At 69.1% G+C, this 56,214-nt stretch carries 51 protein-coding genes and 1 pseudogene (1 of these 52 running past the window's edge); 21 read left to right on the forward strand and 31 right to left on the reverse strand.

Going from position 1 to position 56,214, the window contains the following annotated elements; all coding sequences use genetic code 11:
* Positions 1-175: 175 nt before the first annotated feature.
* Both ACNPQM_RS06135 and ACNPQM_RS06140 read left to right on the forward strand, forming a co-directional pair.
* A pseudogene (locus ACNPQM_RS06135) lies at positions 176-504 on the forward strand (recombinase RecQ); the annotation flags it as partial.
* 285 nt (positions 505-789) lie between these two features.
* Positions 790-1,428: a hypothetical protein gene (locus ACNPQM_RS06140; RefSeq protein WP_418083173.1), complete on the forward strand. Its 639-nt coding sequence runs from the start codon at positions 790-792 to the stop codon at positions 1,426-1,428.
* A gap of 66 nt (positions 1,429-1,494) precedes the next feature.
* On the opposite strand, the gene ACNPQM_RS06145 is transcribed toward ACNPQM_RS06140, so the two are convergent.
* The 8 genes from ACNPQM_RS06145 to ACNPQM_RS06180 form a co-directional block, all read right to left on the reverse strand.
* A complete protein-coding gene (locus tag ACNPQM_RS06145; protein WP_418083174.1) occupies positions 1,495-2,115 on the reverse strand; it encodes a hypothetical protein in 621 nt (206 codons plus the stop codon).
* Between the two features lie 60 nt (positions 2,116-2,175).
* Positions 2,176-2,886 carry a ribonuclease HII gene (locus ACNPQM_RS06150; protein ID WP_418083175.1) on the reverse strand — a complete coding sequence of 237 codons (711 nt, stop codon included), beginning with the start codon at positions 2,884-2,886 and terminating at the stop codon, positions 2,176-2,178.
* Positions 2,887-3,003: 117 nt separating this feature from the next.
* The gene (locus ACNPQM_RS06155) at positions 3,004-3,315 is read right to left on the reverse strand and encodes a TetR-like C-terminal domain-containing protein (RefSeq protein WP_418083176.1); all 312 of its coding nucleotides are present in this window, start codon (positions 3,313-3,315) and stop codon (positions 3,004-3,006) included.
* A 155-nt stretch (positions 3,316-3,470) separates the two neighbouring features.
* Complete coding sequence (locus tag ACNPQM_RS06160) at positions 3,471-5,222, reverse strand: DUF4153 domain-containing protein (RefSeq protein ID WP_418083177.1); 1,752 nt, start codon at positions 5,220-5,222, stop codon at positions 3,471-3,473.
* A gap of 184 nt (positions 5,223-5,406) precedes the next feature.
* Positions 5,407-6,318 (reverse strand): ADP-ribosylglycohydrolase family protein, encoded by a 912-nt coding sequence (locus ACNPQM_RS06165; protein ID WP_358858855.1) that lies wholly within the window; start codon positions 6,316-6,318, stop codon positions 5,407-5,409.
* Positions 6,319-6,330: 12 nt separating this feature from the next.
* Positions 6,331-6,990, reverse strand: a complete 660-nt coding sequence (locus ACNPQM_RS06170; RefSeq protein WP_358858856.1) for a histidine phosphatase family protein — start codon at positions 6,988-6,990, stop codon at positions 6,331-6,333.
* 9 nt (positions 6,991-6,999) lie between these two features.
* Positions 7,000-7,146: a hypothetical protein gene (locus tag ACNPQM_RS06175; RefSeq protein ID WP_418083178.1), complete on the reverse strand. Its 147-nt coding sequence runs from the start codon at positions 7,144-7,146 to the stop codon at positions 7,000-7,002.
* 51 nt (positions 7,147-7,197) lie between these two features.
* A complete protein-coding gene (locus ACNPQM_RS06180) occupies positions 7,198-7,803 on the reverse strand; it encodes a YdbC family protein (protein WP_418083179.1) in 606 nt (201 codons plus the stop codon).
* Positions 7,804-7,892: 89 nt separating this feature from the next.
* Between ACNPQM_RS06180 and ACNPQM_RS06185 the strand changes: the two genes are divergently transcribed.
* Both ACNPQM_RS06185 and ACNPQM_RS06190 read left to right on the forward strand, forming a co-directional pair.
* Positions 7,893-8,849, forward strand: coding sequence for a DUF1152 domain-containing protein (locus ACNPQM_RS06185; RefSeq protein WP_418083180.1), 957 nt, complete (start codon positions 7,893-7,895; stop codon positions 8,847-8,849).
* Between the two features lie 128 nt (positions 8,850-8,977).
* Positions 8,978-9,514, forward strand: a complete 537-nt coding sequence (locus ACNPQM_RS06190) for a TerD family protein (RefSeq protein ID WP_418083181.1) — start codon at positions 8,978-8,980, stop codon at positions 9,512-9,514.
* Between the two features lie 97 nt (positions 9,515-9,611).
* On the opposite strand, the gene ACNPQM_RS06195 is transcribed toward ACNPQM_RS06190, so the two are convergent.
* Both ACNPQM_RS06195 and nrdR read right to left on the reverse strand, forming a co-directional pair.
* Complete coding sequence (locus ACNPQM_RS06195; RefSeq protein WP_366137313.1) at positions 9,612-12,515, reverse strand: vitamin B12-dependent ribonucleotide reductase; 2,904 nt, start codon at positions 12,513-12,515, stop codon at positions 9,612-9,614.
* 161 nt (positions 12,516-12,676) lie between these two features.
* Positions 12,677-13,189, reverse strand: a complete 513-nt coding sequence (gene nrdR / locus ACNPQM_RS06200) for a transcriptional regulator NrdR (protein WP_358858862.1) — start codon at positions 13,187-13,189, stop codon at positions 12,677-12,679.
* A 553-nt stretch (positions 13,190-13,742) separates the two neighbouring features.
* On the opposite strand from nrdR, the gene lexA reads away from it, so the two are divergent.
* Positions 13,743-14,537 carry a transcriptional repressor LexA gene (gene lexA, locus ACNPQM_RS06205; RefSeq protein WP_266980763.1) on the forward strand — a complete coding sequence of 265 codons (795 nt, stop codon included), beginning with the start codon at positions 13,743-13,745 and terminating at the stop codon, positions 14,535-14,537.
* Between the two features lie 117 nt (positions 14,538-14,654).
* Here the strand turns inward: lexA and ACNPQM_RS06210 are convergent, their stop codons facing one another.
* The 5 genes from ACNPQM_RS06210 to ACNPQM_RS06230 are packed head-to-tail and all read right to left on the reverse strand — an operon-like array spanning position 14,655 to position 22,699.
* Positions 14,655-16,625, reverse strand: coding sequence for an ATP-dependent DNA helicase (locus tag ACNPQM_RS06210; protein WP_358858863.1), 1,971 nt, complete (start codon positions 16,623-16,625; stop codon positions 14,655-14,657).
* 50 nt (positions 16,626-16,675) lie between these two features.
* Positions 16,676-18,535 carry an IucA/IucC family protein gene (locus ACNPQM_RS06215; protein ID WP_418083182.1) on the reverse strand — a complete coding sequence of 620 codons (1,860 nt, stop codon included), beginning with the start codon at positions 18,533-18,535 and terminating at the stop codon, positions 16,676-16,678.
* 60 nt (positions 18,536-18,595) lie between these two features.
* Positions 18,596-19,330, reverse strand: coding sequence for a GNAT family N-acetyltransferase (locus ACNPQM_RS06220; RefSeq protein WP_418083183.1), 735 nt, complete (start codon positions 19,328-19,330; stop codon positions 18,596-18,598).
* A 52-nt stretch (positions 19,331-19,382) separates the two neighbouring features.
* Positions 19,383-21,278, reverse strand: coding sequence for an IucA/IucC family protein (locus ACNPQM_RS06225; protein WP_418083184.1), 1,896 nt, complete (start codon positions 21,276-21,278; stop codon positions 19,383-19,385).
* Positions 21,279-21,307: 29 nt separating this feature from the next.
* The gene (locus ACNPQM_RS06230; RefSeq protein WP_418083185.1) at positions 21,308-22,699 is read right to left on the reverse strand and encodes a diaminobutyrate--2-oxoglutarate transaminase family protein; all 1,392 of its coding nucleotides are present in this window, start codon (positions 22,697-22,699) and stop codon (positions 21,308-21,310) included.
* Positions 22,700-23,013: 314 nt separating this feature from the next.
* Here ACNPQM_RS06230 and ACNPQM_RS06235 point away from each other — a divergent pair, with 314 nt between their 5' ends.
* Both ACNPQM_RS06235 and ACNPQM_RS06240 read left to right on the forward strand, forming a co-directional pair.
* Positions 23,014-24,237: a trypsin-like serine peptidase gene (locus tag ACNPQM_RS06235; protein WP_418083186.1), complete on the forward strand. Its 1,224-nt coding sequence runs from the start codon at positions 23,014-23,016 to the stop codon at positions 24,235-24,237.
* 214 nt (positions 24,238-24,451) lie between these two features.
* Positions 24,452-25,621: a trypsin-like serine peptidase gene (locus ACNPQM_RS06240; RefSeq protein WP_418083187.1), complete on the forward strand. Its 1,170-nt coding sequence runs from the start codon at positions 24,452-24,454 to the stop codon at positions 25,619-25,621.
* A gap of 75 nt (positions 25,622-25,696) precedes the next feature.
* Here the strand turns inward: ACNPQM_RS06240 and hflX are convergent, their stop codons facing one another.
* The 6 genes from hflX to miaA form a co-directional block, all read right to left on the reverse strand.
* Positions 25,697-27,217: a GTPase HflX gene (gene hflX, locus ACNPQM_RS06245; protein WP_418083188.1), complete on the reverse strand. Its 1,521-nt coding sequence runs from the start codon at positions 27,215-27,217 to the stop codon at positions 25,697-25,699.
* Positions 27,218-27,361: 144 nt separating this feature from the next.
* Positions 27,362-28,816, reverse strand: a complete 1,455-nt coding sequence (locus ACNPQM_RS06250) for a M1 family metallopeptidase (protein WP_418083189.1) — start codon at positions 28,814-28,816, stop codon at positions 27,362-27,364.
* 99 nt (positions 28,817-28,915) lie between these two features.
* On the reverse strand, positions 28,916-31,069 hold the full coding sequence (locus ACNPQM_RS06255; RefSeq protein ID WP_418083190.1) for a RelA/SpoT family protein: 2,154 nt from the start codon (positions 31,067-31,069) through the stop codon (positions 28,916-28,918).
* A gap of 287 nt (positions 31,070-31,356) precedes the next feature.
* The gene (dapF, locus tag ACNPQM_RS06260) at positions 31,357-32,229 is read right to left on the reverse strand and encodes a diaminopimelate epimerase (protein WP_418083191.1); all 873 of its coding nucleotides are present in this window, start codon (positions 32,227-32,229) and stop codon (positions 31,357-31,359) included.
* 97 nt (positions 32,230-32,326) lie between these two features.
* Positions 32,327-32,764 carry a hypothetical protein gene (locus tag ACNPQM_RS06265; RefSeq protein ID WP_418083225.1) on the reverse strand — a complete coding sequence of 146 codons (438 nt, stop codon included), beginning with the start codon at positions 32,762-32,764 and terminating at the stop codon, positions 32,327-32,329.
* 107 nt (positions 32,765-32,871) lie between these two features.
* The gene (gene miaA / locus ACNPQM_RS06270) at positions 32,872-33,810 is read right to left on the reverse strand and encodes a tRNA (adenosine(37)-N6)-dimethylallyltransferase MiaA (RefSeq protein ID WP_418083192.1); all 939 of its coding nucleotides are present in this window, start codon (positions 33,808-33,810) and stop codon (positions 32,872-32,874) included.
* A gap of 236 nt (positions 33,811-34,046) precedes the next feature.
* On the opposite strand from miaA, the gene ACNPQM_RS06275 reads away from it, so the two are divergent.
* Both ACNPQM_RS06275 and ACNPQM_RS06280 read left to right on the forward strand, forming a co-directional pair.
* On the forward strand, positions 34,047-34,268 hold the full coding sequence (locus ACNPQM_RS06275) for a gliding motility protein (protein WP_418083193.1): 222 nt from the start codon (positions 34,047-34,049) through the stop codon (positions 34,266-34,268).
* Positions 34,269-34,291: 23 nt separating this feature from the next.
* Complete coding sequence (locus ACNPQM_RS06280) at positions 34,292-34,531, forward strand: antitoxin (RefSeq protein WP_418083194.1); 240 nt, start codon at positions 34,292-34,294, stop codon at positions 34,529-34,531.
* A 118-nt stretch (positions 34,532-34,649) separates the two neighbouring features.
* On the opposite strand, the gene ACNPQM_RS06285 is transcribed toward ACNPQM_RS06280, so the two are convergent.
* Both ACNPQM_RS06285 and miaB read right to left on the reverse strand, forming a co-directional pair.
* Positions 34,650-35,369, reverse strand: a complete 720-nt coding sequence (locus ACNPQM_RS06285) for a class III extradiol dioxygenase subunit B-like domain-containing protein (protein ID WP_418083195.1) — start codon at positions 35,367-35,369, stop codon at positions 34,650-34,652.
* A 110-nt stretch (positions 35,370-35,479) separates the two neighbouring features.
* Positions 35,480-36,982 carry a tRNA (N6-isopentenyl adenosine(37)-C2)-methylthiotransferase MiaB gene (gene miaB, locus ACNPQM_RS06290; protein WP_418083196.1) on the reverse strand — a complete coding sequence of 501 codons (1,503 nt, stop codon included), beginning with the start codon at positions 36,980-36,982 and terminating at the stop codon, positions 35,480-35,482.
* A gap of 98 nt (positions 36,983-37,080) precedes the next feature.
* Between miaB and ACNPQM_RS06295 the strand changes: the two genes are divergently transcribed.
* Positions 37,081-38,079 (forward strand): TAXI family TRAP transporter solute-binding subunit, encoded by a 999-nt coding sequence (locus ACNPQM_RS06295; RefSeq protein ID WP_358858879.1) that lies wholly within the window; start codon positions 37,081-37,083, stop codon positions 38,077-38,079.
* A 40-nt stretch (positions 38,080-38,119) separates the two neighbouring features.
* Here the strand turns inward: ACNPQM_RS06295 and ACNPQM_RS06300 are convergent, their stop codons facing one another.
* Both ACNPQM_RS06300 and ACNPQM_RS06305 read right to left on the reverse strand, forming a co-directional pair.
* Complete coding sequence (locus ACNPQM_RS06300) at positions 38,120-39,514, reverse strand: ATP-binding protein (protein WP_418083197.1); 1,395 nt, start codon at positions 39,512-39,514, stop codon at positions 38,120-38,122.
* 15 nt (positions 39,515-39,529) lie between these two features.
* Positions 39,530-40,222 carry a response regulator transcription factor gene (locus ACNPQM_RS06305; RefSeq protein WP_358858881.1) on the reverse strand — a complete coding sequence of 231 codons (693 nt, stop codon included), beginning with the start codon at positions 40,220-40,222 and terminating at the stop codon, positions 39,530-39,532.
* 340 nt (positions 40,223-40,562) lie between these two features.
* Between ACNPQM_RS06305 and ACNPQM_RS06310 the strand changes: the two genes are divergently transcribed.
* From ACNPQM_RS06310 to ACNPQM_RS06345, 8 genes are all read left to right on the forward strand, one after another.
* Positions 40,563-41,348, forward strand: a complete 786-nt coding sequence (locus ACNPQM_RS06310; protein WP_358858882.1) for an amino acid ABC transporter ATP-binding protein — start codon at positions 40,563-40,565, stop codon at positions 41,346-41,348.
* A gap of 59 nt (positions 41,349-41,407) precedes the next feature.
* Positions 41,408-42,250, forward strand: coding sequence for a glutamate ABC transporter substrate-binding protein (locus tag ACNPQM_RS06315; RefSeq protein WP_418083198.1), 843 nt, complete (start codon positions 41,408-41,410; stop codon positions 42,248-42,250).
* A gap of 75 nt (positions 42,251-42,325) precedes the next feature.
* A complete protein-coding gene (locus tag ACNPQM_RS06320) occupies positions 42,326-42,991 on the forward strand; it encodes an amino acid ABC transporter permease (protein WP_418083199.1) in 666 nt (221 codons plus the stop codon).
* On the forward strand, positions 42,988-43,899 hold the full coding sequence (locus ACNPQM_RS06325) for an amino acid ABC transporter permease (RefSeq protein ID WP_418083200.1): 912 nt from the start codon (positions 42,988-42,990) through the stop codon (positions 43,897-43,899). The genes ACNPQM_RS06320 and ACNPQM_RS06325 overlap by 4 nt, the downstream gene beginning before the upstream one ends.
* A gap of 176 nt (positions 43,900-44,075) precedes the next feature.
* Positions 44,076-45,692 carry an FAD-dependent monooxygenase gene (locus ACNPQM_RS06330; RefSeq protein ID WP_418083201.1) on the forward strand — a complete coding sequence of 539 codons (1,617 nt, stop codon included), beginning with the start codon at positions 44,076-44,078 and terminating at the stop codon, positions 45,690-45,692.
* A gap of 48 nt (positions 45,693-45,740) precedes the next feature.
* A complete protein-coding gene (locus ACNPQM_RS06335) occupies positions 45,741-45,812 on the forward strand; it encodes a putative leader peptide (protein WP_309544753.1) in 72 nt (23 codons plus the stop codon).
* A 73-nt stretch (positions 45,813-45,885) separates the two neighbouring features.
* Positions 45,886-46,437 carry a cysteine dioxygenase gene (locus tag ACNPQM_RS06340; protein WP_418083202.1) on the forward strand — a complete coding sequence of 184 codons (552 nt, stop codon included), beginning with the start codon at positions 45,886-45,888 and terminating at the stop codon, positions 46,435-46,437.
* Complete coding sequence (locus tag ACNPQM_RS06345) at positions 46,434-46,841, forward strand: rhodanese-like domain-containing protein (protein WP_358858888.1); 408 nt, start codon at positions 46,434-46,436, stop codon at positions 46,839-46,841. Before ACNPQM_RS06340 ends, ACNPQM_RS06345 begins: the two co-directional genes overlap by 4 nt.
* 61 nt (positions 46,842-46,902) lie before the next feature.
* On the opposite strand, the gene ACNPQM_RS06350 is transcribed toward ACNPQM_RS06345, so the two are convergent.
* Both ACNPQM_RS06350 and ACNPQM_RS06355 read right to left on the reverse strand, forming a co-directional pair.
* Positions 46,903-49,476, reverse strand: coding sequence for an FtsX-like permease family protein (locus ACNPQM_RS06350; RefSeq protein ID WP_418083203.1), 2,574 nt, complete (start codon positions 49,474-49,476; stop codon positions 46,903-46,905).
* A complete protein-coding gene (locus ACNPQM_RS06355; RefSeq protein WP_358858890.1) occupies positions 49,473-50,084 on the reverse strand; it encodes a helix-turn-helix domain-containing protein in 612 nt (203 codons plus the stop codon). The genes ACNPQM_RS06350 and ACNPQM_RS06355 overlap by 4 nt, the downstream gene beginning before the upstream one ends.
* 263 nt (positions 50,085-50,347) lie before the next feature.
* Between ACNPQM_RS06355 and ACNPQM_RS06360 the strand changes: the two genes are divergently transcribed.
* Complete coding sequence (locus ACNPQM_RS06360) at positions 50,348-50,986, forward strand: hypothetical protein (protein WP_418083204.1); 639 nt, start codon at positions 50,348-50,350, stop codon at positions 50,984-50,986.
* Between the two features lie 143 nt (positions 50,987-51,129).
* Here the strand turns inward: ACNPQM_RS06360 and recX are convergent, their stop codons facing one another.
* Entirely contained in the window at positions 51,130-51,858 is a 729-nt protein-coding gene (recX, locus tag ACNPQM_RS06365; RefSeq protein ID WP_418083205.1) for a recombination regulator RecX, read from the reverse strand.
* Between the two features lie 3 nt (positions 51,859-51,861).
* Positions 51,862-52,992, reverse strand: a complete 1,131-nt coding sequence (gene recA / locus ACNPQM_RS06370; protein WP_358858893.1) for a recombinase RecA — start codon at positions 52,990-52,992, stop codon at positions 51,862-51,864.
* A 297-nt stretch (positions 52,993-53,289) separates the two neighbouring features.
* Here recA and ACNPQM_RS06375 point away from each other — a divergent pair, with 297 nt between their 5' ends.
* Positions 53,290-53,733: a hypothetical protein gene (locus ACNPQM_RS06375; protein WP_418083226.1), complete on the forward strand. Its 444-nt coding sequence runs from the start codon at positions 53,290-53,292 to the stop codon at positions 53,731-53,733.
* A 94-nt stretch (positions 53,734-53,827) separates the two neighbouring features.
* Here the strand turns inward: ACNPQM_RS06375 and ACNPQM_RS06380 are convergent, their stop codons facing one another.
* Both ACNPQM_RS06380 and ACNPQM_RS06385 read right to left on the reverse strand, forming a co-directional pair.
* Positions 53,828-54,997: an AI-2E family transporter gene (locus ACNPQM_RS06380; protein WP_418083206.1), complete on the reverse strand. Its 1,170-nt coding sequence runs from the start codon at positions 54,995-54,997 to the stop codon at positions 53,828-53,830.
* 183 nt (positions 54,998-55,180) lie between these two features.
* Positions 55,181-55,375 carry a DUF3046 domain-containing protein gene (locus ACNPQM_RS06385; protein WP_037701444.1) on the reverse strand — a complete coding sequence of 65 codons (195 nt, stop codon included), beginning with the start codon at positions 55,373-55,375 and terminating at the stop codon, positions 55,181-55,183.
* Between the two features lie 79 nt (positions 55,376-55,454).
* Between ACNPQM_RS06385 and ACNPQM_RS06390 the strand changes: the two genes are divergently transcribed.
* On the forward strand, positions 55,455-56,214 hold the 5' portion of the coding sequence (locus ACNPQM_RS06390) for a hypothetical protein (RefSeq protein ID WP_358858895.1). 155 nt of this gene lie beyond the right edge of the window; the window shows 760 of its 915 coding nt (coding positions 1-760); the start codon lies at positions 55,455-55,457; the stop codon falls past the right edge of the window.

The following is a 56,214-nucleotide window of genomic DNA, read 5'->3' on the forward strand; positions in this document are numbered from 1 at the left end:
CACCACCTCCCCGCCCCAGCCCCCGGGGGGGGGGGCCCCCCCCCCCCCCCCCCCCCCCCCCCGGGGGGGGGGGGGGGGGGGCCCCCCCCCCCCCCCCCCAACACCCCCAATCGGCACATTTGCGCAGGTCGGGGCCCCAAATCCGGCTGGAATTCGACTGCCCTCCCAGTCCCGCAGCCCCGAACGACTCAACAATCCCGACTTCCGGGACCAGGTCCTACCCCGCCTCTGCCGCCGCCACCGTGCTGCTCGTGGTCGACGAGGCGCACCACATCTCCGACTGCAGCCACGACTTCCGGCCCGGCTGCCGACGGCTGCGCACCATGTTCGCCGATCTGCCCGTCCGCGCTCGACATGGGATGCGACAAACCCGACCTCGGCTTGGTCGCGCACCTCGGCTCTCCCTCCTCGCTCATCGCCTACTACCGGCAGGTGGGCCGCGCGGGCCGGGGCGTCGAGCACGCCGAGGTGCTGCTGCTCCCGGACCAGGAGGACGAGGCGATCGGAACAGAGCAGCTGATGCGCAAGGCCGACGCTGAGGGGGGTGTTTCCGCTGGTCCTCGCCGTTCAGGCGTGACAGGGGCGTCATCCGCCCACGGTTTGGGCAGGGATATCCCTGTCATTCCGGCCGATTTCCATCAGCCGTGCCAATTGCTCGTTGCCGCCTGCCGATACGCCAGGAAGAATTGAGCTCGCTCCCCGCAGCCTTTCGCGGCCCGGAAGGGCTGTGCCGCGGTGCGCCCCACCCAACCCTGCCCGCACCGTGGGCGCGTATGCGAAGGGAGGATCGTGACCTTCGGATTCGCTCCGTCCGCAGCCACTTCGATGTCGGCGTCCTCGGTGTCCGCCGACTCCGCCAACCGCCTTGCCAGAATGCTCGAACCGGCCGAGTGGGCCGCCGCGGGCATACCGTTGCTGCGCAGCCCGCGCGAGGTGGTCAGCGGCCTGCATACCCGGCACCGGCCGACCCCGCAGACTGCTGTCGTCGCCGTACTCGACCATGAGGAACGCCTCACGGCCAGCGCCTCGTTCGCCCGTCGCTCCGTCTCCGCGGACGGCTGGGAGTTCCGGAACGCACTGCTGGCGCATTTGCGCCGGGTCATCCCGCACGATCTGCGTCGCCGCACTCCCGTCCGCACCGCGGTGCTGCTCTACTGCCGCGAGGGTGACGAGCGCTGGACGGAGGAGGACGGGGCGTGGATGTGGGGTCTGCGGGATGCCTGCACGCTGCACGGCCTGCGGTGCGGCGCGTACATCACGCTGACGCGTGGCGGGTGGCAGGTGCTGGGCGAGGGCCGGGGCGGACGCCGGCCCAACTCCGTATCGACGCCTGCGGCTCTCTCCGACACCGTTGCCGAGCATGATCCGTTCCCGCTGCGCACCGGCGGCGGTGCGGCGGAGGCACTACGACGTACCGCGGCCCGCTGACCCGGGTCGTGGGCCCGGCCGCCCCGTCGGGCAGCCGGGTCACCACGGCCGTGCGCGTCGTCCGGCTCAGACGCCGGCGCCGAGCACGGCATTGACCCGCTGCGGGTCACCGCAGACGACCAGCAAGGCTCCGGCACGCTCCCTCGCGAGAGGCAGCACGCGGTCAGTGGCGTCATCGACGTCACCGTTGACCGCGACGATCACCACGGGGCGGGCCTTCACCCGGTCCGCGGCCACGGCACCGGCGAAGAAGACGTCGTCGCCCGCATCGTGCTGGGCCCAGTAGGCGGCTTCTCCGAAGGAGAGTTCGTGCACCGCCCAAGGGTGCTGCTCACCGGTGGTGAGCACCAGGATGTCGCCCGGTGCGCGTCCGGAGTCGAGCAGCAGATCGACGGTCTCGTCCGTGGCGTCGAGCGCACTGCCGGCCGAGGCCGGGATCAGCTGGAACTGCGGCGCGGAACGAGTCTCCGACCGGGCCGCCTGAGGCTGACCGGAGGTGGGGTGCGGGCGCTGCGCCGGGGGCGCGGGCCTCGCGGGGCCAGGCCCCGGACGACCGGGGCGCGGCGTGGCCGCGGAACGCGGGCCGGGTACGGGACGGGGGGTCGGCGCGGTGCGGCCTGCGGCCGGAGTGACGCGGGGACCCTGGGCGCTCTCGTGAATCTGAGGCTCCTCGGGGATGAGAGGCATGGGTGGTTGTCTATCAAACGCCGGCGCAGAGAGCGTCGGCGGGTAGGCACAAATGCGCGATCAGAAGTCGAAGCCGAGTTGGCCCCCGCTTTCCAGTGCAGCCGCCTCGGCGGAGATGCGGATCTTCTTCAGGTGCTGCCACCTGGGCAGCGCGTCGAGGTAGGACCACGAGAGGCGGTGCAGGGGCGTGGGCCCCAGCGCCTCCAGAGCGGCCCTGTGCACGGGGGACGGGTAGCCGGCGTTCGCATCGAACGCGAAAGCGGCGTACTCCCCCGATTCCGCGCCCAGTTCGGCCATCATCGTGTCCCTGTGGACCTTCGCGATCACCGAGGCGGCCGCGACCGCGATGCAGGACTGGTCGCCCTTGATGACGGTTCGGACCGTCCAGGGTTTTCCCAGGTAGTCGTGTTTGCCGTCGAGGATCACTGCGTCGGGGCGCACGGGCAGCGCTTCGAGCGCGCGTATGGCGGCGAGGCGCAGAGCCGCGGTCATCCCGAGCTCGTCGATCTCCAGCGGGGAGGCGTCACCGAGGCCGTAGGCCGTCACCCAGTCCTGGAGCAGCGGCGCCAGCTCGGCACGGCGCTTCGGGCTGATCAGCTTGGAGTCGGTGAGTCCGGCGGGGGGCTTACGGAGGCCGGTGACAGCCGCGCACACGGTGACCGGTCCCGCCCACGCTCCGCGTCCGACCTCGTCGACACCGGCGATGGTCTTGGCACCAGTGGTAGCGCGCAGCGAGCGCTCGACGGTGTGCGTGGGTGGTTCGTACGGCATGGCGCCAGTCAGCGTACGCCGATAGAGACGCCACGAACACCCCGGGGCGCCGGACCGTCGTGCGGCCCGTGGCGTCGCTCCGACGAAACCTCACGGTCCGGCTGCCACCGGTTGCGTTCAGCTGCCGGAAGGCCGGAGTAGCGGAACCATGATCTGATCGATCGATTCGGCGATGTACGCATCCGGCCATTCGCTGCCGCACACCCTGCTGTGGCACATCATCATCGCGAGGATCGGGTCCAGGGCCGGCTCGCTCGTCGCATCGGAGCGGGCTTCACCCCGCTCAACACCCTGGCTCACGACCTTCCGAAGGAGCTCGGTGGACGGCTGGATCACACCTTGGAGGATCACCGCCTGGAAGCGTCCAGAGGCGCTCGAGTCGCACTCGTGAAGCACGGAAAGCAGGGCGGTTCCAGGCGTGGAGAGCATGGCGTCGCGCGTCGGCCCAGTCGGTTGGGGTCGCCCAGAACGAGGAAGGGTGTGTCCTGCACACCTGCCCGGATCGCCCGGTACGACTCGGAGCGGGTCCCTGCACCGTGCGTGCGACCCCGTGCAGGATGCGTACGAGGTGGGGCGGGCAGGGGTCAGTACGGGTCGTACGAATCGTCGCCCTCGTCACCGTTGCGCCCACTGTCTCCTTCGCTCCCCTGCCCCCGGCAGTCCGTCAGAAGAGCATTCGCGCTCCGCTTCTCCAGAATGTCGCGTGCCCGGGCCTCGCCCCAACTGGTGGCGTACCACGGTGCATCGGATGCACGGAGCGTGTGCTGGATCTCGTTGAGGGCACAGGACCGCAGCGGTTCGGGAAGCCTGTCGAGAGCGGGTACGGCGTCGGCCGAGAGTCCGCGGAGGTAGTCGATGTCGATGGTGTGATGGCTGCGGTAACGCTGCACGTTCTGTTCCGCGATCAGCCCGTCGGGCGAGATCAGACCGAACGTGAGCACGGCGGCGGCGGCGCTCGCCGCCACGGCGCGCGGCAGCATACGGGCGCCGAACACGCCCGCCGCCATGATCAGGACGAGCACCACCCCCAGCCAGAGTTCCACCGCAGCCACGGATATGCGCAGCCGGGTCAGGCCGTAGGCATCGACGTACAGGTCCATGCGCCGCAGCGCCGAGGCGACCACCACGAGAGTGAGGAGGCAGAGCGCGCCGAGGACGGTCCGTACGAGCGCGCGGTCGCGCGAGTGCCCGCGCGGTGCCCAGCGCAGCGCGAGCGCGATGACCAGAAGGGTGAGCAGGGTGGCCCACAGCAGCTGCCAGAAGCCCTGGCGGGCGTATGCGGAGTAGCTGAGATCGGTCTCGGCCATCACCTTGTCGTACCCGCCGAGCAGCACGGTGAGCTGGATGGCGATGAAGACGGCGAAGAGCAGATTCAGCGCGATGAGCGGCAGCGCCCACTCCAGGCGCCCGCGGGGCTTCCCGTCGCGCACGATGACGTCGTCCCAGCGCACCGGGGCGGCCGCGGTGTATGCGGCGGTGAGTGCACCGACCAGACCGACCACGAACAGGAAGAACCGCCACGGGGCATCGCCCAGCGACACCTCGGGGATCAGATTGCCGAGCACATCGGCGAACGCGGCATCCGCGCTGGCGAAGAGCGTTCCGAAGACGATGAGCAGGCCGATCGCCACCACAGTGGAACGGAACACGACACCCCACCGGCCGCGGGAACCGGTCATTCGGTCGCGAACACCGCCTGCCCCCCACCTCAGTCCCCCGGCCACGGAAGACAGGAGACCCACCGAACCGAGGAACACGCCGAGCCAGCTGCGGCTGCCGTGCAGCGTCAGCGAGCCCAGCGCAACGGCCGACACAACGGCGAGGAAGACCGGCCAGCCCGCGTCCCTGAGCGCCGGGACCACGAGCAGAGCAAGGCCGCCGACCGCCCAGACCACGGGCCAGGACCGGAGCCGACGGCCCGCTGCCTGCGCGGCGAAGGAGGCCGCGAGTGCGGCGGGGACCGCCACGATCAGCAGGTTCGGGCCGAGTCCGTCACCGAGCAACAACGCGCTGAGGAGCGCGGTGGCGGCGGCCGCCCAGAGTGTGGCGTTACGGATGGCAGCCGGGCGGGCTGGGCGCAGCAGCGCGAGCGTACCGGCTTTCTGCCGACTGCTCTGCCATGGGTTGGGCTGCTGCGGTTGCCACCCTTGTTGCGCGTACGCCGGAACCCTCGGCGCCCGTGGAACGGCGTCCCGCGACTCCGCCACGTCGGACGGCTCCGGTCGCTGCGTCGGCTCCCCCTCCGCCTCCGACTCCATCGCGCGGGACGGTTCCGACGTGCGAGGCGGCTCGGGTGCTCCTGGCTGGGCGGCTGGTTCTGACGCGTGATCGGGCATGGGACCCCTCCCCACCGAGGTCCGCTCACACGGCAGCTGAAGAGTGCGAGCAGCCCGGCATCTCATTCGGCAGACGCCCGTCATGGTGATCACCGAGGGCGGTGTGGCCGAAAGGTTAGCCGCCTGAGGCGGCTCGCAGCCGCCCGCGGCAGGGATGTGTCAGTACCGTGACAGTCGGCCCGTCTCAGCTGCGGCCCGGGCGAGGAAGCCAGTCCGGCAGCTCTTCCGCCTGCGCCGACCAGTCGGCCGGCGGTGCGCCCGCCTTGCCCGCCGCGACTACCCCACCGACGATCGCGCAGGTCGTGTCCACGTCCCCACCGGCCTGAGCGGTCACCCAGAACGCCTTCTCGAAGTCGCCGAGGCTCCGCGCCGCAGACCAGAGAGCGAACGGCACCGTGTCATGTGCACTGGTACGGCGGCCGTTGCCCAGCACCGCGGCCACGGTCCCGGCATCGCCGTAGTCGAGCATGTCGCGGGCCCGGCGGAGCCCGGCGCCCACCGCGCTGCGCGGTACGAGCGCGACCACGCCGTCGAGGAGTTCCTCAGGCGTCGGTGGCCCCCCGGGTGCGGCTGCGAGCGAGGCGGCCGCCGCCACAGCCATCGCACCCACGACGGCTTCCCGGTGCTGATGCGTGGTGTACGAGGAGATCTCGGCCTGGTGCGTGGCCTGCTCGGGGTCGTCCGCGTACCAGGCGCCGAGCGGTGCGATGCGCATCGCTGAACCGTTGCCCCAGGAGCCCTGACCGTTGAAGAGCGCCGACGCCAGCTCGCGCCAGTCGCCGCCCTCCCGGATCAGTCGGAGCATCCGGTTCACGGCAGGGCCGTATCCCCGGTCGAAGTCATGATGGTCGGCGAAGGAGCGGGCGAGCGCGTCCTGGTCGATACGGTCGTGCCCGACGAGCACCGCCAGGACCGAGCAGGCCATCTCCGTGTCATCGGTCCACTGCCAAGGTCCGGGCGGCAATGTCCGCTGTTTCAGGAGCGGATAGTTGACGGGCACAAAGAACTGGGATCCCAGGGCGTCTCCCACGGCCAGCCCGCGCAGGCTGGCCAGGGCGCGCTCGAAGCGTGAGGCAGTAGCGGAGTCAGCGGTCATCGCCCTTCCACTCTATCCGGTGATGCCGTAGGGCTCAGGGGTGCGCCACCGCTCGAACGGCCGGTCAAGGGTGTAGCGCCCGTCCGCGCCGAGCATCAGCATCCGCTTCTCACCGTTGCCGGGATTGGACAGTGACTCGAATTCGGCCACCGACCAGTGGAACCAGCGCATGCAGAACAACCGCATCGTCAGTCCATGAGTGACCAGCAGAACGTTGGGCGGATGGTCGGGGGCTTCGAAGCTCCGGTGCAGACTCTCCAGGAATGCTCCGACCCGGTCGTACACATCGGCGCCGGACTCCCCCTGCGCGAAGCGGTAGAAGAAGTGCCCATAGGCATCCCGGTACGCCTTCTGCAGTCTCACGTCCTCGCGGTCCTGCCAGTTTCCCCAGTCCTGTTCACGCAGCCGTGGCTCCTCCCGCACCCGCACCCGCTCCAGGTCGAGGCCGAAGGACCTGAAGGTCTCGTGCGTGCGGCGGTAGGGCGAGACGTAGACGCTGACCCGCTCCGTGCCGAAGAGTTCGCGCAGCTGGGTCCCCGTCTCCCTGGCCTGCCGCAAGCCCGTCGCGGTGAGCCGCAATGCATGGTCGGGCTCACGCTCATACACCGTGTCGTCGACATTGCCCTCGGACTCGCCGTGCCGGACGAGGACAATGCGCTGCGGTCGTGCCATGTACAGACCCTAAGGGCTGCCCCGGCAGGCGGGCGGGCGTGAGCCGCCTGCGCTGCCCACGGAGAGCGATCCGCCGGGTACCCGCAGGTCCTGGGCACGGAACAGCCCGTTGCCGGAGACATCGCCGACCGGCACGCCGTTCAGTACCCACCGCATCTCGGCAGGACCTGGCTGATCACGAGCGCAAGGGCCCCGGGTGCCGTCGGCTCAGACCGTCCAGGAGGGCTCGAGTTGCACGACGTCCCCCGTCAGAGCCGCCACATCGTCCTCGGTCTGCGCCCGTTGCGAAAGCCGTTCGACGCTCCCCGGCCGGTACTTGCCCCGCTCAGCGCTCGACTGCCACATCGACAACACGAGGAACTCGTGCCCCGGCGCTTCACCGAATACACCGCGCAGCATCCCGGGCGATCCGGCCATCGCCGGATTCCACACCTGCTGCTGCATCAGCGTGAAATGCTCCACGCGGTCCTCATGCACGGTGCTGTGTGCCACTCTGACCACGTCCGCATCAGTGAAATGCGGCTCGAAGCCGGTCTTCACGTCGAAGCGGCATTCGAACAGTTTGACCTGGATGTCGCTGTACGTTCCGGACTGCGCCGCAGCCAACTGGTCATGCGCACGCGCCATGAAGGAGTCGTAGAAGACCCGGTTCTCCCAGAACGCGAACATATGGGCAACCTCCGGCCGCCCCCGACTCCATCCGCCCCCCTGTCCCCTGAACCCCGGCTCACCGAGCAGCCCCGCCCACTTTCGCTGCCCCCGCTCGAAACCACGACGATCCATCACGGTGCAGCGAATCCACTTGACCAGCACCGCGCTATCGTACGGCGCCGAACGTGGCGCCGGTCACGCTCTGCCGGAGTGCGCCCGAACCGGTTAACCCTGACCGGAGAATGATCTCCATGACGGCGTTCCACACCAACCCTCTGTTCGCGCGTCTCGAATCGGCCGAGCGCATCCTCGTGGCCGGGGCGGGTGGCGGCTTCGACATCTACGCGGGCCTGCCGGTGGCGCTCTCCCTGCTCCATCAGGGCAAGGACGTCCAGCTCGCCAATCTGTCGTTCAGTGCGCTCGAAGGGCTTCCCCTTGATGCGTGGCCGGCACCGGACGTCGCCGCGATCACTCCCGAAACGGCCCTCCACCAGGCGTACTTTCCGGAACGCACCCTCGCCCAGTGGCTCGAGCTGCACCACTACCCGAGCACCGTGCACGCCTTCACCCGGGTGGGAGTGCAGCCGCTGCGCGCGGCCTACCGGGCGCTGATCGAACGGTACGACATCGATGCGGTCGTCCTTGTCGACGGCGGTACGGACATCCTGATGCGTGGCGACGAAACCGGGCTCGGCACCCCGGAGGAGGACCTGACCAGCGTCGCCGCCCTCGCCGGAATCGACGGACCGGAGCGCCTTGTCGTCTCCCTCGGCTTCGGAATCGACGCGTACCACGGGGTGAGCCACGGACTCGTCCTGGAGAACATCGCCGCTCTCGAACGCGACGGCGCCTGCCTCGGAGCGTTCTCCGTCTCCCGTACGACGCGCGAGGGAGCCCTCTTCGTCGACGCGGTGGCACATGCCCAGGAGCACACGCCCGAACACCCGAGCATCGTCAACGGATCGATCGCCGCCGCGGTCCAGGGCGCTTTCGGGGACGTCCAGTTCACGTCGCGCACCCGTGGCAGCGAGCTGTTCATCAACCCGCTGATGACGCTCTGCTTCGCCTTCGAGCTGGAAGGGCTGGCCCGCAACTGTCTCTATCTCGACCGCATCGAGAACACCCACCTGATGCGGCAGGTGAGCAGCGCGATCGAGCTCTTCCGCGAAGAGATCAGCCAGCGCCCACCGCGCCGCATCCCGCACTGAACGGCGTCGGGAACAACAATGGCCCGATCCCGCCGCCCGCGCCCAAGCCGGTTGGCCCCAGGGAGAGTTACGGACATGATCGGATGGTACGACCGGTCCGACAGCCCTGCGACAAGGAGGGAAGCGCGATGAGCACTCCCAACAAGAACTTCGAAAAGGTCGAGGTCAAGCTCAAGTGGGACCCCAGTCCGCCGGGTGCGCCCGCTCACGACCTCGACATCATCGCGGCGACCTACCTGGTGGACGAACCGTCCGGCAGCCCCTCGTATCTCGTGCACTTCGACAGCCGCTCGCCGGACGGCACCATCACGCTGAACCGCGACAGCAGGACCGGCCAGGGTCTCGGTTTCGACGAGGTGATGACTCTGGAACTGGAGCGGCTGTCGACCGCGTACGCCCGGGTCGTGGTCGGAGTGGTCATTCAGCAGCGCGACGGCCGGAAGACGTTCGGCGACATAGCCAATACCGGCGTGCAGATTCGCGAGGGCTACACGAACCTGGCGGAGGACGACTTCTCCGGGGTCGCAACCGCTACCGCGGCGACCGTGGCCGAGTTCGTCCGGGACGGATCGGGCGTCTGGACGTTCGACGGAACGGTCCGGGGCTTCGACGGCGACCCCGGTTCGTATGCCGCGATCATGGGAAACCACCAGCCGGGCACCTGACACCTTGGGCGCCGGCAGGACAGACGCCGAGGGCGGCGGAGTCGAGAGACCGACTCCACCGCCCTGACGGTACTTCATGCCCCTACGGGGCTCTGGATCAGCTGCAGCCGCTGGTCGAGCCGCAGCCCTCACAGATGTAGCAGGACCCGGCGCGCTGCATCTTCGTACCGCAGGAGAAGCACAGCGGCGCGTCGGCGCTGATGCCCAGCTGCATCTCGACGAGCTCCGCCGAGGTGTGTGCCGTCCTCGGAGCGGGCATCTCCGCCTCCTGCGGAGCGGCTACCGCCTTCAGCGGCTCCGTCCGGAGCGGGGCGGACTGGGCCAGGCCCTCGACATCCAGCTCGTCGTCCTCGAGAGACGGCTCGTACGAACCGGTGTCGAGGTGACGCTGACGCTCCTCGGCCGAGTGGATGCCGAGTGCCGAGCGGGTCTCGAAGGGCAGGAAGTCCAGCGCCAGGCGGCGGAAGATGTAGTCGACGATCGACTGCGCCATCCGCACATCCGGGTCGTCCGTCATGCCGGCCGGCTCGAAGCGCATGTTCGTGAACTTCGAGACGTACGTCTCCAGCGGGACGCCGTACTGCAGACCGACCGAGACGGCGATGGAGAAGGCGTCCATCATGCCGGCAAGGGTGGAACCCTGCTTGGACATCTTCAGGAAGACCTCACCGAGACCGTCGTCCGGGTAGGAATTGGCGGTCATGTAGCCCTCGGCGCCGCCCACCGTGAAGGAGGTGGTGATGCCGGGACGGCCCTTGGGCAGACGCTTGCGGACCGGGCGGTACTCGACGACCTTCTCGACCGCGCTACGGATGGTCTCCTCGGCCTTGGCCGTAACCTCGGCCTTCTCCTTCTCCTTGGTCTTCGCGGAGAGGGGCTGGCCGACCTTGCAGTTGTCGCGGTAGATGGCGAGCGCCTTGACGCCCATCTTCCACGCCTCGAAGTAGACCTCTTCGACGTCCTCGACGGTGGCCGTCTCCGGCAGGTTCACCGTCTTGGAGAGCGCGCCGGAGATCCACGGCTGGATGGCCGCCATCATGCGCACGTGGCCCATCGCGGAGATGGAACGTTCACCCATCGCGCAGTCGAAGACCTCGTAGTGCTCGGCCTTCAGACCGGGGGCGCCGATCACATTGCCGTGCTCGGCGATGTGGGCGACGATCGCCTCGATCTGCTCCTCCTGGTAGCCCAGGCGGCGCAGAGCCTGCGGAACGGTGCCGTTGACGATCTGCATCGAGCCGCCGCCGACCAGCTTCTTGAACTTGACCAGGGCGAGGTCGGGCTCGAGGCCGGTGGTGTCGCAGGACATCGCGAGACCGATGGTGCCGGTGGGCGCGATGACCGAGGCCTGTGCGTTGCGGAAACCGTTCTTCGCGCCGAGGCGGATGACGTCCTGCCAGGCCTCCGTGGCGGCGGCCCAGATCGGGTTGTCCAGGTCGTCCATGTGGACGGCCGCGGCGTTGGCGTCGGCGTGCTGCTTCATGACGCGCTGGTGCGGCTCGGCATTGCGGGCGTAGCCGTCGTACGGGCCGACGACCGCGGCGAGCTCGGCGGAGCGCTTGTACGAGGTGCCGGTCATCAGCGAGGTGATGGCCCCGGCGAGAGCGCGGCCGCCGTCGCTGTCGTACGCGTGACCGGTCGCCATCAGCAGGGCGCCCAGGTTCGCGTAGCCGATACCCAGCTGACGGAAGGCGCGGGTGTTCTCGCCGATCTTCTGGGTCGGGAAGTCGGCGAAGCAGATGGAGATGTCCATCGCGGTGATGACGAGCTCGACGACCTTGGCGAAGCGCTCGGACTCGAAGGACTGGTTGCCCTTGCCGTCGTCCTTGAGGAACTTCATCAGGTTCAGCGAGGCCAGGTTGCACGACGTGTTGTCCAGGTGCATGTACTCGCTGCACGGGTTCGAGCCGTTGATCCGGCCGGACTCGGGGCAGGTGTGCCACTGGTTGATCGTGTCGTCGTACTGGATACCCGGGTCGGCGCAGGCCCACGCGGCCTCGGCCATCTTACGGAAGAGGGACTTGGCCTCGACCTCTTCGATGACGTCACCGGTCATCCGGGCGCGCAGCCCGAACTTGCCGCCGGACTCGACGGCCTTCATGAACTCGTCGTTCACGCGGACCGAGTTGTTGGCGTTCTGGTACTGGACGGACGTGATGTCGTCGCCGCCCAGGTCCATGTCGAAGCCCGCGTCGCGCAGGGCGCGGATCTTCTCCTCCTCCTTGACCTTGGTCTCGATGAAGTTCTCGATGTCGGGGTGGTCGACATCGAGAATGACCATCTTGGCCGCACGGCGGGTGGCGCCACCGGACTTGATCGTTCCGGCGGACGCGTCGGCGCCACGCATGAAGGAGACAGGACCGGAGGCGTTGCCACCGGAGGACAGCAGCTCCTTGGAGGAGCGGATACGGGAGAGGTTCAGGCCGGCGCCGGAGCCGCCCTTGAAGATCATGCCCTCTTCCTTGTACCAGTCGAGGATCGACTCCATGGAGTCGTCGACGGCCAGGATGAAGCAGGCGGAGACCTGCTGCGGCTGGGGCGTGCCGACGTTGAACCAGACCGGCGAGTTGAAGCTGAAGATCTGGTGCAGGAGGGCGTACGCCAGCTCGTGCTCGAAGATCTCGGCGTCGGCCGGGGACGCGAAGTAGTTGTAGTCCTCGCCCGCCTTCCGGTACGTCTTCACGATCCGGTCGATGAGCTGTCGCAGACCGGTCTCGCGCTGCGGCGTGCCCACAGCACCGCGGAAGTACTTGCTGGTGACGATGTTGACCGCGTTCACCGACCAGAAGTCGGGGAACTCGACGCCACGCTGCTCGAAGTTGATCGAGCCGTCGCGCCAGTTGGTCATGACGACGTCACGGCGCTCCCATGCCACCTCGTCGTACGGATGCACGCCGGGGGTGGTGTGGATGCGCTCGATACGCAGGCCCTGCTTCGTCGCAGTCGACTTGGATCCCTTGGCTCGGGAACCTCGTGCCGGGCCGCTCGCCGTCTCTGTCATGCCGCCTCCCATATGTGGGCAAAAACGCCCTGAAGTGCCCAGAACTTCCCGGGGCACAGTGTGTGTCTGACGCTTCGGATGCCGCGCACAGCACCCGGAGCAGGTTCCTGCAGCCGCCCTGCCGCTGATCTCACAGCCCTGTGTCGATCAGCCGGTGTCACTCAGTCGGCGGCGACGGCAGGAACGGGAACCTCGAGGGTCCCGCCGGTCCCGCATCTCTCCGTGGGAGACCGTCGCTCGCGGAGTTCCACGATCGCGGCCTCGAAGTCTTCAAGTGTGTCGAACGCCCGGTACACGGACGCGAAGCGCAGGTACGCGACGAGGTCGAGTTCCTGCAAGGGGCCAAGAATGGCCAGACCCACGTCGTGAGTGGTCAGCTCGGCGCTTCCGGTGGCGCGCACCGCCTCCTCGACCCGCTGCCCGAGCTTGGCGAGGGCGTCCTCGGTGACCGGCCGCCCCTGGCACGCCTTGCGCACGCCGGAAATGACCTTGGTGCGACTGAAGGGCTCGGTCACCCCGCTGCGCTTCACCACCATCAGCGAGCAGGTCTCCACCGTGGTGAAACGGCGGGAGCAGTCGGGGCACTGACGGCGCCGACGGATCGACGTGCCGTCGTCGGTGGTGCGACTGTCGACGACCCGGCTGTCGGGGTGCCTGCAGAAGGGGCAGTGCATGGCTCCGAACCCTCCTTCACGGCACGACTGAATAGCCTCTCCAGGCCCTGTCGGGGACCTTCGAAGCAGCCACAAGCATAGGCGATGGCCACGGCCGGATCGACCGGCGACCACAACTTCTGGGTGGCTGGAACAATCCAACCACTAGATCTTGGGTTTGGTTGCGCATTTGGCCCTAGCGCGTGTCACGCATCCCGGGCGGCCCGCAGGCAACGTGCGGCCGCCCACGAGGTTACGGGACACTCCCGGCCGCACGGATCGCGGGGCACCCGGCGCCTGACCCGAACGGCCTCCGGAAGAGCACCCCGCGTGGCAGCTACGCGGCCGCGAAGGCTACCGTAATGCTCCGAATTGCCGGTCGCGCCGGAACGCCACAAAGCGACCCGGGCCTGCGCCGGAACACCGCCGGAAACCCACCCGAACCTCGCTCATACACCCAGCAGCGAACAGGGCACGGGCTTTTATTTGTTTTTCACTCGAACGTGTGTTTGGCGCAACCTTTCGAAAGCTACTACCGTTGTCCAGCTAGGGAGACCATTCGAGAGGGGCCGACGTGACCACCACCGCAGACAGTGCCACCATCACTGCCCAGGACCGCTCCCAGAGCCGACTCCAGCCGGTGCATGCCATGAATGACTCAGTCACGAACACGGAGGGGCCGGAGCCCGCACGACCGGCACGCTCGCTCCCCGGCCGACCTCCAGGCATCCGAGCGGACAGCTCTGGGCTCACGGACCGCCAACGGCGCGTGATCGAGGTCATCCGGGATTCCGTTCAACGCCGGGGATACCCGCCATCGATGCGGGAGATCGGTCAGGCGGTGGGCCTGTCCAGCACGTCCTCGGTCGCCCATCAGCTGATGGCCCTGGAGCGCAAGGGCTTCCTGCGCCGCGACCCGCACCGTCCCCGGGCGTACGAGGTCCGTGGTTCGGATCAGCCCAGTACGCAGCCGACCGACACGACCGGCAAGCCCGCCGCATCGTACGTACCGCTCGTCGGGCGGATCGCAGCCGGTGGCCCGATCCTCGCCGAGGAATCGGTCGAGGACGTCTTTCCGCTCCCCCGCCAGCTGGTCGGGGACGGCGAGCTGTTCGTACTGAAGGTCGTCGGCGACTCGATGATCGAGGCGGCGATCTGTGACGGCGACTGGGTCACCGTCCGGCGTCAGCCCGTAGCGGAGAACGGCGACATCGTGGCCGCGATGCTGGACGGCGAGGCCACCGTCAAGCGCTTCAAGCGGGAGGACGGCCATGTATGGCTGCTCCCGCACAACTCCGCGTACCAGCCGATCCCTGGCGACGAGGCAACCATTCTCGGCAAGGTCGTGGCGGTGCTGCGGCGCGTGTGAAGAGACACCTGTTCCGACAGGGCCCCGGGATCCGCTGCACCGGTCCCGGGGCCCTGTCGGTGCGGCTGACGCCGCCGACCGCTCAAGATGAGCAGAAGCCCCGGACGGGCTACCGGATCACCGCCCGTCGGCCTTGGCGGCAGCGTCGATCGCCGCGAGAGAGCGGCGAGCCTGGTTGCGGTCCGTCGTGTACCAGAAGTCGGGAAGCGAGGCCCGGAGATAGCTGCCGTACCGGGCATTGGCCAGCCTCGGGTCGAGCACCGCGACGACCCCCTTGTCGCCCGTGGCTCTGACCAGACGACCGGCGCCCTGGGCCATCAGCAGCGCGGCATGGGTCGCCGCGACAGCCATGAACCCGTTGCCCCCCGCCTCCTCGACGGCCTTCTGGCGTGCGCTCATCAGCGGGTCGTCGGGACGAGGGAACGGGATCCTGTCCATGATCACCAACTGGCAGCTCGCTCCCGGGACATCGACGCCCTGCCAGAGCGAGAGGGTGCCGAAGAGACAGGTCTCGGGGTCGGCCGCGAAGTTCTTGATCAGCTCACCCAGCGTCTCCTCGCCCTGCAGCAGGATCGGCTTGTCGAGCCGGTCACGCAGTTCCTCCGCGGCGGCCTGGGCGGCCCTCATGGAGGAGAAAAGCCCGAGCGTGCGCCCGCCGGCGGCCTCCACCAGCTCGGCAAGCTCGTCCAGCATGTCGGTGCGCGAACCCTCCCGGCCGGGCGTGGCCAGGTGCCTGGCGACGTACAGGATGCCCTGCTTCGGGTAATCGAAGGGCGAGCCGACGTCGAGCCCCTTCCACTGCGGGATGTCGTCGCCCTCGGTGCCCTCGGGAGCCAGGCCCAGGGACGCGCCCACACCGTTGAAGTCTCCGCCGAGCTTGAGCGTGGCAGAGGTCAGGACGACGGAACGGTCCGCGAAGAGCTTCTCGCGCAGGAGGCCGGAGACGGAGAGCGGGGCGACGCGCACGGACGCGCCGAAGCGGTCGTGGCGCTCGTACCAGACGACGTCGTACTCGGATCCCTGGGTGATGCGCTCGGCGACTCCGTGAACCGTCTCCACGGAGGCCATCGCTTGCTTGCGGACGGCATCCTCGTCCTGGACGGACTTGTCCCGGGTGGAACCCAGGGCCGTGATCACGGTGCGTGCAGCGTCGCGGAGCGCCATCAGCGCGTAGCCGAGGTCCTCCGGGACCTCTTCCAGGCGGCCAGGGAGCGCCAGCTCCATCACCCGCTCGAAGCCCTCGGCTGCGGTCTGCAGGGCATCGGCGGCCTTCTCGTTGACCAGTTTCGCCGCGCGGCGCACGGCCCGGTTCACCTGCCCGGGGGTGAGTTCTCCGGTGGCCACTCCGGTGACCCTGGAAACCAGTTCGTGGGCCTCGTCGACGATCAGCACTTCATGCTGCGGGAGCACCGGGGCCCCCTCGATCGCGTCGATGGCGAGGAGCGCGTGGTTGGTGACGACGACATCGGCAAGCTTGGCGCGCTCGCGGGCCATCTCCGCGAAGCACTCCGCGCCGTAAGCGCACTTGCTGGCACCCAGGCACTCCCGGGAGGAGACGGAGACCTGCGCCCAGGCCCGGTCGGAGACGCCGGGGGTGAGATCGTCGCGGTCTCCGGTCTCGGTCTCGTCCGACCAGTCCCGCAGCCGCAGCAGATCCTGGCCGAGCTTGCTCGACGGCGCCGCGGCCTCGAACTGGTCGAAGAGTCCCTCGTCCTCTTCCTGCGGGACACCTTCGTGGAGCCGGTGCAGACAGAGATAGTTCGAGCGCCCCTTGAGCATCGCGAACTGGGGTCTACGGCGCAGCAGCGGATGCAGTGCGTCGACCGTACGCGGAAGGTCGCGCTCCACGAGCTGGCGCTGCAGCGCCAGGGTGGCCGTGGCGACCACGACGCGCTCCCCGTGCGCCAGCGCGGGCACCAGGTAACCGAGCGACTTGCCCGTGCCGGTACCGGCCTGGACCAGCAGATGGGAATTGTCGTCGACAGCCTCGGCAACGGCCTCGGCCATGGAGGCCTGGCCAGGCCGCTCCGTACCGCCGACGGCGGTCACGGCGGCGTGCAGGAGCTCGGGGAGGGATGGCTTTGTCATAGCGCCACCAGCCTACGGTGCACCACTGACAACGGGGATCACTCCAGGACTCATGCGGAGGGGTGGAGTGGGTTCGGAACTGTGCCGTGGACGGCGGCGTGGGGGCGCTCGGACCGGTCACGGTAGCCGTCGCGATACAGGCGGTTGCGGTTGAGACAGAGGCGTTCGATACGCGGCGTCAGCATGTCGAACATCTCGAAGCGGTCCTTGAGCTCGGGAAAGCGCGCGTGGTGGCGCAGGATCTCGGCTCGGACGAGTGACCAGAATTCGTCCTCCGGGACAGCAAGCTGCTCCTCGCACAGCCTGGACAGGAATCGGAAGACACCGATGAAGAGCCCCGAGTGGATGAACTGGGTGAGGAAGCCGGGCTCCTCGGTGAGAAGGATGCTGCGTACGTCGTCCGGCATGGTCGCGTGCTCCGGCAGCGGCCGGGCGCTGATGTTCACATCGTCGACGAAGTCCTTGATCGCCAGCCGTACGGGCACATCCTGGCCGTCGAAGACCACGATGGCGTTCTCGCCGTGCGGGGAGAAGACCGTGCCGTACTGATAGAGGAAGTGCAGCAGCGGCGGGAGCAGTGCAGCGAAGAGCCGGGTCAGCCAGGCGGAGGGGGTCAGCCCCGAGCGGGCGACGAGCTCGGCCGTGAAGGCGCGGCCGTGCGGATCCATGTGGAGCAGCGACGCAAGGGTGCGGGCGCGCTCACCGGTCGCGAGCCGGGGGTGGAGCGGTTCTCGCCAGATCGCGCCGAGGATTTCCTTGAACTGGTACGGGGTCTCGGGGAGATGGTCGTACAGCGGATGCTCGACGGCTACGGAGGCCACCTCTCCGAGCAGGATGACCCCACAGGTGTCACGCAGAAAGGGGTCGCGGTCACGCAGGCCCTGGACCCAGGTGGTGACGGCGGGTGCCGCGAGGGTGCGCTCGGTCGGGAGACCCCGCCAGACCAGCGTGTTGAGGATCGACAGCGGCAGTTTGACGGTGTGCCGGTCGGGGTGTCCGAGGTTGGCGAAGGTACGGATGGACTGCTGCGGCAACCGCAGGTCTTCGTCGGTGTGCAGCGGAACGATGTCACCGTCGGCAATGGCCGGGGCGAACAGCGGAACGATCCATTCGTCCCACTGCCAGGGGTGCACGGGAAGAAAGAGGTAGGAGTGCGGGTCGAGGCCGCGGGCGCGGAGCTCGGCGGTGAATGATGTGCGGACCGAGGCGTCGAGTTCCTGCGCGTACAGCTGCTCGGGAGTGACAAGGCGGGTCACGCCTCGGTAGCCGGCGATCCGGGTGCTCACGGCGATCCACGGCAGCCTGACCGGTCTGCGGGCCTCGGGCGTGAAGCGGGAGGCGTCGGCGGCGGAGAATCCGAGACGCCCCTTGTTGGCGACGAGCCACGGATGGCCGGTCTGGTGTCCCTCGAGCTCGGCGTAGTCGAGTTCGGCCAGCCGGGCGGCGGTGAACGCGGTGTGGTCCAGCCGGGCGTCGGCGGCGAGTGTGGTGGTGATCTCGCGGATCAGATGGCCGAGAGTGGCGCCGTCGAGTTCGAGGAGACGGTGGGCGCGGGCAAGGAACTGCAACGGATCGCGGAACGGGATGGTCCCGGTGCTCTCGTCCTGACCGGTACCCGCGGGCGCGTTCCGGTCGCTGACCCGCATCGAGTCGGTGGCGACGTGCCAGCCGCCGTAGACACCCCGTCCGGCGCGGAAGTTCAGGGTTTCGCCGTCGTCCAGCGCAAGGGTGTAGATGTCGCTCCCGGCGGCCCTGGGAAGCGGGACGATGACTTCCTCGTAGGCGAACTCTCCGAGCATTTTCGCGAGCAGGCGGGCGGCAGCCTGGTCCCAGACCGTCCGGTTCAGTTCTGGAGTGCTGAGCAGCGCGGGAGACTCCGCTGATTCATGGCTCGCAGGATTGTTCGGCACGGGGACTCCTCGGGACGGAACCGATGGGCTTCGAGCGGTGTAAGTGATGCAACAGGTCGTTCACAGCTGGGCACGGTGGGCTCTGTCGCGGACCATCAGGGCGGCTCGCTTGTCGGGGAGTTCGACTTCCGCGGAGAACCGGAAGCCGGCGCTCAGGAAGGCGGAGACGGAGGGAGTGTTGCGCAAGTCGGGTTCCGCCACGACGCGTGCGCAGAGAGGACGGTTGTCGAGTACGAGGTCAGAGGCGGCCCGGAGCAGGGTGGTGCCGATGCCACGCCCGCGGTTGTTCACACCACCGATGAGGAGGTGGATTCCGGTGTCATGCGGTCGGGCGGGATAGTGGCGCGCCAGTGGGTCGAGGTCCGCACGATAGATCTCCCAGTAGCTCATGGGAACGCCGGAGAGCACGCCCAGGCAGGGGACGCTGCGTCCGTCACCGTCGAGTTGCGGGCGTAGATGGGTGGCGGTGACGGCTGCGTCCCCTGCGAGTTCCCAGAAGGCGGCGACCGCGGGGTCGTTCATCCAACGACTGATCACGGCCAGGTCGCGGTCCATGCGCACCGGGACGAGTTGGAACACGCCGGCGGTCGTGGTGACCGGTCGCCATTCGGCCGGGTTGTCGAGCAGGTCGGAGGTACCGGACAGGGCGGTGGCCGGTGTTGATGCCGGTGTGTCTTCCCCGAACAGCGCGAGGAACTCGTCGGAGAGCTTCAGGTCCAGGGTGTCCTCGATGCCCGCCCCAGCCTGTGGGGCGGGGCCGGTTCCTGCATCAGCGTGCGCATCGTCGGGAGGCACGGTGACGCTCTCCTCTCAGCGGTTCGGTGGTTCAGGCGGTGGTCATGTTCCTTCAGGCGTACAGGGGGTTGGCGATGGTGACATAGACGGACTGAGTGTCGACGGGGCCGACGAGTTCGTCGAGACCGTGGAGCCGGGTCAGCATGTTGGCCTTGCACCGCAGGTGCGGCTTCTGCAGCAATTGCGCGGGAAGCGGGGAGCCGAGGTCGATGACTCCGCCGAGGAACCGGCGGAGGCCGGCGATGAGCACTCGTTCGTCGGCGAGGTGCTCGGCGCCGAAGGCCCCGATCAGACCGAAGACGTTGTTGATGCCCAAGTAGTAGGCGAAGCGCTCGTCGGTGACCGCGTCAGAGACGAAGGTGTCGCTGAGGGTTCCGATGCCGGGGAGCCTCTGGTCAAGTGCCTGGCGATGCGATTCGCGGAAATAGTAGCCCTGATTGTCCCGGTATCGACCCCCGACGGGCCAGCCGGCGGCGTCGAGCAGCACCAGCGTGTTCTGCTGGTGGGCTTCGAGGGCAACGCCTGCTGTGGCATCGAGCCACAACACGGGGCGCACGACCCGGTCGAGGTAGCGCAGGAACCACTCGGCGGCAACCGCTCCCTTGGATCTGCCGGTGGTGGCAGCGAGGCGGAAGACGATGTCGGCGAGGCGCGATTGCATGCCTGGCCGGTCGGACCAGGGGCGCGGGGACGTCAGCCCGGCAATGCACACCGCATCGTCGTACGGGCCGAAGGGGTTGTGGCGCAGCATGACGTCGAGGCCGGGGACGGGTTCACCACCCGGTGTGTCGACGGCGAGCCAAGCCGGGTCGCGAACGATGTCGAAGCCGGGGTGGACCGCGTGCCACTGCGCAGCGAGTCCACTGCGGAGCAGCCGGTGGACCTCCACGCCCCGGTGGAGTTCCTTGCGGAGATTCTCACGGCGGGAGTTGGTGATGCGTACACCGAGGGAGAGCTTGAGCATGACATCGGCACCGGACTGATGGACGGTACGGACGGAAGAGGTGGGGTGCCAGGGCTCGCCGTGCGGTCCCAGGTCATGGAGAAGACCGGCTTCGAGCAGGGCCGCGACGTCCGGACGACTGCCCAGTTCCCGGGCCTGCCAGGGGTGGAGCGGAAGCGGTACCGCGTTGGCGGGGAGGTGCAGTCCGTCGGCGTGGAAGGCGACGAGGTCTTCGGCGGGGACGGGGCGGCCTCCGTCCGTCCAGGAGGACTCGGTGGCCAGCAGGGAGCGGTCCACAGCCATCCAGTGCAGCGGGAAAGAGCCGTGCAGCTCAGGTGAGTAGAGACGGGATTCGTTCTCGGAGAGGCCTTCGCGGCTCTTGGGACTGGGGTGCAGGGGGTGACCCAGCAAAAGCGACTGCTCGGCGGTGAGGAAGAGGTCCGCGTCGGCGGGAGGTACAGGTGTGCGGCGTCGCTCGGCGATGAAACCGGCTGTACGGCGTACGGAGTCGGCGACCCTGGCCACCATGTCGGCACCTTCGTTGCGGTCTGCCTCTCGGCCCAGGAGGGCGGCAACGGTGACGGCATCGGTGGTCGGCGCCTCGTCGGGTGCGTGCTCCAGGAGGGGTGGGCCGAAGCGGTGCCATCCCGTGGCGGACCAATAAAGGACGGGGACGAGCAGGGCGGTGCCGCTGGCGGGAAGCGGGATGCGCAGAGCGTTCCCGTCGGGTCGGGGCAGATCGTTCTCGCGGACCCAGCAGCGCAGCAGGTTCTCGACGCCTGATGCGTCTGCGGCCCGGAGCGGGTCCGGGTGATCGAGAGGATCGGCCGTTCCTGCGCCGGCAGGGAGTGCCTGCGGAGTGCACCGCTCGCCATGGAGGGCTGCCATCTGGCGCGGCACCGTCGTCTGCTCGACTGCCACACAACCGACGAGGACGGACTGGCCTCGTTGCTGGCTGACGGGAGCGCCGTCGGCCTCGGGCGCGGGCGCGGGGGTGGGGTTCACGGCGGTCTTCCTTGTGAGGGTGTCCGGGGTCAGTAGGTCGACCCGGTCGCGATTCGGCGATGCGGCGAGCGTTCAGCGGCTGCCAGGGCGTCGGCGAGGCGGTCGACGACCGCCGTTGCCTGTTCGTCGGTGAGTGTGAGGGGAGGGAGCAGGCGTACAACGGTGGAGTGGCGTCCGCCGAGTTCGACGATGAGGCCGCGTCGGAGGCATTCCTGCTGGACAGCGGCGGCGAGGACCGGATCCGGCGATGCCTCGGTGGCACCTCCGGTATCGCCGGTGAGCGGGGCGGACTCGGGGTCGACGAGTTCGACCCCGATCATCAGCCCCCGCCCGCGGACGTCTCCGACGCACGGGTGGTCGGTGGCCAGCGTGCGGAGGCGGGCGAGCATACGGGCGCCGAGCGACGCGGCGTGCTCGGCGAGCCGGTTCTCGCGCACGTAGGCAAGCGTGGCCGTGCCGGCGGCCATCGCGAGCTGGTTGCCGCGGAACGTGCCGGCGTGGGCGCCCGGTCGCCAGGTGTCCAGCTCGGAGCGGTAAATGATCACTGCAAGCGGGAGGGAACCACCGATGGCCTTCGAGAGCACCATCACATCAGGGGTGATCCCGCTGTGCTCGACTGCCCAGAAAGCACCGGTCCGGCCGACGCCGGTCTGGACCTCGTCGGCGATCAGGGGAATGGACCGGGACGCGGTGATCTCACGCATCCGGCGCATCCAGCCGTCGGGGGCGGGGTTCACACCGCCCTCCCCCTGTACCGGTTCGACGATCATTCCGGCCGGCGCGGGTACTCCGCCCTTGGGATCGTCCAGCAGGCTCTCGGTCCACCGGGCAGCGATGTCGGCGCCGCGTTCGCCACCGATGCCGAACGGGCACCGGTACTGCAGCGGGAAGGGCAGCCGGGTCACGCGGACGTCCTCGGCTCCGCCCGAGGCCGCAAGGGCTCCCTCCGTCATCCCGTGGTAGGCGCCGGTGAAAGCCAGGAGTCCGCTGCGCCCGGTCGCGGACCGGACCAGCTTGAAGGCCGCCTCGACCGCGTCCGTGCCGGCCGGCCCGCAGAACTGGATACGGGCGTTGTCGGCGAACTGTCGTGGCAGTGTGGCGAACAGTTCCGTGGTGAACGCGTCCTTGACCGGGGTCGCGAGGTCGAGAACGTGGAGGGGCGCACCCGAGTCGATGACCTTCTTGATCGCCTCCAGAACCACCGGATGGTTGTGCCCGAGCGCCAGCGTGCCGGCTCCGGAGAGACAGTCCAGATAGCGCCGTCCGTCCGCACCTTCGATGGTCAGCCCGCGCGCCCGCACCGGCACGATCGGCAGTGACCGTGCGTAGGTGCGAGCGGCCGATTCGCGCAGCGACTGGCGGCGCAGGATTCCCTCGTGCGCCGCGGGCGATGCCACGGGAGCTGGTTCGGTCACGGCCACGGCTTCTGGTCCTCCCGCTGTAACGGTTGCGTTGCACGTCAGTACGTTTCCGCAAGGACGGACTGCGGCGGTGAATGCTGCCCGTAAGTCCCTCGTACGTACCAACGACGCCGGGCGCAGGGGATCACGGGTAATCGGAAGATCCTTGCGGAGGCGGAACCGTGGACCTGCTGCTTACCGTCACCACCGGCACCGGCATAGTGGGGGCCGTGCCGACACTCCGGGCACCATCACCGGATGGTGCGGAACGTTCGGAACAGTGCCCAAATGCACTACAGAAGTGTTGAGTTACGAAGTCCCAGGGGGATCACCGCATGCGACCGATTCGACCAGTTCTCACCGCACGTCCGGGGAGGAGCGCACGCCGCAGGCCCTCATCCGTGCTCGCGGTGGCCGCGGTCACCGCCGTTCTCGCGCTCACGGCCACCGCCTGCGGGCCGAGCGAGGACGGTGCGAATGCCGAGCCGAGCAACTCCACTGGGCTGACCTCGGACAACAAGATCGCTATTCCGGATGATCTGCGGGACCGGCTCAAGGAACACGGCGTCGACCTCGACAAGTGGAAGAACGGCGAGTGGAAGAACTGGGACAAGGACAAGTGGCTGCGTGAGGCCAAGGACTACATCAACCCGATCATCGAGGGCCTCTGGGACCCGGACCGTATGCGGGATGCCGACAAGGCGCCCGAGCAGCCGGTCGACAACGACATCTCGGGTGACAAGGGTGTGACGGACCCGACGCCCACGCCGGTCCGGGCCACGAATGTGCAGTCGCCGTACCACGGCAGTGCCGCAGAGTCGGGGAAGCTCTTCTTCGACGGCCCTGAAGGTTCCATGGTCTGCTCCGCAACCGTGGTGAAGGACCCGGCCAATCCTGGAAAGTCCAACATGGTGTGGACCGCCGGGCACTGTGTGCACGCGGGCAAGAAGGGCGGCTGGTACCGCAACATCGCCTTCGTGCCGTCGTACAACAACAGCGGTCTGTCGCTTGCCGAGCTGAAGAACGCGCCCAAGGAGAAGATCGCTCCCTATGGCGTGTGGTGGGGGCAGTGGGCACAGACGTCCGACCAGTGGATCGCCGACGGCGGCCCCACCGGTGGCCAGGGAGCCCCGTACGACTTCGCGGTCCTGCATGTGGCCCCGGAGAAGGGCTCGACCGGGAAGTCCCTTGAAGAGACGGTCGGTTCGGCGCTGCCCGTCGATTTCAACGCCCCGGCCGTGCCGAAGGTCGACACCATGACCGCAACCGGCTTCCCGGCCGCTCCGCCGTACGACGGCCAGAAGATGCTGCAGTGCAAGGACAGGCCGGGCCGCCTCTCGCTCACCGAGGCAGACCCGACGATGTACCGCATCGGTTGCTCCATGACCGGCGGCTCCTCCGGTGGTGGCTGGGTCGCGGCGGGCCAGGACGGCAAGCCCGCACTGGTGTCGAACACGTCCATCGGCCCGGTGACGGCCGGCTGGCTGGCAGGGCCGCGCCTCGGCAAGGAGGCCAAGGGCGTCTACGACGCGGTCAGCAAGAAGTACGCGGGACAGTAACCCACACGAACTATGACCGGCAGCCTTGCCGGTGATGAGTGCTCAGGGGGCCCTCGGCGCGACAGCAGTCCGTCGGGGCCCCCTTATGAGTCGGCGCCTCGGTGGCGCAACGCATGCGCCGGACCGTCATAGGGTGGTCCTGCATCTCGGGGTGGCCACCGATCATCCGAATGACGCGTTCATGGCAATTTCTGGTTTCAGGGGGACGTTTTCCATGCGATCCGTACGACCACTGCTCGTCGCGGCCGGCCTCGTCGCCGCTCTCTCGCTGACGGCCACAGCATGTGGTCCGAGCGAGGACAAGGCGGACAGCAAGCCCGCCGCCGAATCCGCCGGTGGCAACGACACCGGCGGCGGCATATCCGCCGATCTGGCCGAGAAGCTCAAGAAGCACGGCGTCGACCCGGAGAAGTGGAGGAACGGCGAGTGGAAGAACTGGGACAAGGACAAGTGGCTGCGTGAGGCCAAGGACTTCGTCAACCCGGTGATCGACGGGCTGTGGAAGCCCGAGCGGATGAAGTCCGCCAAGGACCCGGCGAAGACGATGGCGGCCAGTGACTTCTCCGGCGACCAGGGCGTCACGGACCCGGAGCCCGCACCGGTCAAGGCAGAGCCCGAGGAACTGCCGTACCACAAGCACGCCGCCCCGGTCGGCAAGGTGTTCTTCGACTCCCCCGAGGGGTCCATGGTCTGCTCGGGCACGGTCGTCAAGGACCCGAAGAACCCGGGCAGGTCCAACCTGGTGTGGACGGCCGGACACTGTGTCCACGCCGGTTCGAAGGGCGGCTGGTACCGCAACATCGTCTTCGTGCCCGCCTACAACGACAAGGGCAAGTCCGCCGCCGCGCTGGAGAACGCCCGGCCCGAGGAAATCGCCCCGTACGGCGCGTTCTGGGCCGACTGGGTCACGACCTCCGGTGAGTGGATCGCCCATGGCGGCCCCACCGGTGGCGAGGGCGCTCCGTACGACTACTCGGTGCTGCACGTGCAGCCGCAGAACGGCACCAAGTCGCTTGAGGAGACCGTGGGCAACGCCCTGCCGGTCAACTTCGACGCCCCCGAGATCTCGCAGATCAGCGCCATGGGCGCGTGGGGCTACCCCGCCGCCGCCCCGTACGACGGTCTGATCATGCACAAGTGCATCGACCGTCCCGGCCGGCTCTCCATCAGCCCCAGCACCCCGACGATGTACCGCATCGGCTGCACCATGACCGGCGGTTCCTCCGGTGGCGGCTGGTTCAGTGAGGGCTCCGACGGCAAGCTGGCGCTGGTCTCCAACACCTCCATCGGCCCGGTGACTTCGGGCTGGCTCGCAGGACCCCATCTGGGCCAGGGCGCGCAGAAGATCTTCACCATGATGAGCGACAAGTTCGTCGGCCAGTAGTCACGGTCCGGTTCACGCCCGAAGGCCCGCTCCCTCATGAGGGGGCGGGCCTTCGGTCCGTACTGTGTCGTGCTGTCAGTGCGCCACAGGCGTGAACGGCGCGAGTTCCGCGGCCAGTTCCTCGTGCACCCGCGCCTTGAGGAGAGTGCCCTCCGAGGTGTGTTCCTCGGAGATCACTTCGCCGTCGGCGTGCGCCCGGGAGATGAGTCCGCCGTGCGTGTACGGGACGAGTGCCTCGATCTCGACCGACGGCCGGGGCAGTTCGGCATCGATGAGCGCGAGCAGCTCGTCGATTCCGGCCCCGGTCCGCGCCGAGACGGCAATGGCGTACTTCTCGTTCCGCAGCAAACGCTGGAGGACCAGCGGGTCGGTCGCATCCGCCTTGTTGATCACCACGACCTCGGGCACGTCCAGCGCACCCACTTCGCGGATCACTTCGCGCACCGCGGCGAGCTGCTCCTCGGGAACCGGATGCGAGCCGTCCACCACGTGCAGGATCAGGTCGGACTCGCCGACCTCCTCCATGGTGGAGCGGAACGCCTCGACGAGGTGGTGCGGCAGATGCCGAACGAACCCGACGGTGTCGGCCAGGGTGTAGATCCGGCCGCTCGGCGTCTCGGCCCGGCGCACGGTCGGGTCGAGCGTGGCGAAGAGTGCGTTCTCCACCAGGACGCCCGCCCCGGTCAGCCGGTTGAGCAGCGACGACTTGCCTGCGTTGGTGTAACCGGCGATGGCGACCGAGGGCACCTTGTTGCGCTTGCGCTCCTGCCGCTTGATCTCGCGGCCGGTCTTCATCTCCGCGATCTCCCGGCGCATCTTCGCCATCTTCTCGCGGATCCGGCGCCGGTCCGTTTCGATCTTGGTCTCACCGGGACCACGGGTGGCCATGCCGCCACCGCCGCTGGAACCGCCGCCGCCCATCTGACGGGAGAGCGACTGTCCCCAACCGCGCAGGCGCGGCAGCATGTACTGCATCTGCGCCAGCGAGACCTGCGCCTTGCCCTCTCGGGACTTGGCGTGCTGGGCGAAGATGTCGAGGATCAGGGCGGTCCTGTCGACCACCTTGACCTTGACGACATCCTCCAGATGGATCAGCTGGCCGGGACTGAGCTCACCGTCGCAGACGACGGTGTCGGCTCCTGATTCGAGGACGATGTCACGCAGCTCCAACGCCTTGCCCGAGCCGATGTAGGTGGCCGGGTCGGGCTTGTCGCGCCGCTGGAAGACGGCGTCCAGCACCTGAGCACCCGCCGTCTCGGCGAGCGCCGCCAGCTCCGCGAGGGAGTTCTCGGCGTCCTGCACGGTGCCCGAGGTCCAGACGCCGACCAGCACCACACGCTCCAGGCGCAGCTGTCGGTACTCGACCTCGGTGACGTCCTCAAGCTCTGTGGAGAGGCCCGCCACACGCCGCAGTGCCGCGCGCTCGGAGCGGTCGAACTGCTCGCCGTCCCGCTCTCCGTCGATCTCGTGGCTCCAGGCGACGTCCTCTTCCATCAGGGCGTGGGCCCGAAGGCTTTCGGTGAGGCTCTCGGTGACGTTCTCCGTGGCACTCTGCGCATTCTGCGCGTCCTGGGGAAGGGAAGAAGAGGAGGTCATTGGATCCTTACGTCGATGGAAGTCCGTTACGTCAGTCACAACGCGTGACCTGTCCGGAAGATTCCCGCTCGGGAGAATCTCCGGTCCGGCTGTCGCGGCGACCCGTCGATAGTGGCACGGCCCGGGCGGCCCCGTCACCCGGGTTTACCGGTGTCCGGCGGGCTGTGTGCTGTGCCAGTCCGGGTGCCCGGGCATCGGCGGGGTCTTCTTGCCGTACAGCCAGCCGTCGAAGAATGCGGTCAGGTTGCGTCCCGCGATCTCTGACGCCAGCCGGACGAAGTCCGCCGTGGTCGCGGTGGAGTCACGGTGCGTCCTCACCCAGCGGCGTTCCAGCCGGTCGAAGGAGCTCTTGCCGATCTCCTGCCGCAGCGCGTAGAGGACCAGCGCACTGCCGTCGTACACGACGGGCCGGAAGAGGCTGATCTTCTGTCCCGGCGAGGGCGCGGCGGGACGGGCGGGCGGGCCTCCGACTGCGCGCCAGCTGTCGGACCGGTTGTAGGCATCGCGCATCCGGTTCTCCAGCGGCTTCTTGGCGTGCTCCTCCGCGTAGCGGGCCTCGTACCAGCTGGCATGTCCCTCGCTGAGCCAGAGATCGGACCAGGTCTGTGGGGAGACGCTGTCGCCGAACCAGTGGTGGGCCAGCTCATGAACCATGAGCGAGTCGACGTACCACTGGGGATATGCCTTGTTGGTGAGCAGGGTCCGTTCGAAGAGAGTCAGTGTCTGGGTCTCCAGCTCGAAACCGGTCTCCGTGTCGGCGACCAGCAGTCCGTACGTCTCGAAGGGGTAGCGGCCGACCTGGCGCTCCATCCACTCCAGCTGTCCGGGCGTCCTCTTGAGCCAGGGCTCCAGGCGGGCGGCGTCCGCGGCCGGCACCACATCACGGACCGGCAGCCCGTGCGGCCCGGTCCGCTTCCGGACGGTCGAGTGCCCGATGGAGACCTGGGCCAGTTCGGTGGCCATGGGGTGCTCGGTCCGATACGTCCAGGTGGTCGAGGCGCCGTGCCGGACCTTACCCGCGGGCAGGCCGTTGGCCACCACCGTCAGGTCCTTGGGGGCGGTCACCCGGAAGGTGAAGTAGGCCTTGTCGGAGGGGTGGTCGTTGCTGGGGAAGACCCGGTGCGCGGCGTCGGCCTGGTTGGCCATGGCCAGGCCGTCGGAGGTGCGCAGCCAGCCACCGCTGTCCTGGTCGCCCCTGGGGTCGCTGGTGTGCCGGACGGTGATCCGGAGCGGCACTCCGGCAGGCAGCGTGCCAGGGGGGTCGACGACGAGGTCCTCGCCCGTGACGGCGAAGTGGGCGCGCAGGCCGTTCACCGCGACGGAACGGACGGTGCCGCGGGTGAAGTCGAGGTTGATCCGGTCCAGTGGCTCGGTGGTCCGCGCGTCGATCGTGGTGACGGCGTCCAGGGGTTTGCTGTTGCTGCCGTGGTAGGTGAATCCGATGTCGTACGAGAGGACGTCGTACCCCGGGTTGCCGAGGGTGGGGAAGAGTGAATCTCCGATGCCGAGCGGCACGGGTGAGGGCACAGTGGCGGCAACGAGGGTGGCCGATGCAGTGGCCAGCAGGGCGGCCCGCAGGCGGCGGGGGATGAACGGCATGGACTACGGCTATCAGCGACCCGCACGGGGACAGGCGCGGCACGCGCCACGCCACTCGAACGAGGTCGCCGGGACAGCTGGGCGCCACGAAGGACTGGTTCAGACGGCGGCGGTCGGGTGCTGGGCGCGGTTCACGTCGTACACCCCCGGTACATCCCGCATCGCGCGCATCAGTGCGGGCAGTCCGGCGGCGTCCGGGAGCTGCAGGGTGTAGGTGTGCCTGACACGTTGTTCGCTGGGCGGTTCCACGGTGGCGGAGATGATCGCCGCGTCCGCCGACGCGATGGCCTCGGTGAGATCGGCGAGCAGCCCTGGCCGGCCGAAGGACTCGGCGACCAGGGTGACCCGGCATTCCGCCGCGTCGCCCCAGCCCACCGTGACGGGTGTCCGGCCCGCTGCCTGCATCCGGGCCACCCCGGGACACTCTCGCCGGTGCACGGTGACGACGCCGCCGCGCACGGTGAATCCGGTGACGTCGTCGGGCGGCACGGGGGTGCAGCAGCCTGCGAGCCGTACGGTGGCGTCCGGCATTCCTACGACGGCGGTCGCGGCGCGGCGTGCGGCCCGGTTGGCGCCGGCGTCCGACAGGTAGGCCGGCTGCCGCTCGGGCCTGCAGCCCGCGGGCTGGCTGCCGTACGTCCCCTGGGCACCCTCCGGGTGGGCGTCGAGCCACCCGGTGATGGCGATGCGCGCGGCGGGCGTACGGGCGTGGTCGAGCCAGTCCGGTGAGGGGCCGGAGGCGGTGTCCTCGGCGAGCAGCAGCTGCACGGTGTCCCCGTCGCTGAGCACGGTGGAGAGCGTGGCGAGTCGGCCGTTGACCCGGGCCCCGATACAGCTGTGGGCCTCGTCGCCGTACTGCGCGTAGGCGGCGTCGACGCAACTGGCGCCGGCGGGGAGTCCGAGCGTGCCGCCATCGGTACGGAAGACCGTGATCTCCCGGTCCTCGGCGAGGTCGGCGCGGAGGGTGGTCCAGAAGGTGTCCGGGTCGGGGGCGGACTGCTGCCAGGCGAGGAGCCGGGAGAGCCAGCCGGGCCGGGTCGGGTCGGCGCGCTCGCCGTCCGCGGGTTCGGCCTGCGGCAGCGTGGAGGTTCCGTCCGCGGTGTAGGGGTTGCCGAGGGCGATCACGCCCGCCTCGGCGACCTTGTGCATGCGATGGGTACGGATGAGGACTTCCGCGACCGCGCCCTCCGCGCCCACGACAGCGGTGTGCAGCGACTGGTACAGGTTGAACTTGGGGGCCGCGATGAAGTCCTTGAACTCGGAGATCACGGGGGTGAAGCAGGTGTGGAGCTCGCCGAGGACGGCATAGCAGTCGGCGTCCTCGCCGACGAGCACGAGCAGCCGCCCGAAGTCGGTGCCGCGCAGCTCTCCGCGTTTGATCCTGACGCGGTGCACGGAGACGTAATGGCGGGGCCTGATGAGGACTTCTGCGGGGATGTCGGCGTCCCGCAGCACAGTTCTGACGTTCTCTGCGATGGCGGAGAGGGGGTCGCCGGTGGCGCCCGGGGAGCCGGATTCCGGTGCCGAGGACGCGGCGATCAGTGCCCGGGTGTGCGCGTACTCCTCGGGATGGAGGATCGCGAAGACAAGATCCTCCAGCTCGGTCTTGAGTGCCTGCACCCCGAGCCGTTCGGCGAGCGGGATCAGCACGTCACGGGTGACCCTGGCGATCCTCGCCTGTTTCTCCGGGCGCATCACACCGAGGGTGCGCATGTTGTGCAGCCGGTCGGCGAGCTTGATCGACATGACCCGGACATCGTCCCCGGTGGCGACGAGCATCTTGCGGAACGTCTCGGGTTCGGCGGCCGCCCCGTAGTCGACCTTCTCCAGCTTGGTGACGCCGTCGACGAGATAGCAGACCTCGTCGCCGAATTGTTCCCGCACCTGATCGAGGGTCACCTCGGTGTCCTCGACCGTGTCGTGGAGCAGCGAAGCGGTCAGTGTCGTGGTTTCGGCCCCGAGCTCGGCGAGGATCAGCGTGACCGCGAGCGGATGCGTGATGTAGGGCTCGCCGCTCTTGCGCATCTGCCCCCGGTGGGAGGACTCTGCCAGGACGTAGGCCTTGCGGAGGACGCTGAGGTCGGCGTCCGGGTAGTGGGCCCGGTGGGCCTCGGCGACGTGGCCGATCGCGTCGGGCAGCCGGTCACGGGAGACCGGTCCGAGCACGGCGACGCGGCCGAGCCTGCGGAGATCGATCCGGGGACGGCCTCGTCTGCGGATGGGAGCACCTGGGTTGGTGGCCTCTGCGCTCATGGGGGCACCTCCGGCAAACGTCGACCGGCGGTGGGGAAGCGCGGACGCGCCTCCGGGCCGGTGCTTGATGCTACCGACCCCACCACGTGGCGGAGTCCCGCTCTCGCTCAGCGTGAAACGGATCACCCATTCGAGCGACGCTCCACTGCCCCTCCCGGCAAGCTTTGCCGGTCACGGCACCAGGGTGTGTTCTGAAAGGAGCGTCGTCCGGCCGTAGGGCGGGCCGGGCGGCGTCTGGAGCGTGCGTGCCAGATGCCGCCCGGCTGGCGGGACTTTCGAAACTCGCCCTAGCCGGTCACTGTTTCGAGCCAGGCCGGATCGATCTTGCCCTCGGCGACGATGACAGCGGCTCCGGTCATCTCGATCTCGCCGTCCGGCCGCTCGGTGATCACAAGGGTGCCGCCGGGCAGATCGACGGTGTACGTGATCGGGGTGCCGGTCTCGGCGGGGTCCGCGCCGTCCCTGCGGGCGGCGGCGACGGCCACGGCGCAGGCGCCGGTTCCACAGGAGCGGGTCTCGCCGGAACCGCGTTCGTGGACGCGCATCGCCACATGGCGCGGTCCACGGTCCACGACGAACTCGATGTTGACGCCGTCGGGGTAGACGGCGGCAGGGCTGAACGGCGGTACGGAGAACAGCGTGCCCGCGTGTGCCAGGTCGTCGACGAAGGCCACCGCGTGCGGGTTGCCCATGTTCACGTTGCGGGCGTCCCAACTGCGGCCGTCCACGGTGACCGTGACACCGTCCTCGGGGAGCTGGGCGCGCCCCATGGAGACCGTGATGTCGCCGCCCTTGGCGAGGTGGACCTTCTTCACGCCGCCGCGGGTCGCGACCGCGAGGTCGCCCTCCTCGACGAGTCCGGCGCGCTGCAGATAGTGGGCGAAGACCCGCACGCCGTTGCCGCACATCTCGGCGATCGAACCGTCGGCATTGCGGTAGTCCATGAACCACTCGGCGTCGGCCGCCATGGTCCGCGCCTCGGGGTGTGCGGCGGACCGCACGACGTGCAGCAGCCCGTCACCGCCGATACCGGCCCGTCGGTCGCAGAGCCGGACGACGACGGATGCGGGCAGGTCGACGGCGTTGTCCGGGTCGGGAACGATCACGAAGTCGTTCTCGGTGCCGTGACCCTTGAGGAAGGGGATCTCCGAGGTGCTCACAGGGCAACTGTACGAGGCCGCGCCGACAGCGGACGAAGCCAGTCCGAACGGTGGACGGACACGGCTGTGGACGGATGACGGGGACGCGAGCCCGGACTCAGCGCAGTCGCGCCACGCGCCAGATGGCCAGCGCGACCAGAGCGCCGCACACGGCCACGTACAGGGCGATCACCCGCCAGTCGGGGCGCTCCCCCGAGCCCCGCGCCGGCAGGCCCGGCCAGGTGTGGCCGACACGGCGGGCGGCCATCATCCCCCAGCCCGCGGCGCAGCAGCTGATCAGCAGACCGAGCATGGCGACGACCGCACCCCCGTCGCCGAACTCGAAGGCGAGCGGGAAGGCGAACATCAGAGAACCGACCGCGGCAAGCATGACGATCGGGGCGAGCTGCCAGATCCTCAGACGGCGCGCGGGCCGCAGCTCGACCTCGACCTCGGGGGTCACCTGGGGCTCGTCGGGCCCGTCGGGGCTCAGGCGTCCCGCCTCGTGCTGCATGTCCGGTGCGTCTTGTTCTGTGTCGCGAGGGCCGGCCTCCATCGCCACGCGCCCTCCCAACTCGGACTCCACTGGTCGATCGATGCTCGATGATGGCACGCTCCCGGTCGCCTTAATGACGGCCAGGGCTTCCCGATGCCATCACGTGATCAGGCTGTAACCGCTCGTTCGACCAACGTCAGCGCCCGGTGCGGGAGTTCCCCGCGGTGCTCCTCGGCGCCGCTCAGCCAGTGGACGCGGGGGTCGCGGCGGAACCAGGAGTCCTGACGGCGCGCGAAGCGTTTGGTGGCGCGGATCGTCTCGGCGCGCGCCTCGTCCTCCGTGCACTCCTTGGCCAGTGCGCCGAGCACCTGCTGATAGCCGAGCGCACGGGAGGCGGTGCGCCCCTCACGCAGACCGCGGGCCTCCAGCGTGCGCACCTCGTCCACGAGCCCTGCCTCCCACATCCGGTCGACCCGGAGGGCGATGCGTTCGTCGAGTTCGGGGCGGGCCACGTCGACGCCGATCTGGACTGCGTCGTAGACCGCTTCGTTACCCGGGAGGTTGGCCGTGAAGGGCTTCCCGGTGATCTCGATGACTTCGAGGGCCCGGACGATGCGGCGGCCATTGCTCGGCAGGATGGCCCGGCCCGCCTCGGGGTCGGCGGCGGCGAGGCGGCCGTGCAACGTCCCTGAACCGTGCTCCGCCAGTTCCTGTTCCAGCCTGACGCGTACGCCGGGGTCCGTGCCGGGAAATTCCAGTGCGTCGATCGCACCCTTCACGTACAGCCCTGAACCGCCGACCAGAACCGGGGTCCGGCCCTCGGCGAGCAGCCGGTCGATCTCGGCTCGGGCCAACCGCTGGTACTCGGCGACGCTGGCCGTCTCGGTGACGTCCCAGATGTCCAGCAGTCGGTGGGGTACGGACCCGCGCTCGGCGAGCGTCAGCTTCGCAGTGCCGATATCCATCCCCCGGTAGAGCTGCATGGAGTCGGCGTTGACCACTTCGCCACCGAGCTGCTGGGCCAGGAATACCCCCAGATCAGACTTTCCGGCTGCAGTGGGACCGACGACGGCGATGACCCGCGGTGCGGGAGATGGACTACTCACTGCCCCAGTCTCGCAAATGTCCAGCCCTCTCCCCGAATGGGCTACGTGACGGCACGAAGCCGGAGTCGTTTGCTGTTCCGAGGTGTCGCGCGCCGGTTCGGACCGGCCCCCTGTCCGGCAGGCGGCCGGATGGCCGAAGGCCCGACGAGGGCTGACGGACGAGAGTCCGAGTGGCGCAATGGGACGCTCCGGGGCGGCGCGGAATGTCGATCACACGAGTAAAATATGGAGAAAATATGGGCGTTTTTTCATGGTTCCGCCGTTCCTCCTCCGGAGCGGTCGAACCGTCGGCCGAGGAAGCCGCAGCACCGACGGGCGAGGCGTCCGAGGTCGCCGCGTCGGTGGACGCGTCGGTGACGTCCACCGGGTCGGAGTCCTCCGAGGGCGTGGAAATCCCGAAGCAGCAGTCGGTCGACGAAGCGGCGGACAACGCGGCCGGAGACAACGCCCGCACTTAGTCCCCCAGCAGGGAAGGTGTCCGATGGGCTTCATGGACAGTCTGAAAGCCAAGCTGAGTCCGGCGAAGGGCAAGGTCGGTGACCTCGCGCAGCAGCACGGGGACAAGATCGACCATGGAATCGACAAGGCAGCACGGACGGTCGATCAAAGGACAAAGGGCAAGTACAGCGACAAGATCGAGTCCGGCTCGCAGAAGGCCAAGCATGCGATTGACCGTCTGTCCCACATGGGCGAGGGCGGCACGCCGCCACCGGCTTCCTGACCTCGGCACCTCGACCTGATCACCGTGGACGGCCGTGGAGCAGCATGGCTCCGCGGCCGTCACGTGCGTGCCCGGCCCGGAACCCTCCGTCCCGGTCCGAGAGCAGCCGGATCCGGCCTCAGGACCAGGTGGCGACCATGTATCCGACGCCGTACGGAGCGTCCTCGTAGAGCAGCCGCCCGCTCAGCCCGGCCCCTTCCGCCGCACCCGCCAGCACCTGCCACGGCGCCCGGCCTGCCACCTTCAGTTCGTGCGCCAGTGACTCGTCCAGCGCACTCAGCACGGCGAGGTCCGCGGCGCCCAGGGCCCGTGACACCTCCATGTCGAACGAGAGGGCGCGCTCGTCCAGATAGCCGGGGGCCTTGACCGTGCGGCAGGCGCTGCCGTCGCCCATCACCAGCATGGCCACGCGGCGGGCCCTGGCCGCCAGCTCCCGTCCGGTGCTCGCGCAGTGCTCGGCTTCGAGCGCCTCCCCCACGCCCAGGCCCTCGATCGGCGCGTCCGCCCACTTCGCACGGGCAAGCAGCCACGCGGCGACGGAGAGGGACGGCGGAAGCGGGCGCACCGCCGCAGCCCCGGGGTCTCCTCCGAGCCCGAGCCGGACGTCGAGATCGACGCCGAAGCCCTTGAAGGATCCCGGGGCCCCCTCGGGATGCGGCCCGCGGTCATCGGGATCCCCGGGCCCGATCACGATCAGCAGGTCGGGGCGGGCCGCGGCGAGCACGCCCAGGGCATCGATGCACGCGGTCCTCGCGGCCAGGAGCTCTGGCGCGGCTCCTGCGGCGACCTCGGGTACCAGCACGGGCGGACAGGGGCAGACAGCTGCGGCGACAAGCATGCTGGGCAGCGTACTGCGTCAGCCGATTCCGCCGTTTCCCCCCGTCCGTTCCGGCCACGGGTCCGCGAGCCGGCGTACCGGCCGCGGGTCCGTGCCCCCTCCCTACGAGGTCAGTCGCATCCGCAGCCGGGAGCCGCCGCGGGCGGCAACGGCGCCGGGGCCCCGATGCCGGGCAGCCCGAGCATCACCCCGGCCGGCTTGGCGGCCTCGGCGACGGTGCGCTTCTCCCAGGCGTCCCCGGACCGGGTCCGCCTCACACCGAGCGGCGCGCCCTCGGCGAGCAGGTGGTGCGGGGCGGCGTAGGTGATCTCGACCGTCACCACATCGCCCGGGCGCACCTCCTCGTCCGGCTTGGTGAAGTGGACCAGGCGGTTGTCGGGAGCACGGCCGGAGAGACGGTGTGTGGCGCCGTCCTTACGGCCCTCGCCCTCAGCGACCATGATCTCCAGGGTGCGGCCGACCTGCTTCTTGTTCTCGTCCCAGGAGATCTCCTCCTGGAGGGCGGCCAGGCGCATGTACCGCTCCTGGACGACCTCCTTCGGGATCTGCCCCTCCATGTCGGCAGCCGGGGTTCCGGGGCGCTTGGAGTACTGGAAGGTGAAGGCGTTGGCGAAGCGTGCCTGACGGACCGCGTGCATGGTCTGCTCGAAGTCCTCCTCCGTCTCGCCGGGGAAGCCCACGATGATGTCGGTGGAGATGGCGGCGTCCGGCATCGCGGCGCGCACCTTCTCGATGATGCCGAGGAACCGCTCCTGCCGGTACGAGCGCCGCATCGCCTTCAGGATCGTGTCCGAACCCGACTGCATCGGCATGTGCAGCTGCGGCATGACGTTCGGGGTCTCGGCCATCGCCGCGATCACGTCGTCGGTGAAGTCGCGAGGGTGCGGCGAGGTGAAGCGGACCCGCTCCAGGCCCTCGATCTTCCCGCAGGCGCGCAGCAGCTTGGAGAATGCCTCGCGGTCGCCGATGTCGGAGCCGTACGCGTTCACGTTCTGGCCGAGCAGGGTGATCTCGGAGACCCCCTCGGCGACCAGTGCCTCGATCTCGGCCAGGATGTCGCCGGTGCGGCGGTCCTTCTCCTTGCCGCGCAGCGCCGGGACGATGCAGAAGGTGCAGGTGTTGTTGCAGCCGACGGAGATGGAGACCCACGCGGCGTAGGCGGACTCGCGGCGGGTGGGGAGGGTCGAGGGGAATGCCTCCAGGGATTCGGCGATCTCGATCTGCGCCTCCTCCTGGATACGGGCGCGCTCCAGAAGCACCGGCAGCTTGCCGATGTTGTGCGTTCCGAAGACGACGTCGACCCAGGGGGCCCGCTTGACGATCGTGTCGCGGTCCTTCTGCGCCAGACAGCCGCCGACCGCGATCTGCATCCCGGGCCGCTTCGTCTTCATCGGGGCGAGCCGGCCGAGATTGCCGTAGAGCTTGTTGTCCGCGTTCTCCCGCACCGCGCAGGTGTTGAAGACAACGACATCGGCGTCACCGTCGGCGCCCTCGGGCGCACGTACGTACCCCGCGCCCTCCAGCAGCCCCGACAGCCGCTCGGAGTCGTGGACGTTCATCTGGCACCCGTAGGTGCGCACCTCGTACGTTTTCAAACCCTCTACCTCGCTCATCTCGTCCACCAGGGTACGAGGTCGTACGGACACCCGGGGCCTGACTTCCACAGGACCGGCCCTGGCCATCACGAGGAGTGAGCTGGCAGGATCGCGCCATGCTCCACGCACTGTCCCGTATCGGCCGCCGACGCACCCTTCAGGGGGGCGCCGTCGCTGCCGTCGTTCTCGGGCTGCTGCTGTGGTGGGTGCTGCCGCTCGGGGATCCGCCGCCGAGCGGATCCCTGACCTTCAGCACAGGGGTACGCAGCGGGGTCTACCAGCGCTACGGCGAGCGGCTCGAGGGCCCCCTCGCCAAGGACCTGCCCAAGGTCTCGATTCGACTGCAGACCAGCGAGGGCTCCCAGCAGAACATCCAGCGGGTGGCGACCGGGAAGGCCGACTTCACCATCGCCACGACCGATGCCCTCGCCACGTATCTGCAGGACGGCAAGGCCGGGGCCGACCGGCTGCGCGGCTGTGTCCGGCTGTACGACGACTACATCCAACTGGTGGTGCCCCAGGACTCGGACGTGCGGACGGTCTCGGATCTCGCCGGCAAGCGGGTCGGGGTGGGGCAGGAGGGTTCGGGCGTGCGGCTGGTCGCCGACCGGCTGATGACCGCCGCTGGTCTTGATCCGACGCACGGCATCACCCCGGTCCCGGCCGGGATCGACACGATGCCGACGCAGTTGCAGAACGGTCTTCTCGATGCCTTCTTCTGGTCCGGCGGGCTGCCCACCACCGCTGTGCAGGAGCTGTCGGACCGCTTCCCGATCAGGCTCGTGCCCCTGGAGGCATCGCTGATCAAGCGGCTGCGGGCGGGCGGCGGCCCCACTCGCTACTACCGCTCGGCCGTGATGCCCGCCGACGCGTACCGCAACGCCCAGCAGGGATCGGCCATCACGACGGTGGCCGTCGCCAACGTGCTGGTCACCACGGACCGCACGGATCCTGCGATGACCGAGGCTTTCACCCGGACGGTGATCGACAGCCGGGACCGTATCGGACGCGAGGTGCATGCGGCGCAGTTGGTGGACCTGCGGACGGCGATCTACACCGATCCGCTTCAGCTGCACGACGGGGCCAGACGCTACTACCGGTCCGTCAAGCCCTGACGCACTCCGGCGAGCGCCGCCGCGGCACCCGGTACCGGAGTCAGTCGCCCGGACCGTTGCGCGGAACCGCCACCGTCACCCGCAGTCCGTGCGGCTCGTGCGGGGCGTAGGAGAGAGAGCCGCCGCCCGCGGCGAGCAGTGCCTGGGAGATGGAGAGCCCGAGACCGGACCCCTGCACGTTCTGGTGCTGGGCGCTGCGCCAGAACCGGTCGCCGATCCGCTCCAGCTCTTCATCGGTCAGCCCGGGGCCGCGGTCGGCGACGGCCACGGTGACGGTGTCGCGGCCGGCGGCGACAGTGACCCGGACCTCCTCACCGGCGGGGGTGAACTTGCACGCGTTGTCGATGACGGCGTCGAGGGCGCTGGAGAGCGCGATGGGGTCCGCCCAGGCTGTCACGGCAGATGCTCCGTCGGCTGTCAGCCGTACACCGTTCTCTTCCGCGAACGGGCGCCAGGAAGCCACCCGTTCCGCGGTGAGCGCGCCGATGTCGGTGAGCTGGAGGTCGGCTGCGGCATGCTCGGCCAGCGCCAGGTCCAGCAGGTCGTCCAGGACCTGCCCGAGACGCTTTCCCTCTGTGCGCACGGAGGCGATCTCCTCGTTCCCCTCGGGGAGTTCGAGGGCGAGGAGCTCGATGCGCAGCAGCAGCGCGGCGAGGGGGTTGCGCAGTTGGTGTGAGGCGTCGGCGACGAAAGCGCGCTGCTGCTCCAGCACTTCCTCGACGTTGTCGGCCATCTCGTTGAACGAACGGGCCAGGCGTCTGAGTTCCGGCGGACCTTCCGATGCCACCACCCGGGACCGCATCCGGCCGCTGGCGATGTCGTGGGTCGCCGCGTCCAGGGTCTGGACGGGCAGCAGGACCCAGCCGGTGAGCCGGATCGCGGCACCGACGGCCACCAGCATCGCGACCACTTCGCCGGCTGCGATCAGCAGCCAGCCGCGCAGCGTATGGGTGCGCATCTCACCGGTGGGCGAGTCGAGGACGACGACGGCGACCACATCGCCGTCCCGTACGACGGGCGAGGCGACGACGACCCGGCCGCGCTGCCAGGGCCAGACCTGCGGCGGATCATGACTGCGGCGCCCGAGGAGCGCCTCCCTGAACGCCTCGCGGCCCGCCCCCTCGACGGGGAGCTTCCAGTCGGCCGGTGCCTTCGCCATGGCAGTGTCGTCGCGGTAGAAGACGCCGGCCCGGATTCCGTACACCGAGTCGTACGTCTCCAGCTCCGACTGGAGCACACGGCGCCGTTCGTCGTTGCTGCCGGCCGGTTCCGTGACGAACTGGGCCAGTGCGGCGAAGCGTGCCGTGTCGTCGATGCGGTCGATCACGACGCCCTGCTGCTCGGCGGCGGCCACGCTGACGGCCAGCGGAAAGCCGAGCGCGAGCAGCACGGCTGCCATGAGGATGATGAGCAGGGGGAGGAGACGGGTACGCACCGGGGCAGTACGCCTTTACGCGGACGGGGAGACGAGGCGGTAGCCGACCCCGCGCACGGTCTCGATCAGTGCGGGCAGCCGCAGTTTGGAACGCAGGGACGCGACATGCACTTCGAGCGTGCGTCCCGTTCCCTCCCAACTCGTGCGCCACACCTCACTGATGATCTGCTCTCGGCGGAACACCACCCCGGGGCGCTGGGCGAGGAGCGCGAGCAGATCGAACTCCTTGCGGGTGAGCTGGACTTCGGCGCCGTCGACACTGACCCTGCGGGTCGGCAGCTCGATGTGAACATGACCGAGGCGCAGTGCCGCGACGGGCGTCTGCACCGTGTCCTCGCCGACCGAGTTGCGCCTGCTGACCGCGTGGATACGCGCGAGGAGTTCACCCGTGTCGTACGGCTTGACGACGTAGTCGTCCGCTCCCAGGTTGAGGCCGTGGATCCGCGACCGGACATCGGCCCGCGCGGTCACCATGATCACGGGGATGGAACAGCGCTTGCGGATCTTCCCGCAGACCTCGTAACCGTCCTGGTCGGGCAGTCCGAGGTCGAGGAGCACGACGCCGAAGGGCTCTGCCTCCGTCGGCAGCAGGGCCTTCAGGGCCTCCTCGCCGCTGCGTGCGTGCACGACCTGGATGCCGTGCCGGGCGAGCACCGCGGACAGGGCGGCCGCCACGTGGTTGTCGTCCTCGACGAGCAGCAGCCTCATGGCCCTCCTTCCTCTCCGCTTTCGCAACGTGGTGCAGGCTTCCCGCACTCCCCGGTGACTGTCCATCTTCCCGGTACTTCCACGTACCGAGGTGTTTCACCTCATCACGTACCAGGGCATCCACTCCGATGACCGGTACGCCAGTCAAGGCCCCTCCTGTTACATCGGGGTTTCCGTTATGCACCCGGTACGCCCCCGGTACCTCTCTTACCGTCCCGTTCACGCGGAGTGTCCGGTTGCCGCCGGATCGTTATGCTCAATTTCCGCTCAGATGTGATGACGGTGGTCGCACTGCGTCACTAAGGTCCTTCCCAACCGAGGAGGACGGAGCAAGAAGCCGATGAGCGGAGTTTCAGTGACCAAGGCCGCCGAGGATGCCGTGCCCGCGGCGAACGACCTTGTCGTACTGAGCAACGTCAACAAGCACTTCGGCGCGCTGCATGTGCTCCAGGACATCGACCTGACCATCGCACGGGGCGAGGTCGTGGTCGTTATCGGGCCTTCCGGGTCCGGAAAGTCCACGCTGTGCCGCACGATCAACCGCTTGGAGACGATCGACTCGGGCGCGATATCGATCGACGGCAAGCCATTGCCCCAGGAGGGCAAGGAGCTGGCCAGGCTGCGTGCCGATGTCGGCATGGTCTTCCAGTCGTTCAATCTCTTCGCGCACAAGACGGTGCTCGAAAACGTGATGCTGGGGCAGCTCAAGGTCCGCAAGGCGGACAAGACGGCTGCCGAGGAGAAGGCCCGTTCGCTGCTCGACCGGGTGGGCGTGGCGACGCAGGCCGACAAGTACCCCTCGCAGCTCTCCGGAGGCCAGCAGCAACGTGTGGCCATCGCGCGGGCGTTGGCGATGGACCCCAAGGTCATGCTCTTCGACGAGCCGACGTCCGCGCTCGACCCGGAGATGATCAATGAGGTGCTGGAAGTCATGCAGCAGCTCGCCCGGGACGGCATGACCATGGTCGTCGTCACCCACGAAATGGGCTTCGCGCGCTCGGCGGCGAACCGTGTCGTCTTCATGGCGGACGGGAAGATCGTCGAAGAGGCGTCGCCCGACCAGTTCTTCAGCAACCCGCGCAGTGACCGGGCCAAGGACTTCCTCTCGAAGATCCTGCACCACTGATTTCCGGATCAGCAGTTCACTCACATCGCGTCATCGCGTCAACACTAGGGAAGTTCACCATGCAGCTTCGTAAGGTCACCGCCGCATCGGCCGCCGTGCTCGCGCTCGCCCTCACCGCCACCGCCTGTGGCTCCTCCGACGACAAGGGCGGCGACTCGGCGGGCGGCGGCAAGAAGATCACCATCGGCATCAAGATCGACCAGCCCGGTATCGGTCTGAAGACGCCCGACGGCAAGTACACCGGTTTCGACGTCGATGTCGCCACGTACATCGCCAAGGAACTCGGCTACGACGCCAAGGACATCACCTTCAAGGAGACCAAGAGCGCCGACCGCGAGACGGCGATCGAGCGCGGGGACGTCAAGTTCATCGCCGCCTCCTACTCGATCAACGACGAGCGTCTGCAGAAGGTCGACTTCGCCGGCCCGTACCTGCTGGCGCACCAGGACATCCTGGTCCGTGCGGACGACGACTCGTTCAAGTCCCCGGCCGACCTGAACAGCAAGAAGCTGTGTTCGGTGACCGGCTCGACCTCGGCGCAGAACGTCCACGACAAGCTGGCGCCCAAGGCCCAGCTGCAGGAGTACGGCGGCTACTCCGAGTGCCTCACCGGCCTGGAGAACAAGGCTGTCGACGCGCTGACCACCGACGACAGCATCCTGGCCGGTTTCGCCTCGCAGAAGGACTTCCAGGGGAAGTTCAAGCTGGCCGGCTTCAAGATGAGCAACGAGAACTACGGCATCGGCCTGAAGAAGGGTGACGCCGACCTCAAGAAGAAGATCAACGACGCGCTCACCAAGATGGTCTCGGACGGTTCCTGGGACAAGGCGGTGCAGGCCAACTTCGGTCCGGCGAACTACAAGAACGAGCCCGCCCCGAAGATCGGCAACATCGTCAAGTGAAGCAGGGCTGACCCGGCGCGCCGTCCGTGAACGGCGGCGCGCCATGCCCTCCTACACGCGGAAGCGCGGGAGATCGTGTTCGACTTTCTTGAAGGTTACGACCTGTTGGGGGCTTTCTGGGTGACGGTGCAGCTCGCCGTCTACTCCGCCCTCGGCTCCCTCATATGGGGAACGCTGCTGGCCGGCATGAAGGTCAGCCCGGTCCCCCTGATGCGCGGTTTCGCGACCGCCTATGTGAATGTCATCCGGAACATCCCTCTGACCGTCATCATCGTCTTCTCGTCGCTGGGTCTCTTCCAGACGCTCAACATCAAGCTCGGGGCCAGCGATTTCACGGACATCAACTTCCGGCTCGCGGTCCTCGCGCTGATCGCCTACACCGCCGCGTTCGTCTGTGAGGCGCTCCGGTCGGGCATCAACACGGTGCCGGTCGGCCAGGCGGAGGCCGCGCGTGCGCTCGGGCTGAGCTTCACGCAAGTGCTGCGACTGATCGTCCTCCCGCAGGCGTTCCGCGCGGTGGTCAACCCGCTGTCGAACGTGCTGATCGCGTTGACGAAGAACACCACGGTCGCCTCGGCGATCGGGGTCGCCGAAGCCGCGTACCTGATGAAGGGCATGATCGAAGCCGAGGCCCAGCTGGTCCTGATCGCGTTGGTCTTCGCGTTCGGCTTCATCGTTCTGACCCTCCCGACCGGCCTGATCCTCGGCTGGGTGAGCAAGAAGGTGGCGGTGAAGCGATGACTTCCGTCCTCTACGACGCCCAGGGACCGCGTGCCAAGCAGCGCAACATCCTGTACACGGTGCTGTTCGTCCTGTGCGCCGCTGCCGTGGTGTGGTGGGTGTACAGCGGCCTGGCCGAGAAGCACCAGCTCGACTGGATCAAGTGGAAGCCGTTCTTCACCAGCTCCCAGCCCTGGCAGACCTACATCTGGCCAGGCCTCCAGAACACGCTCAAGGCGGCGTTCTTCGCCCTGATCATCGCGCTGCCGCTCGGCGCTCTGTTCGGTATCGGCAGGCTCTCGGACCACCGGTGGGTGCGGGTGCCGTCCGGCGTCGTCGTGGAGTTCTTCCGCGCCGTCCCCGTGCTGATCCTGATGATCGTCGCGAACGAGGCGTACGCCGAGTACACGGACATCAGCACCGAGACGCGTCCCCTGTACGCCGTGGTGACCGGCCTGGTGCTGTACAACTTCTCGGTACTCGCCGAGATCGTGCGCGCCGGGATCCACTCTCTGCCGAAGGGCCAGACCGACGCGGCCAAGGCGATCGGGATGCGCAAGGGTCAGACCATGGTGTTCGTGCTGCTGCCGCAGGCAGTGACGGTCATGCTGCCGGCGATCGTCAGCCAGCTGGTCGTCATCGTGAAGGACACCGCGCTCGGCGGCGCCATGATGACCTTCCCCGAGCTGCTGTCCTCGGTCCGTCCGATGGCTGCGAACTACGGCGCGAACACCATCGCGTGCTTCACGATCGTGGCCCTGATCTACCTCGTGGTGAACTTCGCGCTCACGTCGTTCGCGAGCTGGCTGGAGCGGTGGCTCCGGCGCAACAGGAAGAGCAAGGGTTCCCCGGCCGGCACCGTGCCCGGGGGCGCACCGAAGACCATCGGTACGCCGGCGCTCGTCGTCGACGACGGACGCGCCGTCTGACAGTTCGTCGGTAATCTCTGCGCAGGGGCGCCGGTGCATGCACCGGCGCCCCTCGCCGTGCTCGGTTGTCACTTGACGCAAGCACCGGCAGTGGGTTGCATACGTTCTGTGATCGCCGACCGAGCCCCCGCTTCCGCTTCCACTCCTCCGACCGCACGGGCCCAGGGAGTCGCGCCGTGGACCCGGTGATTGTCGTCGGCGCCGGGCCTGTGGGCCTGACGCTGTCGCTCGCCCTCGCCGCGCAGGGCGTTCCCTCCGTCGTCCTCGACGAGGATCCGGGGAGGCACGAGACCCGTCCCGCCCGGACGGTGGTGCTGCGCGAGGACACCACGGCCCTGGTGGAGCGGCTCGGGTGCAAGGCGCTCCGGAACGAGGGCGCCCACTGGACGGGCTGGCGCTCCATGCGCCGCAAGCAGCTCGTACGCGAACTGCGCCTCGGCGAGGACTCCCCGTACGGTGATCCGCTCCCGGCCCCGCTCCATCTGCCCCAGCACGCCCTGATGCGCGGGCTGCGGGCCGCGGTCGCCGGGCAGGAGCTGGTGCACATGGCGCCGCTCAGCCGGATCGACACCCTGGAGCAGGATCCGGCGGGGCTCACTGTGCACACCAGGGAACCGGATTCGACCTGGTGGCGCGGGAGTTACCTGGTCGGCTGCGACGGCGCCAGATCCACCGTCCGCAAGCTGCTGGACGTCCGGTTCCCGGGGCGCACAGCGGTGGAGCGGCACGCCGTGGCCGCACTGCGCACCGAACTGCCCTGGCCGGGCGAGGCAGTGCTGCACCGGCTGCCGCCGTGGCGCACCGGGGGCGCCGAAGTCACCGCGCGCCCGCTGCCGGACGGTGCGTGGCGGCTGGACTGGCTGCTCCCGCCACGCGGCGAGCTCGTCACCCCCGACGCGTTGATCACCCGGGTGCGGGACACTCTCGCGGGCTGGTGCGGCGGCGAGACCCCGCCGTACGAACTGCTGGACACGGGCGTGTACACGCTGCATCACCGGCTGGCCCGGCGCTGGCGGGTCCAGCGGGCCTTCCTGGCCGGGGACGCCGCGCATCTGCTCGGTGCACTCGGTACGCAGGGGCTCGACGAAGGACTGCGGGACGCCGAGAACCTGGCCTGGAAGCTGGCGCAGGCCTGGCATCTCGGCGCCTCCGACGTGCTGCTCGACAGCTACCAGGCGGAGCGGCGGGCTGCGGTCGCCTCCCGTCTGCGCGCGGCGGACCAGTCGCTGCCGATACTGCGCGGCGGCGGAGGGCTACGGAGCATCGTCCCCGGGAGCGCACGGGGGCACGATTCACTGCTCGCCGACGGTCACCTGGGGTGCGGCCCACTGGGCGCGCCCCCCTCGTACTCGCACTCCCCCCTTGCGCCTGCGTACGCCGAGGCGCACACATCGGTGGGTACGCCCCCGGGTGCGCCGGTCGACGATGTACGGGTGACGGCGCCCGACGGCACGACCGTGCGGCTGCGCGAGCGGCTGGGGCGGGGCCGTCTGCTGGTCGTGCTGGTCGCTCCGGGGACCGGGGTGTGGGATCGGCGCCACTGGTTGACCGCGGGAGTGATGCCCCGGCTCGTCAAGTCGGTCGACGCCCTGCCGGTGAAGTCGGAGCTGCTGGTGACCGAGGCCTACCCGGGCGCCCCGGCCCATACCGTGCTGCTGATCAGGCCGGACGGACATCTGGTGGCATCGTTCGGCGGCGTCCGGCCCGCGGAACTTTTCGCTGCGGCGGACGCGGTGCGCGGCGGCGCGCCACGTGCCTCCGTGCGCTCCGACCAGACCGCAGACATCAATTGACCCCCACGGGCAGCACATGGTGTACTCCGAAATGTGACCGACACCGATGTGCGCCTGTGGCGGAGGGTCCATATGGACCTCGTCCGCTATGCGGGCTGCGTGTGTCGCCCGTCCTGCTGAACCGCCTCTCCCTGCCGCGGCGTGCGCTCTGTCGCACGCCGGGCATCACGCGCGAACTCTCAGGACGGTCCCTGTGTCTGCCTCTCCCCCGCCTTCTGTACGCACGCCTTCTTCCGGCCCTGACTCCGGTGCCGGTCCCACGGCTGCAGAACTGCTCGACTTCGTCCGCCGTACGGCGGCGGACCCCGGTCTGATTGCCTCGCTCCCCCTCGATCCCGAGGGCCGCACCTGGATCCGGCTCGACGGCCCCGGCGGCAGCGAGGCCTGGCTGATCGGCTGGCCGCCGCGCACCGGCACCGGCTGGCACGACCATGCCGACTCGATCGGCGCCTTCACCACCGCGGCCGGCACACTCACGGAGCATTCACTCGCGGCCAGGCTGCCCGCCGACGGCTGGAAAACCCTCGAACTGGCTGAAGGCGTCGACCGGTCCCGGCAGTTGACGACCGGCCGGGGCAGGACGTTCGGCCGGCACCATGTGCACGAGGTGTTGAACGAATCCGGCACCGAGCACGCGGTCTCTGTCCATGCGTACTATCCGCCGCTGCCGCAGATCAGGCGCTACAGCCGTAGCGGTGCGCTACTCCGTCTTGAGCACATCGAACGCCCGGAGGACTGGCAGTGAGCGACGAGCACGACAACGGTTCGGAGCGGGTGGGGATCGACGAACTGCTGGAGCGCGTCCGGGCCGGATACGACCGCATCGGTCCGCACGAGGCGATCGCCGCCGCCGCGGACGGCGCCCTGCTGGTGGACATACGCTACGCGGCGCTGCGCGAGCGGGACGGGTTGATTCCGGGGGCGCTGGTCGTCGAGCGCAATGAGCTGGAGTGGCGACTCGACCCGCAGGGAAGCCATCGCGCGCCGGAGGCGGTCAGCCACGAACTGCAGGTGGTGGTGGTCTGCAACGAGGGGTACGCGTCGAGTCTCGCGGTCGCGTCCCTGAGGCAGTTGGGGCTGCACCGGGCGACCGATCTGATCGGCGGGTTCCAGGCGTGGCGGGCGGCGGGGCTGCCGGTCGGCGCCTGACCGGTGGCGGGCCCGGCCGCACTGCTCCCTGCGCTGTTCCGCCCGCCACCGGCCCGCGGTGTCACTGCTTGGACGTCGCCACCTCCACCGGGCTGACCTTGAGTGCCAGCCGGCCGGGCAGCGTCGAGGCGACGAGTGCCAGCAGTGCGGCTGCGCCCACCACTGTCGCGTACACCGACGGGAGTACGGTGGGTGCCGCACTGCCGGTCATCCCGATACTGAAGGCGGTCAGCACGACGAGGGCGATGCCGGTGCCGAGGACGGCGGCGATCAGCAGAACCGACAGGGCCTCGATGCGGAGCATCCGCAGGACCTGGCGGCGAGTGGCACCGGCCAGCCGGAGCATGGCGAACTCCCGGATCCGCTCGGACACCGACATGGCGAAGGTGTTGACGACCGCGATCGCGGTGAAAGCGAGAACCAGGCCCATGGCCAGATAGTTGACCTCTGCGTTCTGCTGCTGCCGGTCCGCCTGGAGCCGGTCTGCGGTGGCAGGGGCGAGCACGGCGATGCCGGGGAACTTCCGCAGAGCGGCGACGAGCCGGCTGCGGTCGCTCTCTCCGGCGACCAGGACCGTGGCAGCGAGGGGGTTGTCCATGTGACGGGCGATCAGGTCGTGGGGCAGGGTCAGATCGCCGAACCCGAGGCCGCGGGTGTAGACCGCGGCGACCGTGAGGGTGGCGGGTGTGCCGTCACCGAGGTGCACTGTCAACTCGCTGCCGGCGTGCAGCCCCAGCTGTTCGGCGGCGAGTTCACTGATTGCAGCGGTGCCGGGACGGGCGGCGAAGCCGGCGAGCGAGCCGCTGGTCACCTCGGGGTCCCAGGTTTGGGCGATACCGGCCTGGGTGACGCCCTGAGCCGTGAACTTCTCGAGGCCTACTCTGACCGTGGTCCGTACGACCTCGGTGGCGGCCGTCACACCCGGTGTCCTGCGCACGGTCTCGGCGGCGGCGGACGGGACCCCGGGCCCCTGCGAGGAGAGGACCCAGGTGGCACGGATTCCTTCGCGGGCCTGGGCGCGGGCGGCGTCACCGAGGGTCGGCTGAACGAAGAGAACCGTGCAGGTCATCGCGATGAGCAGAGTGAGCGGGGTGACGACGGCGGCCATCCGGACGGAGTTTCCACGGATGTTCGCGGTGGCGAGAGTGCCCCCGGAACCGATCAGCCGGAGCGGGCCCGCGAGCAGTGCCGCCGCCATCTTGACGAGCAGTGGTCCGAGTAGCGACACGGCCGTGGCCAGCACCACAACGGCCAGGAAGGTGAGGGGAGTCGAGGCCGCCTCGGTGCGCAGGCTGCCGAGTACGGCGACGAGCGCTCCGCCGCCCGCGAGCAACACCAGACCTGCGGCGATCCGGACCGTGGCCGGCCGCTCGCGCTCGACCGTGGACTCGGCCATGGCCTCGCCCGGGCGGATACGGGCGATCCTGCGGCCGGAGATCCTGGCGGCTGCCCAGGCACCGAGAAACGTAACGGCGAGGGCGGCGAAAACCGGGAAGATGCCCGTGGTGCGTTCCAGCGACGGTGGGACCGCACCCATATCGATGAATCGGCTGTGGAGCCAGCCGGCGAGCGGCAGTCCGGCGAGCGAACCAAGCACGCCGGCCACGGCCCCGACGACCAGCGCCTCACGCCCGAGAAGGCGGCGGACCTGGCGCGGTGTGGCGGCGATGGCGCGCAGCAAGGCCAGTTCACGGTGGCGCTGTTGGATGGAGAGCGCAAAGGTGCCGACGACCACGAGGATCGCGACGAGGAGTGAGGTGCCACCCATCGCACCGCCCATGGAAACGAGCTTGATCCGGGCGCCCGCGGCATCCAGGAACTCGACGGGGCCGCGGTCGTCGCCTGTGGACACCTGCGCGGTGGTGCCCTTGAGCGCCTGCTCCACCTGCTGCTTCAGCCGGTCGAGGTCCGTGCCCGGCGCGGGCACCACACCGAGGGCGGTGACCTGGCCGGGACGGGCGGAGAGGCGGGCGGCCTCGGCGCCCGAGAAGAAGAGGGTGGTCTGCTGCCGGAGGTCGCCGCGGTGGGCCGGGGCCGCGACACCGCTGATGCGGTACGGGCGGGCAGCGCCGGTGGACTGCACGGTGAGCCGGTCTCCGGGCTTCAGGCCGGTTCGCTCGGCGAGACCCCGGTCGATCACCACGTCGTCGGCGGAGACGGGGGAACGGCCTGCGGTGAGAGCGAAGGGCGTCAGGGAGGCGGAGGCCCAGGAGTGTCCGTAGGAAGGCGGGGAAGATGGAGTGGTCTTACCCGCAGGCCTGCCGGCGGACCGGGCAACGGGCACCGCGAGGAAGGTGAGTTCGGGGACCACCTTGCGTACGCCGTCCACGTTCCGGATCCGGTCCGCGGTGACTGCGGGGAGCCAGGCGCGCTCAGCGACGGGTTTCGCCTTGCGCTTGACCTTCGTCTTCCCATTGCCCTTGTGCTTGACGGTGGTCCGGTGGACATTCTGGTCGGCTGAGACGATGAGCGGAGCCGCGGCATAGCGCTCGGTCGCGATCCGTCCGCGCAGGCCGGTCTCCAGAAGCGTGCCGCAGGCGGTGACAAGGGCAGCGGCGCACATCAGGGCCACCAGAGCGCCGAGGAACCCGCCCTTGCGGTCTCGGATCGTCTGCAGGGCGTAGCGCAGCATCATGATGCGTCGGTCTCCCTCGTGTGGTTGTCGGCTGCAAGGGGCCGGGCCGGGAAGGCGAGCAGCCGGGTGTGGACCGTGCGAGCGCCCGGCGGAGTGTCGGCGTCGGACCGCTTGTAGCGGTTCATGAGGGCGATGTACTCCTCGAAGAACGCGCGGAGCTCGGGCAGCGTGAGCCGGATGGTGCCACGCGAGTACGGGAACGCGTCGGCCCACTCGCCCCGTTCACCGCTGTCGCGCTGAAGCTGCTCGAAGAGGGCGAGGTCGGCGGCGTACGCATGGCGGTTCAGCTCGTCCATGGCACGCCGCACCTCGGGGCTCTGGCGGGACCGGGGCGGGAAGCGACGGTCGCCGGGAACGGCCCGCCACCACCTCGCCCGACGCCCGTCCGACTCCTCGGCCGGGATGTCCTCCACGAAGCCGTACCTGGCCAGTTCGCGCAGGTGATAGCTGGTGGACCCGGTGTTCAGCCCGAGGGCGCGGGCAAGGATCGCGGACGTCGCGGGGCCGTGCAGGGTGAGGTGCTGAAGGATCTGCTGCCGCCTCGGCTGTGCGAGCGCTGCGAGGGCGGCCAGCTCTGTGATGTCGGTGCCACCGGACTTTTCTGCCATGCGTCACACAGTGCTCTGTGCACAGATACCTGGGCACTGGAGCGAGTCGGCGTCTTCGTACGGGGGTTTTCCCCCGGCAGCCGCTGTCCCGCCCTCCCTCGGAACCGCTCCGGAACCGACACGAGGCTGACCCGGAACCGCTCCGGAACCGACCGCGATCCGACCCGGCACGCACCCGAATGGCTCACCCCGGTGGAGCATATTCATCACAAGGCAGACATTCACCTCATACAAGGGACCGATAAGACGGAGATGCCACACAGATGCCGACCACCGCCCTCACCCCCGACCAGCTCGACCGTCAGGCCGCCCGCCTCCATGACACGGAGGCCTGGCAGCAGATCGTCACGGGCTGGGACATCACCGTCCCCGAACCGTTGCGTGCCGCCTCACCTGGCTCCGTGCCGCACCCGGCGGACCGGCATCCGGCCGACTGGCGCGATCTGCTGTCCGTGACCGTCGATCAGCTGATCGCCGACTCGGTCCGCTCCGCGCCACCGGCCGCCCCACGCGAGCGCCCCCTCCCCGGGCGCCTCGGCGCGATCCTCCCCGACCGGTTCCACAGCTGGCGCCGCATCGGGCAGCCCGAACTGCGGCCCTCCACCCACCTCGCCTACGCGCGGCAGATCCTGATTGAGTGGGGCTGGCAGAACACCCCGTACCGGCTGCGGAACGCCCGCGGCGCCCGGTGCGTCTGCGGCGCCCTCCTCACCGCACACCGCCTGGGCTACGGCTCCCTCGACACCGTGGACCGGGCCGGCGCCTGGATCGTCGCCGAGCTTCGCTCGCAGGGCTGGACCGACCTGATCGGCCCCTGGAACCGACGCCCTGGCCGCACCGCGGCGGATGCTGTGGCCCTGCTGGACGCCACCATCCTCCGCGCCTCACATGCCGGACAGTGACCGCCGCGCCTCCCCGACCCGCAGCAACCCGGCGTGCACGCCGTCACCGTGCACGCCCATTGCGCTCAACGCCCGCGCCGTGTATATCCGCTGCGTGCACACCCTCTGTGTACGCAGCCCTGCACATCCGGAAAGCAACGCCGTCAAAACGGCTCGTCCAGGCCTTCCGTGTCCTCACCCTCTGCTTCGAGTGCCTGGCGCACCACACGCAGGGCCATCCCCTCCCCGTACCCCTTGCGCGCGAGCATGCCCGCAAGGCGGCGCAGCCGCTTGTCGCGGTCCAGTCCGCGAGTGGAGCGGAGTTTGCGCGCGACGAGTTCGCGGGCCGTCTCCTCCTCCTGCCCGGAGTCGAGCTGTCCGACGGCCTCGTCGATCACCGCGGAGTCCACCCCCTTGGTCCGCAGCTCCCGGACGAGAGCGCGGCGCGCCAGCCCCCGGCCGTGGTGCCGGGACTCCACCCAGGCATCCGCGAACGCCGCGTCGTCGATCAGCCCGACGTCCTCGAAACGCGCCAGCACCTCTTCGGCCGCCTCGTCCGGGATCTCCCGTTTACGCAACGCATCCGCAAGCTGCTTGCGGGTACGCGGGGTCCCGGTGAGCAGCCGCAGACATATGTTGCGCGCCTGCTCGACCGGGTCTCGCGGCTCCCCCTTCTCGGCCCTCGACGAGGAAGGGGAGCCGCTGTTCCTGGAGCGGGAGCGGGCACGACGGTCCGCCCCCTCACCGAATCGCCCGCCCGAGCCGGTGCCGTGACCGGGACCGGCCTCCGGCCCGTATGCGGACTCGGACGCGGAATCGGCCGTGCGCCCGGCGACTCCTGGGCCGGGACCGGCGCCGACAGCGCTGTCCGGCCACTCCGTACGACGCGTCACGGTCTAGCTCTTGGCCGCCGCAGCCTTGGCCGGCTTGGTCTTGCCGGCCGGAGCGGGCACCGACTTCGCGCCGTCGGCCGGAGCCGCGGAGCCGCCCGCCGCGTCCGCACCAGGCTCGCCCCCCAGAGCCGCGTCCGGCCTGACGCCGATGCCCAGCTTTTCGAGAATCTTCTTCTCGATCTCGTTGGCGAGGTCGGGGTTGTCCTTGAGGAAGTTACGGGCGTTCTCCTTGCCCTGGCCGAGCTGGTCGCCCTCGTACGTGTACCAGGCGCCCGCCTTGCGCACGAAGCCGTGCTCCACGCCCATGTCGATCAGACCGCCCTCGCGGCTGATGCCCTGGCCGTAGAGGATGTCGAACTCGGCCTGCTTGAACGGCGGTGCGACCTTGTTCTTGACGACCTTGACACGGGTGCGGTTGCCGACCGCGTCGGTGCCGTCCTTCAGCGTCTCGATGCGGCGGATGTCAAGGCGCACCGATGCGTAGAACTTCAGCGCCCGGCCACCGGTCGTGGTCTCCGGGGAGCCGAACATCACACCGATCTTCTCGCGGAGCTGGTTGATGAAGATCGCGGTGGTCTTGGACTGGTTGAGCGCGCTGGTGATCTTGCGGAGCGCCTGGCTCATCAGACGGGCCTGCAGACCCACGTGCGAGTCACCCATCTCGCCCTCGATCTCCGCGCGCGGCACGAGCGCCGCGACGGAGTCGATGACGATCAGGTCGAGAGCGCCCGAACGGACCAGCATGTCCACGATCTCGAGCGCCTGCTCACCGTTGTCCGGCTGGGACAGGATGAGGCTGTCGATGTCGACGCCGAGCTTCTTCGCGTACTCGGGGTCGAGGGCGTGCTCCGCGTCGATGAAGGCCACCGAGCCGCCGAGCCGCTGCGCATTCGCCACCGCGTGCAGCGTCAGTGTCGTCTTGCCGGAGGACTCCGGCCCGTAGACCTCCACCACACGGCCGCGCGGCAGTCCGCCGACGCCGAGGGCGACGTCGAGTGCGGTCGACCCGGTGGGGATCACCTCGATGGGCTCGTTCGGCCGCTCACCGAGGCGCATCACCGCGCCCTTGCCGAATTGCCGTTCAATCTGTGCGAGTGCGGCGTCCAGCGCCTTCTCGCGGTCGGTTCCTGCCATGGGTTCCACCCGATTTGCTTGAGTCGATCGCTTCACGTCAAAGACGCTAACCCCTGCCACTGACAATGGGCCTCGACGTCCTCCCGGCCTGTGGACAACTCCACGGTCGGGCCCGGGAAAACCCGGCCGGAATCCCATAAGAATGGATGTTCGATTTCAGTGTCAAGCGCACCGCGCCGGACCGACCCGCCCCCAGAGTAGCGCCCTAGCATCACGCGCTTGGGGAGTCAAGAAAACATGGTCGACCTCATGCTGAATTCCGGCCGTATGGGAACATGACCGACAGAAAGAGCGGCCCTGGTCGTCGGCGCCAGGCGCGGTGCGGGCCGAGGCATCGCCGTTCAGCTGGGAGCGGTTGGAGCGACTGTCCGCGTGACCGGGCGGACCACCGGGACCCAACGGTCGGAGATGAGTCGGAGAGGAACCGTCCGGAGACCATCGATTCAGACCGCAGCCGCCGTCGCCGAGGCGAACCGGCGCGACGCGATCACCCACGCGCCGCGTTTCGCCGTCGCCGAGAGTCCCGCATACGTCGGCCGGGCGGTGGCCGCGCTCGCGCAGGACCCGGAGGTCGCACGCTGGAGCGGGCAGTTTTTGTCCAGCGGGCAGTTTTTGTCGAGCGGGCAGTCGGCGCGGGCCTACGGCGTCACCGACCTCGACAGCCGGCGCCCCGACACCTGGCGGTACGTCCCCGAGGTCCACGACGCGGGCCTGCCGGCCGACGTGACGGGCTGTCGCTGAGCCCGCCCGCGGACCGCGCCCCCACGCCTCCGCAACCCGCGCTCCCGCACCGCGCGACGCAACCTGCCGGGCCGCCTGCCGTCCGGTTGTCGTTTCAGGCCTGCGGATCCGGGACGTTCGGTCGCTCCGAATCCGCGTCGCCGTCGCCCCCCGGAGCCCGGGTCGCCACGCCCCGCGACCGTGGGAGCACCGACTCCCCGCGCCGCCACAGATGCCGTCCATGCACCCGCGGGTCGTCCGTCACGTCGTAGCGCTTCACATAGGCACCGAGGAATGCCTGCAGCGTGGCGACGGCCGGGATCGCGATGAGCGCGCCCACGGCGCCCAGCAGAGCCGTACCGACGATGACCGAGCCGAAGGCGACCGCCGGATGAATGTCCACGGTTTTCGAGGTGAGCTTGGGCTGCAGCACATAGTTCTCGAACTGCTGGTAGATCACGACGAATCCGAGTACCCACAGGGCGTACCAGGGGTCGACGGTGAACGCGATCAGCATCGGCAGGGCGCCCGCCAGATACGTACCGATCGTGGGAATGAACTGCGAGACGAGGCCGACCCAGACCGCGAGCGCCGGAGCGTACGGCACACCGAGGATCACCAGCAGGATGTAGTGCGCGATCCCGGAGATGAGCGCCATCAGTCCACGCGAGTAGAGAAAACCGCCGGTCTTGTCGACCGCGATCTCCCAGGCCCTCAGCACTTCGGCCTGCCGGGCGGGCGGCAGCATGGAGCACAGGGCGCGGCGCAGCCGAGGACCGTCGGCCGCGAAGTAGAACGAGAACAAGAAGATCGTCAGCAGCCGGAAGAGCCCGCTGAGCACGGTGGTCGAGACGTCGAGCACACCGGTCGCGCTGTTCTGGACGTACTTCTGCAGCCAGTCGGAGTGCAGCAGGCTGTCCTGAACCTCGACCCGGGAGAGATCGGTGTGGAAATTCTGGTTGATCCAGTTGATCACCGAGTCGAGGTACTTGGGGAACTCCTCGACCATGTCGACGATCTGGCCCGCGAGCATCGAGCCGAGCAGCGCGACGAACCCGGCCACGGCGATCAGCACCACGAGGAAGACCAGGAAGGTGGCCAGACCGCGGCGCACACCACGCGCCGACATCCGGCTCACCGCAGGCTCTATGGCGAGCGCCAGGAAGAAGGCGATCAGGATATTGATCAACAGCCCGATGAGCTGGTGGAACGCCCAGCTGCCGAGCTGGAAGCAGGCGTAGAGCGCCAGGGCGAGAACCATGGCTCGCGGCAACCATGCGGGCATTCGAGCCGACCCGCTGCCGGAAGGCGGGGTCGATGGCGCGGCCGGCGGGACGGGCTGGGTCAAGGGCGGCTGGGTCTGGGCTGTCTCGTCTGTCGGTGCCACGGATCCAGTCTCGCCTACGGCTGTGACAGCTGGCCGCCCGCCCCCGGAACAGTTGAGGTCCAACGGTGGGCGGGCACGGCGTCAGCGTTTGTCGGCGGGGATGCCGACCGCGGTGCAGACACCGCGCCAGACGTCCTTCGCTTCCCAGCCCTCGGCCAGCGCCTGGTGCACCGTACGCCCGCCGAGCTCGGCCATCACATGGTCGCGCGCAAAGGAGTCGGCGTACCCCGCACCGAAGTGGTCCGCCATCCGTTCCCAGAAAATCGTCAACCGCATGACTTCAGTATCCCGCTCCTGAGAGTGCAGCCGCGCCGCTGCGCATTGTCGAGAGCGCTTACCGGCCTACGGTCGGTCCATGGCCGGAACAGGAGCAAGCCCCCTCAAGCGTGCCGAGCAGTTCATCTGGCTCACGGCCCGCGTCCTCGAGCAGCGGCGGTTCGCCCATCACTTCCTGGGAGGGGGTGCGGACGCGGTGGAGACCGCGCTCGCCGCCTATCTCAATGAGGACGGCGGATATGGTCACGCACTCGAACCGGATCTGCGGGGCCCTGTCAGCCAGCCGCTGCACACGGCCCATGCGCTCAGCGTCCTCGACTCCATCGGGCGCTGCAGCGGCCTGCGGGTGGAGCGGGTCTGCCGCTTCCTGACCGATGTGTCGACCAAGGAGGGGGCGCTGCCGGCACTTCTCCCCTCGCAGCGCGGCTATCCGGCCGCGCCGTTCATCCCGATCGTCGATGACCCTCCGGCCCAGTTGCTGGCCACCGGCCCCGTTGTCGGACTGCTGCACCGCAATGCGGTGTGGCACGCCTGGCTGTTCCGGGCCACCGACTTCTGCTGGGCGGCGGTCGACGCGCTGGAGAAGTCGCATCCGTACGAGATCGAAGCCGCGGTCGCCTTCCTCGACGGTGCTCCGGACCGGGCACGGGCGGAGGCGGCGGCGGACCGCCTCGGGCGGCTGGTACGGGAGCAGCGGCTGGCCGTACTGGACCCGGAGCGGCGTGCGGAGTACCCGGTGGCGGCCGGATACGCACCGGGCGAGCAGCATTTCCCGTACGACTACGCCCGCACCCCCGAATCGCTCGCCCGCCGCTGGTTCACCGACGAGGAGCTGGAAC

The organism is Streptomyces sp. NPDC056231 (genome assembly GCF_048270745.1).
Classification (GTDB): Bacteria; Actinomycetota; Actinomycetes; order Streptomycetales; family Streptomycetaceae; genus Streptomyces.

Bases quoted from the DNA above. Each gene is read 5' to 3' on its own strand.
- ACNPQM_RS06145 (WP_418083174.1), bottom strand. From the start codon at position 2,115: ATGCCTCTCATCCCCGAGGAGCCTCAGATTCACGAGAGCGCCCAGGGT.
- ACNPQM_RS06150 (WP_418083175.1), bottom strand. From the start codon at position 2,886: ATGCCGTACGAACCACCCACGCACACCGTCGAGCGCTCGCTGCGCGCT.
- ACNPQM_RS06155 (WP_418083176.1), bottom strand. From the start codon at position 3,315: ATGCTCTCCACGCCTGGAACCGCCCTGCTTTCCGTGCTTCACGAGTGC.
- ACNPQM_RS06160 (WP_418083177.1), bottom strand. From the start codon at position 5,222: ATGCCCGATCACGCGTCAGAACCAGCCGCCCAGCCAGGAGCACCCGAG.
- ACNPQM_RS06165 (WP_358858855.1), bottom strand. From the start codon at position 6,318: ATGACCGCTGACTCCGCTACTGCCTCACGCTTCGAGCGCGCCCTGGCC.
- ACNPQM_RS06170 (WP_358858856.1), bottom strand. From the start codon at position 6,990: ATGGCACGACCGCAGCGCATTGTCCTCGTCCGGCACGGCGAGTCCGAG.
- ACNPQM_RS06175 (WP_418083178.1), bottom strand. From the start codon at position 7,146: ATGCGGTGGGTACTGAACGGCGTGCCGGTCGGCGATGTCTCCGGCAAC.
- ACNPQM_RS06185 (WP_418083180.1), top strand. From the start codon at position 7,893: ATGACGGCGTTCCACACCAACCCTCTGTTCGCGCGTCTCGAATCGGCC.
- ACNPQM_RS06190 (WP_418083181.1), top strand. From the start codon at position 8,978: ATGAGCACTCCCAACAAGAACTTCGAAAAGGTCGAGGTCAAGCTCAAG.
- ACNPQM_RS06195 (WP_366137313.1), bottom strand. From the start codon at position 12,515: ATGACAGAGACGGCGAGCGGCCCGGCACGAGGTTCCCGAGCCAAGGGA.
- nrdR (WP_358858862.1), bottom strand. From the start codon at position 13,189: ATGCACTGCCCCTTCTGCAGGCACCCCGACAGCCGGGTCGTCGACAGT.
- ACNPQM_RS06210 (WP_358858863.1), bottom strand. From the start codon at position 16,625: ATGACAAAGCCATCCCTCCCCGAGCTCCTGCACGCCGCCGTGACCGCC.
- ACNPQM_RS06235 (WP_418083186.1), top strand. From the start codon at position 23,014: ATGCGACCGATTCGACCAGTTCTCACCGCACGTCCGGGGAGGAGCGCA.
- ACNPQM_RS06240 (WP_418083187.1), top strand. From the start codon at position 24,452: ATGCGATCCGTACGACCACTGCTCGTCGCGGCCGGCCTCGTCGCCGCT.
- hflX (WP_418083188.1), bottom strand. From the start codon at position 27,217: ATGACCTCCTCTTCTTCCCTTCCCCAGGACGCGCAGAATGCGCAGAGT.
- ACNPQM_RS06250 (WP_418083189.1), bottom strand. From the start codon at position 28,816: ATGCCGTTCATCCCCCGCCGCCTGCGGGCCGCCCTGCTGGCCACTGCA.
- ACNPQM_RS06255 (WP_418083190.1), bottom strand. From the start codon at position 31,069: ATGAGCGCAGAGGCCACCAACCCAGGTGCTCCCATCCGCAGACGAGGC.
- ACNPQM_RS06265 (WP_418083225.1), bottom strand. From the start codon at position 32,764: ATGGAGGCCGGCCCTCGCGACACAGAACAAGACGCACCGGACATGCAG.
- ACNPQM_RS06275 (WP_418083193.1), top strand. From the start codon at position 34,047: ATGGGCGTTTTTTCATGGTTCCGCCGTTCCTCCTCCGGAGCGGTCGAA.
- ACNPQM_RS06280 (WP_418083194.1), top strand. From the start codon at position 34,292: ATGGGCTTCATGGACAGTCTGAAAGCCAAGCTGAGTCCGGCGAAGGGC.
- ACNPQM_RS06285 (WP_418083195.1), bottom strand. From the start codon at position 35,369: ATGCTTGTCGCCGCAGCTGTCTGCCCCTGTCCGCCCGTGCTGGTACCC.
- miaB (WP_418083196.1), bottom strand. From the start codon at position 36,982: ATGAGCGAGGTAGAGGGTTTGAAAACGTACGAGGTGCGCACCTACGGG.
- ACNPQM_RS06295 (WP_358858879.1), top strand. From the start codon at position 37,081: ATGCTCCACGCACTGTCCCGTATCGGCCGCCGACGCACCCTTCAGGGG.
- ACNPQM_RS06305 (WP_358858881.1), bottom strand. From the start codon at position 40,222: ATGAGGCTGCTGCTCGTCGAGGACGACAACCACGTGGCGGCCGCCCTG.
- ACNPQM_RS06310 (WP_358858882.1), top strand. From the start codon at position 40,563: ATGAGCGGAGTTTCAGTGACCAAGGCCGCCGAGGATGCCGTGCCCGCG.
- ACNPQM_RS06315 (WP_418083198.1), top strand. From the start codon at position 41,408: ATGCAGCTTCGTAAGGTCACCGCCGCATCGGCCGCCGTGCTCGCGCTC.
- ACNPQM_RS06325 (WP_418083200.1), top strand. From the start codon at position 42,988: ATGACTTCCGTCCTCTACGACGCCCAGGGACCGCGTGCCAAGCAGCGC.
- ACNPQM_RS06350 (WP_418083203.1), bottom strand. From the start codon at position 49,476: ATGATGCTGCGCTACGCCCTGCAGACGATCCGAGACCGCAAGGGCGGG.
- ACNPQM_RS06355 (WP_358858890.1), bottom strand. From the start codon at position 50,084: ATGGCAGAAAAGTCCGGTGGCACCGACATCACAGAGCTGGCCGCCCTC.
- ACNPQM_RS06360 (WP_418083204.1), top strand. From the start codon at position 50,348: ATGCCGACCACCGCCCTCACCCCCGACCAGCTCGACCGTCAGGCCGCC.
- recA (WP_358858893.1), bottom strand. From the start codon at position 52,992: ATGGCAGGAACCGACCGCGAGAAGGCGCTGGACGCCGCACTCGCACAG.
- ACNPQM_RS06380 (WP_418083206.1), bottom strand. From the start codon at position 54,997: ATGCCCGCATGGTTGCCGCGAGCCATGGTTCTCGCCCTGGCGCTCTAC.
- ACNPQM_RS06385 (WP_037701444.1), bottom strand. From the start codon at position 55,375: ATGCGGTTGACGATTTTCTGGGAACGGATGGCGGACCACTTCGGTGCG.